Below are 55092 nucleotides of genomic sequence, written 5' to 3'. Positions count from 1 at the left end.
CCGCCCACGCAACAGCCTGCCCCACCAGCATGAACCCTTCCGTATAAGAAGGTGAACTTTCGAGGAACGAGACTCCGTTCAGGCAGGCCGCCGGGCGGCCGCCCTCGAAACGCCGCTTACGATCCGTGGTGTGGAGGTCGAAATCGTCGCGAGCCTGACCGGGCTTGCCGGGCTCGCGATCGGGCTCGCGACTGGATTGGCGGTGCGCGTGAGCGAGCGAGCCCAGCGGACGGCGTCCCCGGCGGCGCCCGCCGGAGGCGTCCCACCGGGGGTCGCCTCGGTGCTCAGCGTCCTGCGGTCCTCGGCCGTCGTCCTGGACGCCGAGGACCGGGTGCTGCGGGCCAGCTCCGCCGCCCGCGCGTTCGGCATGGTCAGCGGCGACCGCCTCGTCGTCGACGAGCTGCTCGCCATGGCCCGCCTCGTCCGCCGCGACGGCGAGATCCGCGAGACCGAGATCCAGGTCGGCGAGACCCGCCGCCGCGGCCGCGCCGAGGGCCGCTGGTTCGCGGTCCGCGTCGCGCCGCTCGGCTCCCACGGCCTCGTCCTCGTCCTCGCCGAGGACCTCACCGAGATGCGCCGCACCGAGGCCATCCGCCGCGACTTCGTCGCCAACGTCAGCCACGAGCTGAAGACCCCCGTCGGCGCCCTGTCGCTGCTCGCCGAGACCGTCGAGGGCGCCGCCGACGACCCCGATGCCGTCCGCCGCTTCGCCGGGCGCATGCAGTACGAGTCCGTCCGGCTCACCAACCTCGTCCAGGACCTGATGACCCTGTCGCGCATCCAGGGCGACGAACCGCTGCCCGAACTGCGGCCCGTCCGGCTCGACGAGATCACCGCCGAGGCCATCGACCGCTGCCAGATCAAGGCGTCCAGCAAGGACATCGAGCTGGCCGGCGGCGGGCAGGAGGGACTGCGGGTGCGCGGCGACGCGGAGCTGCTCATCACCGCGCTGCGCAACCTGATCGACAACGCCGTCGCCTACAGCCCGGAGCACACCCGGGTCGTCGTGTCCGCCCGCCGGTGCGAGGACCGGCACGTCGAGATCAACGTCACCGACCAGGGCATCGGCATCCCGGAGACCGAGATCGAGCGGATCTTCGAGCGGTTCTACCGGGTCGACCCCGCCCGCTCGCGCCAGACCGGCGGCACCGGCCTCGGCCTGGCCATCGTCAAGCACGTCACCACCAAGCACGGCGGCGAGGTGACGGTGTGGAGCAAGGAGGGGTCCGGGTCGACGTTCACGCTCCGGCTCCCCCTCATCGACCCGCCCGTGCCCGCAGTAAAGCCCGTCGAGAGGGCCGCAATGGAAACCGCCCGGGAGGCAACACCGTGACCCGCGTGCTCGTCGTTGAAGACGAGGAGTCGTTCAGCGACGCACTGTCGTACAACCTGCGCAAGGAGGGCTTCGAGGTCGCCGTCGCGGCCACCGGCCCCGACGCGCTGGACATCTTCGAGCGCAACGGTGCCGACCTGGTGCTGCTCGACCTGATGCTGCCCGGCCTGCCGGGCACCGAGGTCTGCCGGGAGCTGCGCACGAAGTCCAGCGTGCCGGTGATCATGCTCACCGCCAAGGACAGCGAGGTCGACAAGGTCGTCGGCCTGGAGCTCGGCGCCGACGACTACGTCACCAAGCCGTTCTCCACCCGCGAGCTGATCGCCCGCATGCGCGCCGTGCTGCGCCGCCAGGGCGAGGTCGAGGAGCTCGCCCCCGCCACCCTGGAGGCCGGACCGGTCCGGATGGACGTGGAACGGCACGTGGTCAGCGTCGGCGGCGCCCCCGTCCAGCTCCCGCTGAAGGAGTTCGAGCTGCTCGAGGTGCTGTTGCGCAACGCCGGCCGCGTCCTGACCCGCATGCAGCTGATCGACCGCGTCTGGGGCGCCGACTACGTCGGCGACACCAAGACCCTCGACGTCCACATCAAGCGGCTGCGCGCCAAGATCGAGGCGACCCCGTCCTCGCCGCGCTACATCGTCACCGTCCGCGGCCTCGGCTACAAGTTCGAGCCCTGATCGACCCTGATCGACGCGGAGAACGGCCCGTACGGCGAGTGCCGTACGGGCCGTTCTCTCGTTCCGGGGTCTTACGGGGTGGCGGAGCCGGTGGGCGTCGGGGAGCCGGCGCTCGTGCCGGAACCGCCGGACACGTCCGGGGACGGGGACGCCGAGGTGGTCGGCGCCGTCTCGGTCCCCGGCGTCGTCCCGGTCACCGGCGCGGCCGGGTAGGTCTCGTACTCGCCCTGCTGCGGGATCACCGGCACCTGCACCTGCACGGAGCCGGCCTGCTCGAACTGCAGCGTCACCATGATGTGCTCGCCGCCGACGAACTGCCGCGTCGCGCCGCTCAGCACCACCAGCGGGCCCGTGCCGGCCCCCGGCGAGGGCACCGAGGCGGTCTGCGGCGGCGCCGACGGGGTGTTGCTGGACGCAGCCGACGGGCTCCCGCCCGGCGCCTCGCCGGTGCCCGTCGGGCCCGGCGTGACGGGCGTGCCGGTCGCGTTCGGGGACTCGGTGGCACCCGGCGACTTCTTCCCCTTCTTGCCCGTCGGCGACGCGGTCGGGGAGACGGCGGGGGCGATCGTCTGGCCGATCAGCTTGACCGCGCTGCCCTCACCCGACGGCGCGGCGGCCGGGATCACCACGCCGCCGCCCTGCAGCTTCACCTGGGAGAAGGCCGGCGAGCTCACCGAGACGAGCTTGTCCGGCCGGCCCTTCACCTGGTTGACGATGGTGGCGTACAGCGGCGCGGCGCCGCCCTGCGCCAGCGTCTGGCCCGGCTTCGGCCCGAGGATGAACAGGTTGCGGATGTCGATCTGCGCCGCGGCCGGCTTGTTCTTCGGCACGGACGCGTTGACGCCCTCGGTCAGCTGGGTCGGAGCGGAGGTCTGAGGTTCCTCGCCGGCGCCGCAGCCGGAGATCACCGGTGCGATCGCGACGGCGCCCGCGACGGCGAGCGCGACCACTCGACGGCTGTTTCGGATCACGGCGTCGGTCTCCTCGCGAAAAAGGCATTGGGTAGTACGAGAGCGGCGTGAGATACGCCAGGGGAAGCGTAGCGAGGTACCGGCGCGGACCCTGATCCGGGGTGGCGACACGGCCGGAAAATGTCAGCCGTATCTCAGCGACTTGACCTTCTGGACGAGGTCCGGCCCGGGCGTCGCGCCCGGCACGACGTTCTTGACGACGCCGTCCGGCTGGACGAACACTGCGGTGAGCCCGCCCCCCGCCGTTTCCGGTGCCGGGACGTAGGCGCCCGCGAGCAGGGCATTCGTGTCCTCGAGGATCTCCGGCGTGCCGTCGTGGGCGGTGCCCGCGCACGCCTTGACGTCCTTGAGCGGGACCGGCTGCCGCCCGCCCGCCGGCCGCGGGTCGGCCACCAGCAGGAACCGGACGCCGTACTCGTGCGCGCTGCCCGCGAGCGCGGCGATGACACCCGGGCACTGCGCGCCCGGCGGCACGATGCCGAACACCGCGGGACGCAGGTCGCGCAGTTCCCTGGCGTTCTTGCCGCGGTTCACCACGTCCACCGAGCCGGCCGGCAGCAGCCCGCCGATCTCGCCCGGCGCCGCGGACGGGCTCGGGGCCAGCGCGACGCCCTTCGGGCGCGGCGCCGGGCGCGGCCCGAACGCCGTCATCAGCGCCCCGCTGATCAGCGCGACCAGCAGCGCCCCGGCGATGATCGGGATCGCGACGCCGAACCGGGTGACCGGGCGGACGACCCTGCGCACCCGCCGGCGGCGCCGCCGGCGGCGCTCCTCGCGGCGGTAGGCGAGCACGTCGCGGTCCAGCTCGCGGGCGTCATCGGGGACGACGACGTCCACGTGCGGGAGCCCGTAGTCATCGGGGTCCGGGTCGCCGTCGGGCCTCACGCCGCACCTCCTCGCCGTCGCTCGCCGGCACCGCCTCGCCGCCCGGCCACTGCCCGGTTCGGTCCCTTCCGGCCGCTTCGTACCCGGTCGGGGCGGCATGTTCACCTCCAGTATGGGACGCGTCCGGCGGATCGGCGGCGGGGACGCTTGTATCCGTGGGGTGGTTGGCGGTAGAGGCGTTCCGGGGGGGCACTGGTGGTGCTCCGGTCACGCTGAGTACGGGGAACAGGTGCCCGATGCACCATTAAAGGGCTTTGTCAATACCCCAATATGTGGCTTGACCTGCGCATATGTCGGCAAGGCCGGTTCAGGCACGCTCGTTTCCGTGCTACCCTGGTTCTAGCGGAAGGGGTACTTGTCACATGACTTTCCAGGTCGGCGACACCGTCGTCTACCCCCACCATGGGGCTGCTCGGATCGAGGCCATCGAGACTCGCACCATCAAAGGTGAGGAAAAGACCTATCTGGTCTTGAAGGTCGACAAGGGCGACCTGACAGTGCAGGTTCCGGTCGAGAACGTCGAGGACGTGGGCGTCCGGGACGTCGTCGGCCAGGAGGGTCTGGAGAAGGTGTTCGAGGTGCTCCGCGCACCCTACACCGAGGAGCCCACCAACTGGTCGCGCCGGTACAAGGCGAATCTCGAGAAGCTCGCCTCCGGCGATGTGAACAAGGTCGCCGAGGTCGTCCGCGACCTCTGGCGGCGCGACAAGGAGCGCGGCCTGTCGGCGGGTGAGAAGCGCATGCTCGCCAAGGCGCGCCAGATCCTGGTCAGCGAGCTCGCGCTCGCCGAGAAGACCAACGAGGACAAGGCCGAGGCCCTGCTCGACGAGGTCCTGGCCAGCTGAGTTGAGCGCAGGGATTCCACGGGTGGGCGTCGGCACCGACGTCCACCCGTTCTCGTCGTCCCCGCGCCCGCTGTGGGTCGCGGGCCTCGAATGGCCCGGTGAGGGCCACGGCCTGACCGGGCACTCCGACGGCGACGTCGCCGCGCACGCCGCCTGCGACGCGCTGCTGTCGGCCTGCGGGCTCGGCGACCTCGGCGCCGTCTTCGGCACCGCCGACCCGCGCTGGGCGGGCGCGTCCGGCGCCGACCTGCTGCGCGAGGTCGCCCGGCTGGCTGCCGACGCCGGCTTCGCCATCGGCAACGTCGCGGTGCAGGTCATCGGCAACCGCCCCAAGATCGGCAAGCGCCGGGCCGAAGCCGAGAAGGTGCTCGGCGAGGCGCTCGGCGGCGCGCCGGTGAGCGTGTCCGCCACCACCACCGACGGCCTGGGGCTGACCGGCCGCGGCGAAGGGCTCGCCGCCGTCGCCACCGCCCTCGTCGTCCCCGCCACCTGATCTCTCAGCCTGATCTCTCCGCCGTTTCGCGGCACCGCATAGCGGGCTTCTCGCCGCTAATGGTGCGCCGTCCGGGATCTTCGCGGCGAAGATGCCCGTGAGCGGCGTCCGGGCTGGCTAGGGTCGCCTTGAAGGCCCACCCCGCAAGGCGTTCACCCCGGAACGAGAGTCATGCCATCTGATCCCACGCGCCCCGGCGGCCCCCGCTACAGCCCGGCCCAGCGGCGGCTGCTCACCGCGACCGCCGGCCTCGTCGTCGTCGCGCTGGCGGCCGGCGCCTACGTGCTGACCTATCCGGTCCTGCGCGAGCTCGCGCTGGCCGGGCGGGCGAGCCGCCGGTGGGCGCCGGCGTACCCGGTGATGGCCGACGCGCTCACCGCCATGACGATCCTCGCCCTGGTGGTCGCCCGGAACGCCCGCTGGTGGAGCAGGGCCCTGCGGTGGACGCTGCTGCTGCTCCTGCTGGCCGGGGCCGCGGCCGCCGCCGTCCAGCGCGCCGTATGGGGGTTCGGCTCGCTGCCGCGCGACGCCGTCCGCGCGGGCGTGGCGGTGGCGCCGCACGTGATGCTGGTGATCGCGGTCTGGCTGTGGCTGACGATGATCAAGCAGATCCGGGTGTCCCGTCCCGCGGCGGGCGAGCCCCAACCCGTCGAGGCGCAGCGCGGCCACGTCAAAGTGCTCCCCGCGCTGGAGCCGCCCGCCGCGGAGCCGCCCGCCGCGCTGGAGGCGCCGGCGGAGGGCCGCGCCTACGAGGTCGAGCGCGGGTACGCGCCGCGGCCCCGCCCGCTGGACCTGCTGCCCGGAGGCTCGTCCGAGGCGGAGCACGAGCTCGAGCACGCGACCGTCCACGAGTACGAGGCGGCCCGCGACCACGAGGACGAGGTGCTCCACGGTCACCGGCCTTACCTCGGCCACGACGACGAGCCGGAGTCCCGGTACGACACGGCCCGCGACGACGACTACGCGGGGGCGCGCGGGCACGACTACGGGCAGGGCCGCGAGGACGAGTACGCACAGGGCCGCGAAGTGACGCGCGAGGACGACTACGCGGAGGCGCGCGGCGCGGTGCGCGACGACTACGCCGACGACGTCGACGAGGCCGACGATGACGAACACGGTTACGGCGTCGTGTACGCGGAGGAGTACGAGCGCGAGCCGTCCCCGCCGCTCGACCCGCTTCCCGAGCCCCGCCGGGCGCCCGCGCTGCTGCCCACCGACGTCGAACTGGTCAGGGGACGCGACGCCGAGGGCCCCGAAGACTCCGAGCCCCGTGAGAAGGCCGGGACGACTCGTCCCGACATCGTCGTCCCCGGCACCGCCGACGACACCGAGGAGATCGAGGAGACCGCCGAGGTCGACGACGGTGCGGAGGAGCAGGACGGACCGTCCGCCGACCGGGCCGAGGACCCGGACGCGGGCGACGACGGCGGCGCCCTGCCCGCCTCGCCCGTCCGGCCGGGGCCGCCGGCCCCGCGCGTCCCGCGCCCGTCGCCCAGCCCGGAGGACGAGAGCGAGCCCGGCGAGGGGCGCATCTGGGACTGGAACCCGCCGCCGTCCGGCAACTTCCGCAGCGGGCCCACGCCTCCCGTGGAGTAGCCCGGGTCCGCCGACGGCAGGGGCCGGATCCAGGGCGCCCGCGGCCGGGTCAGAACCCGTGACACTGGGGAAGATATGTCTCCATGACGACGGCTTCGTGGGTGGACCTCGATGAGGACGGCGGCTTCGGAATCGAGAACCTGCCGTACGGCGTGTTCTCGCGTCCCGGCGAGATGCCGCGCGTGGGCGTGGCGATCGGGACCTGCGTGCTCGACCTCGCCGGGCTGTCGGCCGCCGGGATCGTGGAGGACCGGCACTACTTCGCGTCCGGTTCGCTGAACGCCTTCATGGTGGCCGGGCGCGCCGCCTGGCAGGCCAACCGCGCCCGCCTCACCGAGCTGCTGACGGACACGGCGCACCGCGGGCAGGTGGAGCCGCACCTGATCCCCGTGTCCGACGTGGAACTGCTGCGGCCGATCGAGGTCGCCGACTACGTCGACTTCTACTCGTCCGAGAACCACGCGGCCAACGTGGGGCGGATCTTCCGTCCGGAAGGGGAGCCGCTCAAGCCGAACTGGAAGCGGCTGCCGGTCGGCTACCACGGGCGCGCCGGGACGGTGTACCCGTCGGGGACGCCGATCGTCCGGCCGTCCGGGCAGCGCATGACCGGGGTGAGCGAGCCGGAACCGTCGTACGGGCCGTCGCTGCGGCTGGACTTCGAGGCGGAGGTCGGGTTCGTCGCGGGCGTCCCGTCGGTGCCGGGCCGGGGCGTCGCGACCGGCGCGTTCCGCGACCACGTGTTCGGATTCCTGCTGGTCAACGACTGGAGCGCGCGCGATCTGCAGGCGTGGGAGTCGCAGCCGCTCGGGCCGTTCCTCAGCAAGTCGTTCGCGACGTCGATCTCCCCGTGGGTGGTGCCGGTCGCCGCGCTGGAGCACGCGCGGGTGGACCCGCCCGTCCAGGATCCGGAGCCGCTCGGCTACCTGCGCTGCGCCGAGCCGTGGGGCCTCGACCTGCGGCTGGAGGTCCTGATCAACGGGCAGGTCGTGTCCGAGCCGCCGTACGCCGGGATGTACTGGACGGCGCCGCAGCAGCTCGCGCACGCCACGGTGAACGGCGCGCCGCTGCGCACGGGCGACCTGTTCGCGTCGGGGACGGTGTCGGGGCCGGACCGCGGCCAGCGCGGCTGCCTGCTGGAACTCGGCTGGAACGGCCGCGAGCCGGTGGACCTGGGCGACGGGACGAAGCGGACGTTTCTGGAGGACGGCGACACGGTGACGATCCGGGCGACGGCGCCGGGCGCGTCGGGGTCGGTCATCTCGCTGGGCGAGGTCGTCGGGACGGTGCATCCAGCCCTGCCCTGACGGCCGGGTTATCCACAGAACGACGTTCTGCTTCCGTCGGCCGCGCACGGGCTCGACCATGGAGGCGTCGCGGTCGGCGGGCGCCGGCGCGGCGAGGGCGAAGACGTACGGTGAAGGGGACGAAGGCGTCCCCGATGGGAGGCGGCGATGCCGTATTACAGGGCCGTGGGGGAGATCCCGCGCAAGCGTCACGTGCAGTTCCGGCGGCCGGACGGCGGCCTGTACGCCGAGGAGCTGATGGGCGAGGAGGGCTTCACGTCCGACTCCAGCCTGCTGTACCACCGGCACGCCCCGACGGCGATCACCAAGAGCGAGGGCGTGCGGGACGCGGCCGCCGACGGCGCCGGCCTGGCCCCCAACCATCCGCTGCAGCCGCGCGCGTACCGCACCCAGGACCTGCCCGAGGGCGGCGACGCGGTCCTCGGCCGGCACGTCCTGTTCGGCAACGACGACGTGACGCTCTCGTTCGTCGCGGCCGACACCACGAGCGAGCTGTACCGGAACTCGGCCGGCGCCGAGGTCGTGTACGTCCAGTCCGGGCGCGCGCGGGTCGAGACGACCTACGGGGCGCTCGACGCCGGCGAGGGCGACTACGTGGTCATCCCCACCGGGACCATCCACCGCTGGGTGCTGCCGGAGCGGGGCGGTGGAGCACCCCTCAGGGCGCTCGCCATCGAGGCCAGAGGGCACATCAGGCCGCCGAAACGGTACCTGTCGCAGTACGGGCAGTTCCTGGAGCACGCCCCCTACAGCGAGCGCGACCTGCGCGGCCCGTCCGAACCGCTCCTGGTGGACGGGGGAGAGGTGCCGGTCCTCGTCCGCAACCGGAGCGGGCTGTCGCGCCTGACCTACCTGCGTCATCCGTTCGACGTCGTCGGCTGGGACGGGTACCTCTACCCCTACGTCTTCAACATCAATGACTTCGAGCCCATCGTGAAGCGGACGCACGCGCCGCCGCCCGTCCACCAGACGTTCGAGGGGCCCGGGTTCGTGATCTGCTCGTTCTGCCCGCGTCCCCTCGACTTCGACGATCAGGCCGTGCCGATCCCGTACAACCACCACAATGTCGACAGCGACGAGATGATGTTCTACGTCGCCGGCGACTACTCGGCCCGCAAGGGCTCGGGCATCGGCATCGGCTCCATGACGCTGCATCCGTCGGGGTTCACGCACGGGCCGCAGCCGGGCGCCGTCGAGGCGGTGCTGGAGGCGGTGGAGCAGGGGCACGACCGCACCACGGAGATGGCCGTCATGATCGACACGTTCCGGCCGCTGCGGCTCGGCACCGCGGCGCGCCGCTGCGAGGACCCCGAGTACGCGTGGACGTGGGCGCGCGCCTCCGGCCAGCGGGAGGGCGATGGCTGAGCCGCCCGGCCTCGGCGAGCCGGTCCGGACCTTCGACGCGCGGCCGGCCCGGCGCCGCGCGCTCACCTGGCTGATCGCGCTCGTCGTGGCGGTCGTCGCGCTGGTCCCGGCCGCCGTCGCGGCCTTCCTGTCCGGCGCCGCCTGGCTGGGCGCGCCGCTCACCGTCATCGCCATGGGCTGCGCGGCCGCCGCCGGCTGGATCGCCGGCCGGGGCACGGTGTGGAGGCGCGCCCCCGTGGTGCACCTGTTCACCGGCGGCCTCGTGGTCTCCCCGGCTCCCGGTCCGGCGGGCGCCGCGCGCGACGGCCCCCAGGGTGCGGGCGCGCCGGCCCGTCGTGCCGTCGCCGGCCTGAGGGGAGACGGCGGCACATGGGGCGATGCCGCGCCCGAGGTGCTCGCGGCCCGTGGCCTGGACGGCGACGCCAGCGTGTTCGTCTGGGACGACCTGGTCTCGGTGACGGTCTCCGGCGTCCGGCCCTGGGACGGCGGCGCCGGGGCGGTGAACGGGACGCGGTGGTCCTTCACGGTCGTGAGCTCGGACGGACGCGTCCTGCGCTTCGGCGACGAGCTGCCGGGCGTGCGGGCGCTCGGCGAGACGATCGCCGCCGAGGTGACGCGCCGCGCGGTGCCCCGGCACCTCGCGGCGGTCGAGGCGGGCGAGGCCGTGCGGCTGGGGCCGTTCACCGTCGACCTGGGCGGCGTGGAGAAGGACGGGCAGCGGGTCCCGTGGCAGGCGGTCCGCGGGGTCGGGATCGGCGGCGGGCTGGTGACCGTGCACTCCTGCGGCGGCCGTCCCGACCTGGCCGCGGTCGCCGGCCACATGCCCGACGCCCTGCCCTTCACCCTCCTCTGCGACCGGATCAAGGAGCTGCTGGGCCCCGGCTGACCCGGTCCCTCGCGCTCGCCCCGGGGCGCGCGGCCCAGATCTGGGGGACACTCGGGCGCCTTCGGTGGAGGCGCGGGGGTCGGGGCCGGGATGGGCGCGTCAGGGGAGCGGGCCGGGGTGGGGGCGTCAGGAGAGCACGGCGGGCTTGAGGGTCTCGGCGCACCACTGCTCGAAGGTGGTGGGGGAGGCGGTGCCCGGGGTGCGGGCGACGCCGGCGTCGAGGCCGTCGTCCTTGGGTCCATCGACCACGTCGATCCCGAGGCGCGGGTCGAGGAGCTGGTCACGCTGCGGATGGCGGCGGCCGTCCGGCCCGGCCACCCGCTCACCGAGGGCTCGCTGACCCCCGCCCGGCTCGCCGCCGCCGAGCACGTCGCGGTCAGTCGCCGCGGCCGGTTCACCGGACCGCTGGACGCCGCGCTGGCCGAGCACGGCCTGCACCGGCGGGTCGCCATCGTGCTCCCCGGCCAACCTGGCCGCGATGACCCTCGCACAGCGACGTCGTCTGCCTCGTCCCGGCGGCGCTTCCCGGCGCCGCCCCCTCGCCCCTCAGCGGCGACGCCACCGCCCTCGGCCTGCGCCTTCTCGACATCCCGCTGCCCCTGCCGCCGCTGACCATCGGCTGGCCTGGCACCCCCGGCACGCCGCCGACGGCGCCCACCGCTGGCTCCGCACCGCCGTCCGCCGCGCTCTGCGCGCCCCCGCGGACCGGACCGGCTGACACCGCACCCGGCTGCGAGGCGGAGAGGCGCTCGCAAGAAAACCCGGGATCTCTTCGGGAAGGATGTCGAGGAACCGGCCGCGGCTCCGATCCATGCGTGACGCGCGGCCGCCGAGGGCCGTCCCGACACCGCGTGCGGCCCGCGAAGCCGCGCCAGAACGAGGAGAGACCCGTGAAGTACATGCTGCTGATCTTCAACCGGCCGGGGTTCGTCGAGGAGCTGACCGAGCAGGAGCGCCAGGAGCTGTTCGGCCAGGTCGACGAGATCATGAAGGAGATCACCGAGCGCGGCGAGCTGGTGGTGACCGAGGCGCTCGCCGACCCGTCCACCACCAGGGTCGTCCGGGAGAAGGACGGCCTGCCCGCCGTGACCGACGGCCCGTTCCTGGAGGCGAAGGAGCACCTCGCCGGGTACGTCACCGTCGACTGCGAGAGCCTGGAGCGGGCCGTGGAGATCGCCTCGCGCTGGCCGGACGTCCGGTTCGGCGGGCGGATGGAGGTCCGGCCCGTCATGCACCACGCGGGGAACGAGATGTGACCGTGCCCGTCGCGGTCGAGGACCTGCTGCGTGAGCTGGCGCCGCGGGTCCTCGGGACCCTCGTCCGCCGGCACGGCGCGTTCGACCAGTGCGAGGACGCCGTGCAGGAGGCGCTGCTCGCCGCGGCCGTCCAGTGGCCGGACGAGGGCGTCCCGCAGAACCCGCGCGGCTGGCTGCTGACCGTCGCGACGCGCCGCCTCACCGACCAGTGGCGCAGCGAGCGCGCGCGCCGCGACCGGGAGGCCGCCGTCGCGCTGCGGGAGGCGCCGGCCGGCGAGGACGGCCCCGGCGCGGACCGGCCCGGCGACCGCGACGACACGCTGACCCTGCTGTTCCTCTGCTGCCATCCCGCGCTGACGCCGTCCTCGCGGGTCGCGCTCACCCTCCGCGCGGTCGGCGGGCTGACCACCGCGCAGATCGCGCACGCGTTCCTGGTGCCGGAGGCGACGATGGCGCAGCGGATCAGCCGGGCCAAACAGCGGATCCGGGCGACCGGCGCCCGGTTCGCGCCGCCGCCCCCGGACGAGCGCGACGAGCGGCTCCGCGCCGTCCTGCACGTGCTGTACCTGATCTTCAACGAGGGGTACACCGCGTCCAGCGGCCCGGAGTTGCAGCGCGCCGACCTCACGGCGGAGGCGATCCGGCTGGCCAGGGCCGTGCACGGGCTGCTGCCCGGCGACGGGGAGGTCACCGGTCTGCTCGCGCTGATGCTGCTGACCGACGCGCGCCGGCTCGCCCGCACCGGCGCCGGCGGCCTGCTCGTCCCGCTGTCCGAGCAGGACAGGACGCGCTGGGACGCCGCCGCCATCGCCGAGGGCACCCGGCTGATCACCGACGCCCTCACCTGGTCGCCGCCCGGCCCGTACCAGGTGCAGGCCGCGATCGCCGCCGTCCACGCGGAGGCGGCGCGTCCGGAGGACACCGACTGGCCGCAGATCCTCGCCCTGTACCGGCTGCTGTCGCACCTGGCGCCGAACCCGATGGTCACGCTGAACGGGGCCGTCGCGCTCGCGATGGTGCACGGCCCGCGCGCCGGCCTCGACCTGCTGGCGACGCTGGACGGCGACGAGCGGCTGTCCGAGCACCACCGGCTCGCGGCCGTCCGGGCCCACCTGCTGGAGCAGGCGGGCGACCGGGCCGCCGCCCGCGACGCCTACCGCGCCGCCGCCCGGGGCACCACCAGCCTGCCCGAGCAGCGCTACCTCGAAGCCCGCATCGCACGACTCAACGGAGAAGACCACGATGCAAACGACGGTGCGAACCCTTGACGTCCCCGGCGCCTCGCTGCACTACGAGGTGCGCGGGTCCGGGCCTGTCCTGCTGCTGATCTGCGGCGGGATCTACGACGCGGCGGGCTACGCCGGCCTCGCCGGGCTCCTCGCCGACCGGTGCACGGTCGTCGCCTACGACCGGCGCGGCAACTCGCGCAGCCCGCTCGCCGGGCCGCCCGGGCGGCAGGAGGTCGCCGTCCACGCGGACGACGCGTCCCGGCTGCTCGCCGAGGTGGGCGGCGGCCCCGCGTTCGTGTTCGGCAACAGCTCCGGCGCGCAGATCGCGCTGGAGTTCGCGGTGCGGCATCCCGAGCAGGTCCGCGCGCTCGTCGCGCACGAAGCGCCCCTGCTCGGGCTGCTGCCCGACGCCGCTCACTGGGAGTCGGTCATCGCGGACGTCGAGCGCGCCTACCGGGACGGCGGCGTGGGCCCCGCGATGGGCGTCTTCGGCGCCGCGATGGGCATGTCCGGCGGCGGCGAGTCCGGCGGCGAGGCCGCCGAGCCGCCGAGACCCGAGATGCTGGAGATGTTCGCGCGCTTCGAGAAGAACACCGACTTCTTCATCGGCTACGAGGTGCCCGGTTTCGGGCGCCACGTCCTCGACGTCGCGGCGCTGCGCGAGTCCCCGGTCTCGATCACGGTCGCCGTGGGCGCGGAGTCCGCCGGCGAGCCGCCGCACCGGGCCGGTCTCGCCCTGGCCGAGCGCCTCGGCGGGCCCGCCGAGACCTACCCCGGCGATCACGGCGGCTTCGGAGCCGAGGCGCCCGCCTTCGCGGACCGCCTCGCCAAGGCGTTCGCCTCCTGAACGGCGGCACCGTCCTCAAGCCCCTCCGGGCGAGCCCGGAGGGGCCCGCGAGATCGGGGCGCGGGTGCGCGAGAGCCCGCGCGGGTCAGGGCGGATCCAATAGCCTGTGACTGTGAGTCTGCGCCTTTACGACACCGGTAGCCGTAGCGTCCGCACGTTCGAGCCCCTCGAAGAGGGCCGCGTGGGGATGTACGTGTGCGGTGCGACGCCGCAGGCCTCGCCGCACATCGGCCATCTGAGGTCCGGTGTCATCTACGACGTGCTGCTGCGCTGGCTGCGCGCGTCCGGCTACGAGGTGACGTTCGCGCGGAACGTCACCGACGTCGACGACAAGATCATCGCGGTGGCGGCGGAGCGCGGCGTGCCGTGGTTCGCGGTCGCCGAGGGCAACCAGCGCGTCTTCACGCAGGGCTACGACCTGCTCGGATGCCTGCCGCCCACGATCGAGCCGCGCGCCACCGGGCACGTCCCGGAGATGATCGTGCTGATCCGGCGGCTGATCGAGAAGGGGCACGCCTACACCGCGGCCGGCGACGTGTACTTCGACGTGAAGTCGTGGGCCGACCACTACGGCGAGCTGTCGAACCAGCGGCTGGAGAACATGCGGCCGACCGGCGACACCCCGAACGAGGACGCCAAGCGCGACCCGCGCGACTTCGCGCTCTGGAAGGGCGCCAAGCCCGGCGAGCCGTCCTGGGAGACGCCGTGGGGCGACGGGCGGCCGGGCTGGCACCTGGAGTGCTCGGCGATGGCGACCAAGTATCTCGGGGCCGCCTTCGACATCCACGGCGGCGGCGTCGACCTGATCTTCCCGCACCACGAGAACGAGATCGCCCAGTCGCGCGCGGCGGGCGACGGGTTCGCGCGGTACTGGCTGCACAACGGCCTGCTGACGGTGGACGGCGAGAAGATGAGCAAGTCCGTCGGGAACGTGGTGCTGCTGCCCGACCTGCTCGGGAAGGCGCGTCCGGCGGAGATCCGCTACTACCTCGCCTCCGCGCACTACCGGTCGCTGATGGACTACACCGACGCGGCGCTCGCCGAGGCGGTGTCGGCCTACCAGCGCATCGAGGGGTTCGTGACGCGGGCGAGCGAGGTCGTGGGCGCCGTCGAGCCGGCGGACGCGGTGCCTGAGGCGTTCGCGGCCGCGATGAACGACGACCTGGGCGTCCCGCAGGCGCTCGCGACGCTGCACGAGACCGTCCGGGAGGGCAACAGCGCGCTGGCGGCCGGCGACGAGGACGCGGTCCGCGGGCATCTGGCGTCCGTCCGGGCGATGGCGGGGGTGCTCGGCCTCGACCCGCTGTCGGAGCAGTGGACCCAGAGCGGCGGCGATGACCTGCGCCCCGTCGTGGACGCCCTGGTCGCGGTGGCCCTGGAGCAGCGGCAGGCGGCGCGTGCCCGCAAGGACTACGCGTCCGCGGACGCCATCCGCGACGGTCTCACCGCCGCCGGGATCGTCGTCGAGGACACCCCGCACGGCGCCCGCTGGGAACTCAAGCGCGACTGATCGCGCCGAGCCGGGTGCGGTTCGGTCCGGCGGGCGCCGCGCACTGGCCGCGGCGGATAAAATCGGATGTTCGCGGGCGTCGGCATGTGCGCCGCCCCGGAGATCTCAGCCGCCCGGCAAGCCGCGAGGGCGAGCACGCAACCGTCGCGAGGGGCGTACCGAACAATGGCCAAGCGCAAGGGCAAGGGTCCCACCCCCAAGGCCGAGGACCGGCACTGGCACGGCAAGCGCCAGAAGGCGCGCGCCGTCAAGAACGCCAGGCGCACCGGCACCCCGACGATGGGCCCGGGCGCGCGCGCGGCACGCGCCGCCGAGGGCCGACCGGCCGCGACGGGCCGTCCGGCCGGAGCGCGGCGCGCGAACGGCGAGGTCCCCGAGCTGGTCACCGGCCGCAACCCGGTCGTGGAGGCGCTGCGCGCCGGGGTGCCCGGCAGCACGCTGTACGTGACGTCCGGCACCGACGAGCGGGTCCGCGAGTCGATCCAGCTCGCCGCCGACCGCGGCATCCCGCTGCTGGAGACCGGCAAGAACGAGCTCGACCGGCTGACCGACGGGGCCGTCCACCAGGGCATCGCGCTGCAGGTCAAGCCGTACCGGTACGCGCATCCGGACGACCTGCTCACCGGGACGGCGCCGCTGGTCGTCGCGGTGGACGGGATCACCGACCCGCGCAACCTCGGCGCGATCGTCCGGTCCGCGGCGGCGTTCGGCGCCACCGGCGTGGTGGTGCCGGAGCGGCGCGCCGCGGGGGTGAACGCGGGCGCGTGGAAGTCGTCCGCGGGGACGCTCGCGACGATCCCGGTGGCGCAGGCGACGAACCTGGCGCGGCAGCTGAAGGCGTACCAGAAGGCCGGCTGCTTCGTCGCCGGGCTGGACGCGCGCGGCGGCGTGACCGTCGCCGACCTGGAGATCGCGAGCGGCCCGTTCGTGCTGGTCGTGGGCTCGGAGGGCAAGGGGCTCGGGCGCCTGGTCGCCGACACCTGCGACATGCTCGTGACGATCCCGATGCCGGGCAAGGCGGAGTCGCTGAACGCGGGGGTGGCCGCCGGGATCGCGCTGTACGAGGTCAGCCGGCTGCGTTCCTGACCGGCCCCGCGAAGTGTGACATAGATTACTTTCTTCTCGTAAATAATCTCAACGTTAAGATGGTTGGCATTGAGGTAAGCCCGTGCCGCCCGCGCACCGCGAGACGGCCGAAGAAGGGTGATCCAGATGACCGCCATCGCGGCCCCCCGCTCGCTCCGCGACCGCTACGCCGCCGACCTCGGCCTCGCGGCGCTCGCACCCGCGAGTTGGGGCCGATGGTCGCGACCCTCGCCGGCCTGCTGATCCTCGGCCAGATCCTCACCGCCTGGCAGATCGTCGGGTTCACCGTCGCGCTCGGCGCCCTCGTCGCCGGGCAGGCCCTCAACCGCCGGTCATGACCCGCCGCCCCGCAGCACGCCGAGGCGCCGCCGCTCCAGGAACGCGATCTCGACCTCGTCCTGTGTGCGCGCGAGCGCCTCACCATAGGCCGCGGCGGCCTCCGCGTCCCGTCCCGACCGCCGCAGCAGATCCGCGCGGACCGCATGGAACAGGTGGTACCGGCCGAGATCGAGCCCCTCGACCAGCGGCAGCGCCGCATCCACCCCCTCGACCTCCGCGACCGCCACCGCCCGGTTCAACGCCACCACCGGACTCGGCGCCACCGCCATCAGCTGGTCGTACAGTGCGAGCGCCTGCCGCCAGTCCGTCGGCGGACGGCTGTGCACCGCGTTGATCGCCGCCTGGATCTGGTACGGGCCCGGACGGCCGCGCCGCAGGCACCACCGCACCAGCTCCCGCCCCTCCTCCGCCATCGCCCCGTCCCACAGCCCCGGATCCTGGTCCGCCAGCAGCACCAGCTCACCGCCTCGCACCCGCGCCGCCCGCCGCGACTCCACCAGCAGCATCAACCCCAGCAGCCCCCGCACCTCCGGCTCGTCCGGCATCAGCTCCAGCAGCACCCGCCCCAGCCGGATCGCCTCCGCCGCCGTCGGCTCCCGCCGGTACCCCTCGTTGAACACCAGATAGACCACCGCGAGAACCCCGGCCAGCCGCCCCGGCAGCTCCTCCGCGCCCGGCACCCGGTACGGGATCCGCGCCTCCCGGATCTTCGCCTTCGCCCGCACCAGCCGCTGCGCCATCGTCGCCTCCGGCACCAGGAACGCCCGCGCGATCTCCGCCGTCGACAACCCGCCCACCATCCGCAGCGTCAACGCCACCCGCGCCGCCATCCCCAGCGCCGGATGGCAGCACGTGAACAGCAGCCGCAACCGGTCGTCGCCCACCGCGGGCTCCGCGCCCGCCTCCGCCGGACCGCTCAGCAGCACCGCCTGCGCGTGCTTCTCCGGCCGCGCCCCCTCCCGCCGCAGCCGGTCGATCGCCCGGTTCCGCGCCGTCGTGATGATCCACCCCGCCGGGCTCGGCGGCGGCCCGTCCACCGGCCACCGCCGCACCGCCTCGGCGAACGCGTCCTGCACGGCCTCCTCCGCGACGTCCAGATCCCCGAACGCCCGGACCAGCACCGCCACCGCGCGGCCGTGCTCCTCCCGGAACGCCCGCTCGACGTCGTCAGCACTCACCCTGGAAGGGTCGCACCTCCACCGGCAGCCCCGTCACCCTCGAGTACCGCCCGGCCCACCACAGCGCCTCGTCCTGCGTCTCCATCTTGACGATCGTCAACCCGCCGACATGCTCCTTGCTTTCGGTGTACGGCCCGTCCGTCGCGATCACGTCCTCGCCCTCGACCCGCACCACCGCGCTGTCGCCCGGCTCCTGCAGCGGGCACCCGAACACCCACGCCTCCGAGAGCTCCAGCTCCCGCCGGATCTCCCCGAGCTGCGCCATGATCTTCTCCAGCTCCTCCGGCGGCGGCTTCTCGCCCACGGGCTGGATGATGTTGAACACGTACCGCTTCATGCGTCCCCCTGTTTGCGATAGGTCGCGATGACGACCCCGGTCGTCGTCGTGACGGCGTCCACCAGCCGCAGCCTCTCCGCGAACCCCGCGAACAACCGCCGGCCCGTCCCCAGCACCACCGGATGGGTCAGCAGCAGGTACTCGTCCACGAGCCCCAGCCGCGCCAGCGACCGCACGAGCTCCCCGCTGCCGTGCACCGTCAGCCCCTCCTCCCGCTCCTTGATCCCCGCCACCGCCTCCGCACCGTGCACGAGCACCGAGTTCTGCCACGGCAGCGGCTCCCGCAGCGTCCGCGACACGACGTACTTGCGCGTCCGGTTCAGCACCTCGGTGTACGGGTTGTCCTTCCGCCGGGGCCACACCGCGTGGAGGTCCTCGTACGTCCGGCGGCCGAGCAGGATCGCACCGCCCCCGCCCATCCGCTTGCCCATCTCGGACGCCATGACCTCGTCATTCCCGGGAATCCCCCAACCACCGTGCGGGAACCCGTCCCGTTCGTCCTCGTCCGCCCGCGCCGGCGCCTGCATCACCCCGTCGAGCGTCACGTGCTCCACCACAGTCAGGTTCCCCACGAGCCGATCTCCTCACCTACGGCCGGCCCACCGCCGGCCCCTCGTCCCCTATACGAAGACCCTCCCCCCGAATCGACATCCTTGGGGCGTCGTGTTGCCCCGCCTCCTGTTCCCAAGGCTCCGGGAAACCACCGCCGCCCGCCTGGCTCACTCGCGACACCCCTCTCACCAGGGTCAACGGCCGGTGAGTACGGCACGTCCCAGAAACGCCGCCACAGGACGCGGCATCCGCAACGGGAACAGGAATCCTCCATGCGCATGATCATCGCCGCAGGCGTCACCGTCCTCTCCCTCGCCGCCTGCGAACCCGCCGCCTCCACAGCCGCGCCCGCCAAGACCGTCACCGTCACTCCAACGCCGACGCGCACCGTGACCGCAGCCCCGAAGGCCGCCGCGCCGCGGAAGACGCACGCCGCGAAGCCGATCCGCGTCCCCGACGTCGTCGGCCACAACCACCAGAAGGCGCAGGACGAGATGCAGGCACACGGCCTGTTCATGCTCGCCGAACAAGACGCGACCGGTCAGGGACGGATGCTGCTGTGGGACCGGAACTGGGTCGTGATCCGGCAGAAGCCCGCACCCGGAACCACGGTCTCGCCGAACACCACGATCACCTTGTACAGCAAGAAGTACACCGACTGATCCGCAGCTCGAGGCCCTCGCACGCACGTCCACATGTGGACGCAGAAAGCCGCAGGTGAAGGACTGATCGGCCCCATACTCTTGCGCTGATCTCGGGAGGTCATAAATGGATCGGCTGTACGAACGTTCCAGCAGGCGCTGCGAGGCCGGATCGCTCGATCCGGCGGTGCGGGACGCGATCGCCGCGCACGCCGAAGCGCACCAGCTCGGCGACGTGCTGGGAGCGGCGCGCTGGTGCTGCGAAACGCGCAGCGTGCGGCTCAAGCGCCCTGGCCTGCTCATGCGGCTGACGAAGTCCGGCGACCCCGACAAAGAGCACACGACCGTCGCCCTGATCCTGCCCCGCTACCTGGTCGTGGCCGTGGCCGGAGAGCAGCGGGGCATCCACGTCCGGTCGATCCGCCTGGAGGACGTCAGCGTCGGCCGCGGCCTGGCCTCGAACATCGACACCGGGGTCAGCGCGACCGGACTGTGGTCAGGGACGACGGAACCCGCCTCCTTCTACATCGGCCTGGGTGACGACACGGACGGCAAAGCCTTCCTCGACACGCTGCGAGGCGCGATCGCCGAGGTCAAAACCGCCTGATCACCAGCATCCGCACGTGGATACCCGCACTGGAGCCACGATGATCGCAAGAGTCTGGCGCGCGACCGCTACCGCCGAGGGAGCGGAGGCTTACCGCGAGCACTTCACCAACTCGGTGCTGCCGACGCTCCGCAGCCTCGACGGCCATCGAGGCGCCTACCTGCTTCGCCTGGACAGGGACGACCTGGTGGAGCTGGAGGTGCTGACCCTCTGGGAGTCCGACGAGGCCATACAGGCTTTTGCCGGCACCGACCTGACCACGGCCGTGGTGGAGCCGGAGGCCCAAGCCGTGCTCCTGTCCTATGACGAGACGGTCAGCCACCGAACAGTCGTAGTCGACACCCTGGAAGCCACACGCGACGCCCCGTCCGGCGGCTGATCGGCGATCCTTGGTTTCTCACCGCGCATGTTCCGCGACGTGCACAGGTAAGGCATGACCGCCCAGCCGAGGAACCGTCCGCGCGGCTCGATCCCGGCGAGGATCCGGCCGCGATCTACGACGCGCTCCCATGGTCACACCGGGAGCAGTTCCGGGCCGAGTACGACCAGGCATTGGACGCTGCACACGACCTGGCGCGGTTCAAGCAGGTTCAGCCGTTGCTGCGGCAGTGGCGCCTGCGAGCCATTGCCTACTCCCGTCCCGGCCTCGAAGAGGCCGTCCAGGACGCCCTGCAGGGCCGTGAGGACGCCTTCGTGCGGTACACGCCGCCGGGCTGGGGAGGCCGGGTGCGACCTACCGCTTCGAAGGGACGCGCGCTGTACGAGCTGCCCGATCCCGTGGCTCCCACGGTGGTGCGAGAGGCCCCTTGCGAAGATCGCGAGGGGCCTCTGAGCTGGGAGCCGGCGAGGGGACTTGAACCCCTAACCTTCTGTTTGCAAGCAAGATCAGCGACGTCCAGGCGCGTCCCCACGTGCCCACTGACCAGCGCCGCAACCTCCCGGACGTCCACACGCATCCAAGATCATCCGACCTCGTTGTTAGCACCGCCGTTAGCACCCACACCCGTCCCGGAGGGTGCGCCCGCGCGAACGGCGAGACGGTGTGACAGACGGATTCGCGCGGGCGTTCCCTCCGGCCCGCGGGGGGGGGGCTGGGGGCTGCGAAGCCCCCGCTTCGGACACGTCCAACCGGCTGAGCCAAACAGCGCACCGATTCCTTGTCTGCCTTCTCTAGCCACCGCATAGCCTCGTTCGAATGAATGAGGCAGTCCTTATCGAGGTCACCGTGCTGTGGGCCGAACACCTCGGTGCGCCGTGGCCTGAAGAGCTGTACCAGGTGGATGACCGTGACGGCGATGTGGTCGAGATCGATGGTGCGATGGCTGGATGCATCTCGACCTATGTGCAAGAACGTGGGGTGCTCGATGCGAAGCGGTCCCGCATCCTCCAGGCATGTGCACGCGACCTCCAAAGAATCCTTCCCCGCTTGCGTAGTGAAGGGGCACGACACGTTCGCCGTTTGATCCGTATCGCGGAGTTGATAGGTCGGTCGGAGGAAGCTGTCACCTCAGGCTCGTAGCTCCACTGTCCGTCAGAGGGCGCTTCCTTTACCCAGGCGGACGGGCGGCGCGGCGCGGCGGGACCGGACGGGACAGGCCGCACGCCCGGCGCGCCGGGGCGGGCGGCCGCCGGCGACCGCGTAGCGGGCGCCCTTGAAGACGTAGAGAAAGTTCTCATCCGAGTAGCTTCGCTGAGCTTCGCTGGTCAGGAATCCAGGCGTTCGGCGGTGCCGAGCACGTACGGCGGCAGTTTGGAGCGGGCGTCAAGGATCTCGATGCCAATGACGCGCCCCTCCTCGTCGAAGTCGAGGTTGATCATGCCGTCGACGGCGATGGGATCACACTCGTAAGTCTTCACCGCCGACCCCGGCGCTCCGGCTTGGGCGGGGTCCTCGAAGTAGATGTAGGCGGCGTTGGCCTGCCGGTCATAAGTCGCCTTGAGTTCGGCCACATGCTCTCCTTGCCGCGGTGGATATGGGGATTATCGCAGCAGCCCACGTCAGCCGAGATGGTAGAAGCGGCTTGACCTCCTAACAACATCGGAGGTCTCATCCGGCGGCCCTAGGGGTGCTGTCTGGTCCGAGGGGCGCTTGGTGCCCAGTCCTGCGGGATGTGTGACAGTGCCCGATCAGGAGGGCTGGTCGCTGACCCACTCGACGTGTTGGAGCAGGTTCCAGGAGAACACCGCCCAGAACGGGCGGATGTATCCGTCGACGTCGCGGGCTTGGAGCTTGTACTCCTCGTACGGGGGCCAGATGTCGCCCTCCTCGATTGGTGGGCCGAAGCGTTCGAAGACTTCGCTGCGGAGCCAGGCCCAGGCCCGAAGATCGGTGTACTTGTCGGGGAGGGTGTGTGGCGCCTGGGGTGAACGGGCGAACCCGAAGTCGTGGGCCACGGGGAGGCCGGGCCTGCCGACCAGGTAGAAGACCAGGCCGGGCCACAGAGGAAGCTCGTAGGTGACCTTGGTCAGCGACGCATCGTCGGTGACGTCGGCTGGGGTCGGCTGAATGGTCTGCGATGTCACAGGGGTCCCGAGCAGAGCGGCGGCGTTCTCGAAGCGGCCGGCGGGCAGGAAGATGTGTTCGGTGCGTTCGCGGGCCGCGATCATGTCGGCCTGTCCTGCGCCGAGGTTGCGGAGAGCGTCCTCGACCATGGGGGCGTTGCCGCGCATCCCGGACAAGAGCCGTAACTGGAAGTCCCGCAGTCCGGGGGCACCGCCAGGGCTGGGCATGGTGGGGCTGTTGTCGCTCACGATCGGTTGGACGTTCGCCTGGCTCGAGATGTTGAGTGAGCGGCAGCTCCGGCTCCAGGCCGAAGCGAGCCCCGTTGTTAGAGCATCTGGCGGGGGCCTCTGAGATGGAGCTCCGCGATCACCTCCATGGGTGTGAACGCTCCAGCTCTGCCTTGCTGTGGCTCGCTGGTGTGGCTGCAGGGGTGCGGGTGCGGGTGGTAGAACGCTCGGTCATGGGTGCTGAGCGGCTGCGGGAGATCGGGCAGGAGTTGCGGCGGCTGCGGTTGGCTGCTGGGTTGTCCGGTGTTGGTCTGGCCTCGCGGGCTGGGGTTCCTCAGCCGACGGTGTCTCGGGTGGAGACGGGTCGGCGGGTCTCGGATCCGGATGTGGTTGCTCGGTTGTTCGGTGCCCTGGAGCTTGAGCCGGCGGAGGCTGAGCGCCTGGCGGGCCTGGTGCGGGCGGCGTATGAGGAGACGGCGGTTCGTCGGGTTGATGCGGGGGTTTCGTTCCGGCCTGGAGTAGCTGTCGAGTGGGCGCAGGGGGCTCGGGTTGTTCGAGCGTTTGGCGCGGTGGTTCTGCCTCGGCTGCTGTGGACGAGTGGGTTCGCTGCCGCGGCTGAGTCGGGCGGCGGGGGTGAGGTGTGGACTTCGCTGCTTCGGGACGAGGGGCGGCGGGTCGTGGTCGTGGTGGGTGAGGGCGCTCTCCGGACGTGGCCGGGGTCGGGTGAGTCCATGGGCGGGCAGCTCGCTTACCTGGTCGAGGCTTCGGGGTGGTCGCATGTGCGGTTCGGGGTGGTTCCTGGTGGGGCGACGCCTCGGGTGCCGTTGCATGGGTTCACGGTGTACGACCAGGCGGCTGTCACGGTCGAGACGTTCACACGTGAGCTGACCTTGACCGATGAGGACGAGGTGGCGTCGTACGAGGAGATCTTTGCGGAGTACGAGCGGGTAGCGGTGTTCGGTGGGCAGGCGCGGGCTCTGGTCGAGAAGGCTGCCGATGATCTGCGGGACGCTCTAGGCTCTATTCACTGAACGTATTGAATAGTCCCCTAGATCTGTCATACGCTGCGTGTTCCTCGGGGTGTGTAGCCCCCTAGACGCGTGGGTGGTGATCGGTGTGACGCGCTGGTCTCGTCTGTTCACGGGCCGACCTCAATCGATCAGTGACGCCAGGGCCTTCTCTCGGGCATACATGATCAAGAAGGTCCCGGAAGACCTGGTCACGACGGTGGAACTCGTCGTCAGCGAACTCTGTACGAACGCCGTGGAGCACACGGCGAGCGGAGAGGAGGACGGCCACTTCGTCCTGGAACTGGAGGCCCACCCGGAACACGTCCGGGTCGCTGTTATCGACCTCGGCGCGAAGACGGACCCCGTCGTCCGCGATGAAGCGGTGAGCGCCGACGCCGTCTCAGGCCGTGGGCTTCTGATCGTCGACGCGGTCTCCAAGGCTTGGGGGACCGAGCCGCTGCGCGTCGGACGGCGGGTCTGGGCGGACGTCGTCGGCGCCTCAGTGTGAGCGGTCCGCCGATACCGCGCCGTCGGCGGCGCTTACGCGCTATCAGCTCCTCAACCGGCCTGGAACTATCCGGCACAGTGTCTAGGGTCCTAGACTCGCTGGTGGAAGCCGGAGGAGGTGTCATGCCAGGCGAGTTGGAGCGCATCGCTCAGATCGACGACCCGTACGAGCTGCTGCGCGCCGCAACTGAGCGTCTGGCGGAGGCCCAGCAAGAGGTCACGGAGTTGGCGCGGCTGCGGCGGCGCCTCATCCAAGAGTTACATGCGCAGGGTATGTCGTACGCGCAGATCGCCCAGGCTGCCGGGCTGAGTCGCGGGCGCATCCACCAGATCCGGCACACGGGGCCGGCGCCCGAAGGGGCGTTCCTCGGCTCGGGCGAGGTGACCGTGGTGACACCGCTGCGGCCCGACCCTGCCAGCGATCGGACCTATGTCGCGCTCGACGACCTGAAGACCGGGCAGCGGCTGGAAGACCTGGCTCGGACGTTCGACCTGACGGTCAACTCCGACCACGTCGGCCTTGATGGCGGCATCGACCTCAACCGTGCCGGGCTGCTCGTAATCTGCGGGCCTCGGATGTCCCCCGCGATGCAGGACGCGTACAACAAGGACCCTGTCCTGGAGTGGGAGCGCGACGAAGCCGGCTGGCTGCTGCGCGACACCCGGACCGGTGCCGAGTACCGCTCGGGGCAAGAGGACGACCCCCCTCGGGATTACGACGTCGGCTATCTGGGGCGGCTGCCTCGGCCGGACGGCAATGGCAGCTTCCTGGCCATCGCCGGTATTCACCCTGAGGGGTCGCTGGGCGTCGTTCATCTGCTCACCACGGATATCGGAAGCCTCTGGGGGCAGGTTGGCAACGACCGGTTCTCAGTGGTGGTCGGCACCGAGTGCACGCCGGACACCCATGAGCCCGTTCGGACGGAGTTGCTGACCCCGATCTACCGGCACGACGAGGCGGCTACCTGACGAGGGACGGATGCGCGTACAGATCGCCAGCGAACCGGGACGTCCGGACAGGGACAACGAGGACTTCGCGGCGGCCGCGCCCGGACTGTTCGTCGTGGTCGACGGGGCCGGGGCGCCGGCGGGCGTGGCGTCTGGGTGTGAACACTCGGTCGCCTGGTACGCGCACAACCTGGGCGGGATGCTCCTGGCCGCTGCTAGGGATATCGGCGTCGGTCTGGACGAGGCGCTCGCGATCGCGATCGAACGTGTCAACGCGCTCCACGCTGGGACGTGTGACCTCGGGCATCCCGGCTCACCCTCGGCGACGGTCGCCATGGCGCGGGTGAACGGCGAGCGGCTTGAGCACCTGGTGCTCTCGGACGCCGTGGTCGTCCTCGACCTGACCGACCGAGAGCCGATGATCATCACTGATGATCGCCTCGCGCGGGTCATCACTCGTCTTGACGAGTCGGCGGAGTTGTCTGCCGTGGGTAGCCGCGAACACACCGAGCGGCTTCGGAGCCGAGTCGAGCGGCTCGGCTCCTACCGGAACCAACCCGGCGGGTTCTGGGTGGCGAGCACGAAACCAGAAGCGGCCGAAGAGGCGTTCGCGGGGTCGACTCCACTGGGCGAGTTGGACGCGGTCGCACTGCTCAGCGATGGGGCCAGTCGGCTAGCTGACCGCTTCGACCTGATGAGCTGGCTCGAACTGCTGGCGGTACTCCGGAAGGCTGGGCCGACGGAACTCATCGCTCGGACGCGCGAGGTCGAGGCGTCCGACCCGGACGGAGCGCGTTGGCCGCGTGGCAAGGCATCCGACGATGCCACCGCGGTCTGGTGGTCGGCCGGCGATTGAGGACCGCGCACCCCGGACGCGAGGAAGGTTGGCGAGGTTGCAAAGTGGTCGCAACGTTAGCGAGTCTCGTTAGCAAGAGGCCCCCTTCCGTGATCGGAAGGGGGCTTTGAGCTGGGAGCCGGCGAGGGGACTTGAACCCCTAACCTTCTGTTTACAAGACAGATGCTCTGCCAATTGAGCTACGCCGGCGGGCTCGTCCCGCATCGTAGTCGACCGCGGTGGGGGTTCGCGCGGGGGTTTCGGGGCGGCGGGGCAGGTGATTCGGGGTGGTGAGCGGGCACAGGGCGTAGGTGAACATTACGGGGATCATCACCGCGATCGTCATCGGCGCGATCATCGGGGCGCTGGGGCGGTTGCTGCTACCGGGACGGCAGCCCATCGGGATCGTGCTGACCGTGCTCATCGGGATCGTCGCGGCGATCGTGGGGACCGCGATCGCGCAGAAGGCCGGCGTCGCGACGACGTCCGGGATCGACTGGATCGAGCTGGTGTTCCAGGTCGGGCTGGCGATGATCGGGGTCGCGGCCGTCGCGGCGTGGCGGCGGAACCGGCACCGTACGAGATGAGTCGGCTCCTTCGTGCTTGAAGGCGCCGCCCTTGTCAGCGGCGGGTTCCTGCGGTCAGCTGGGATGCGGGAGGCGACGATGACCGAGGGGCCTTCGGGGGTAGAGGCGGCGCGCTGGTGGGCGCGGATGATGCGCGATCCGATGGACGCCTACGGGGCGCTGTTCCGCCGGTACGGGGACGCGGTGCGGCTCCCGCGCGACCGGCGGCGGGCGCTGTTCCTGCTGTCGCGGCCGGAGCACGCCGAGCACGTCCTGGTCGCGAAGCAGGACAACTACGTCAAGGCGTTCACGTACCGGCCGCTGCGGGTGTTCCTCGGCGACGGGCTGCTGACCAGCGAGGGGGAGACGTGGCGGCGGCACCGGCGGCTCGTGCAGCCGGTGCTCGCGCAGCGGCATCTCGCGGCGTTCGCGCCGGGGATGGCCGAGGTCGCGGCGCGGGCGGTGGCGCGGTGGCCGGACGGGGTGACGCTGGACGCGGCAGCGCACATGCGCCGGGTGACGCTGGACATCGTGGGGCGGGTGCTGTTCGGCAGCGACCTCGCAGGGGAGTCCGACGCGACCGGGCGGGCGCTCGCGGACCTGCAGCGCAGCGCCGTCATCGGGCTCGGCGCGACGTTCCTCGGCGACGCGGGGCTGCGGCGGGCGTTCCGGCTGGTGCCGGGCGCGCGGCGGGCGGGCGGGCAGCTCGACGGGATGCTCCGGCGGGTGGTCGACGAGCGCCGCGCGGCGGGCCCCGGTGGTGAGCCGGACCTGTTGGACCTGCTGATGCGGGACGGCGAGTTGCCGGACGCGGAGCTGCGCGACGAGGTGCTGACGCTGCTGCTCGCCGGGCACGAGACGACCGCGGCGGCGCTGACCTGGACGCTCATCCTGCTGTCGCGGTATCCGGCGGCGCGTGACCGGGTGGAGGCGGAGGTCGACGAGGTCCTCGGCGGCCGGGATCCGGGCGCCGAAGACGTGGACCGGCTGCCGTGGACGCGGGCCGTCCTGTCGGAGTCGATGCGGCTCTACCCGCCCGCGTGGACGATCGAGCGGGACGCGGTCGCCGACGATGACGTCGCGGGGGCGGAGGTGACGGCGGGTTCGACCGTGGCGATCTCGCCGTACCTGCTGCACCGGAACCCGGACCTGTGGCCGGATCCGGAGGGGTTCCGGCCGGAGCGGTTCCTCGGGGAGCAGGACCGTCCGCGCCACGCCTACCTGCCGTTCGGTGGCGGGCGGCGGATCTGTGTGGGCGCGGGCTTCGCGACGATGGAGGCGGTGCTGGTGCTCGCTCTGGTCAGCCGGTCGGTGCGGCTCGATCTGGCGCCGGGCGTCGCCGTCCCGTCGCGGGCCGAGGTGACGCTGCGGCCGGCGGGGCCGGTGCCGATGCTGGTCTCGCGGAGGCGGTCGCCCCGGGGCTGACCGGGCGCCGCTTACTCCGGCTTCCTCGGCCGGGGTGCCGGGAGGTGGAACAGGTCGGCGAGCCGGCGGACCGCCGCGGTGTCGCCGGACACCGCGGCGCTGCCGTCCTCGATCGCGGCGCCCAGTGAAAAATGGCCCGAAGCCATCGCGATCAGCACGTCCTCGCTCATCGCGACGGACGCGTCGGGCCGCTGTGCCGGGCCGTGCACCATCTGGACCGACCCGTCATCGACGGCGGCGTGGAACACCTCGTCCTCCACGCGGAACTCGTACACCAGGTGCAGCCCGGCCGACGCCTCCGGCACGAAGCAGGCCTCCAGACCGAGCACCGCCCACCCCGGATGGAACGTCTCGCCCTCGCGCCGCTCGCCGAGCGCCCACCGCATGCCCCAGCGCGCCAGCGCCAGCACCGCCGGGCCGAGCTCCTCGCCGGCCTCGGTCAGCGCGTAGGCGGGGGTGCGGGCGGGCGGCGGCAGCGTGACCTTCCGCGCGAGGCCCTCGCGTTCGAGGTGCTTCAGCCGCGCCGCGAGCAGGCCGGTGCCGAGCCCGCGCAGGCTCGCCTGCAGGTCGCCGAAGCGTTTCGGGCCGGTCAGCAGCTCGCGGATCAGCAGCAGCGTCCAGCGCTCGCCGACGAGGTCGAGGGTCCGCGCCGTCGCGCAGTACTGGTTGTAGGTCCGCTGCTCCACCGCATCACTCTAAGCGCCCGCCTGGAGGATCAGGCGGGCCAGGGCATCGGGCGCGGTCAGCATCACGTCGTGCGGGCCGTCGATCTGGACCGTCCGGTATCCGATCGCCTTGGCGCACTGCTCGAACGGGTAGACGCTCGGCCTGCACAGAATCGCGGTGCCGGGGATCTGGTCGACGGCGCCGGTGAGGCGCGTCGGCTCCTCGAACGCGCGGGCCGGCTGCGGGCGCATCCGCCCGGCGAGCCAGGCCGCGTCGTCCGGGTCGTCGATGCCGAGGGCCGCGGGCGGCGGGACGCCGATCCGCCCGCCGGACGTGCGGTCCCGCAGCGCCTGGACGAACGGGGCGGGCGCCAGGTCGTACAGGCTCGTCCCGTCGGCGCCGGCCCAGCCGTCCACCAGGACCAGGTGGCGGACGCGGTCGGGCCGGCGGTCGGCGGCCTCCCGGACGACGAGGCCCGCATAGCTGTGCCCGACCAGCACGACGTCGTCGTCGATGCCGTCGAGCGCGGCGACGACCTCGCCGGCGTGGTCGTGGAGGCCGACGTCGCCCTCGCCGAGCGCGGGGGTGAGGGTGCGGGCACCGGCATCGTGCAGGAACGGGGTCACCCGGTCCCAAGCCCAGGGGCCGTGCCAGGCCCCGGCGACCAGGACGAACGCGGTCATGATGGGACCTCCGCGGAGACGAGGGGACGGACGCGACCGGCGAACTCCTCCAGGGCGGCCTCATGGTCGTCGGTCGCGAAGCGGACCACGATGTGGCGGGCGCCCGCCTCGAGGTAGCGGGTCAGCCAGGCGGCCGCGTCCTCCGGCGTGCCGGCGAACATCGCCTGGATGGAGGCGATGAACTCCAGCGGCGCGTTGTAGTAGCGCTCGATGCTCGCCCGGAGCCTGTCCCGCGCGCGCTCGGGGTCGTCGTCGAGGCAGAACGTCGCGTACAGGGCCGGGGTGACCGGGCGCTGCGCCGTCTCCCGGATCGTCGCGGCCTCCTTCGCGTAGACGCCGTGCTCGGGCGGGTACGGCAGCCAGCCGTCCGCTATGCGGGCGACGCGGCGCAGCGCGGGGCCGCCGCCGGCGAGCCAGATCGGCGGGCCTCCGGGCCTGGCCGGCGGCGGCGCGACGCTCACGTCCTCGAACGCGAAGTACTCGCCCTTGAGCGAGACGGCCTCGCCGGTCCAGAGCAGCCGCATCGCCTCGATCGACTCCTCCAGCCTGCGGCCCCTGGTCGCGAAGTCGACGTCGAGCGCGGCGAACTGCGCCCGGGTCGCGGCGGTGGGGAAGCCCGCCCCCATGCCCGCGATCACCCGCCCGCCGCTGAGCCGGTCGAGGGTGCCGAGCTGGTGGGCGAGCAGGATCGGGTGCCGCAGCGCGGGCAGCAGCACCGCGGTGCCGAGCGCCACCCGCTCAGTGGCCTGCGCCACGGCGGCCATGAGCAGCAGCGGGTCCGCGCGCTGCCGCGTGATGGGGCTGTCGCCGGCCCAGACCGAGTCGTAGCCGAGCGCCTCGGCGCGCACCGCGTACTCGACGAGCCGGTGCGGGGCGTGCTCGCCCGTCACCGTCTGGTCGCGCGTCGGCAGCAGGTAGCCGAACCGTGTCTCCGGCATGGATCACCTCCGGTGGTCGTCCCGGTGGTGATCCTACGACTATCGCTTCTTGTTTTTGAAGTAGTTAGTTCAGATTCGGGAAGTTGTGTGGCTTCTGGCGTGCACCAGCGGGAGGAACAGGTCGTCGACGATCTCGGCCAGCGCCTCGTCCGGCACCGGGCGGTCGGTCAGGAGCATCTCGTGCCGGACGAGGTCGGTCGGCATCCGCGCGAGCCGCGGGGTCACCGCGCCGGGGGCGACCTCGCCCCGGTCGGCGGCGCGGCGCAGGATGGCCGACATCGCGTCCGGGATCACCTCGAACGTGCCCGGATCGAGCTCTTGCGCCTCCGCCATCAGCCCGTGGACCAGGTCGGGCCCGAACTCGCCGAACCGCCGCGCCATGTACCGCAGGACCGCCAGGACGTCGCCGCGCAGGCTCCCGGTGTCGGGCACGTCGTCCGCGATCGAGGAGTACCGGTACCGCAGCGCCGCCAGGACGAGGTCGGGCCGGCTGGCCCAGCGGCGGTAGATGACCTGCTTGCCCGTCCGCGCGCGCGCCGCGACGTTCTCGATGGTGAGGCCCGCGTAGCCGGACGCGTCCAGTTCGTCCCAGGTCGCGTCCAGGATCGCCGTCTCCAGTGCGGCCCCGCGCCGCCGCGTCTTCGCCTCGCCGGTCACGTCCACTCCTCCTTTAAGAGACCTTGCGTCTCTTGTTCTGCGCAGCCTACACTCCGGGACCCGTTAGAGACGTTGCGTCTCTTATGAAGGAGGCCCGCATGACCACCGGCACCCGCGCCGCCCCCGAACGGCTCGACCCCGCCCTGCTCAAGCTCGCCGGGATCCTCGTCACCGGCGCCCTGGCCCCGCTGCTCGACAGCACGATCGTCAACGTCGCGATCGGACGGCTCGGCCGCGACCTGCACGCGCCGGTCGCCGAGATCCAGTGGGTGATCACCGCCTACCTGCTGGCCCTCGCCATGGCGATCCCGCTCACCGGCTGGGCCGAAGGCCGCTTCGGCGGGCGCCGCGTCTGGCTGTTCGCCCTCGGCCTGTTCCTGCTCGGCTCGGTGCTGTGCGGGCTCGCCTGGGACATCGGCTCGCTGATCGCCTTCCGCGTCCTGCAGGGCGCCGGCGGCGGGCTGATGACGCCGGTCATGCAGACGCTGCTGATGCGCGCCGCCGGCGGCCGCCGGATCGGCCGGCTGATGGCCGCGATCAGCATGCCCGCGCTCGTCGGCCCCATCCTCGGCCCCGTCGTCGGCGGCCTCGTCGTCGGCCACGCGGGCTGGCGGTGGATCTTCTACGTCAACGCGCCGATCTGCGCCCTCGCGCTCGTCCTCGCCTGGCGCGGCCTCCCGCGCACCCCGCCGCGCGGCGGCACCCGGCCCGACGTCACCGGCATGGCCCTGCTGTCGCCCGCGCTCGCCGCGATCATCTACGGGCTCTCCGAGGCGAACCGCGGATTCGGGCGCACCTGCGTGCTCGCCCCGCTCGGCGCCGGGACCCTGCTGCTCGCCGCGTTCACCGTCCACGCCCTGCGCACGCCGTCCGAACCCGCCATCGACCTGCGGCTGTTCCGCCGCCGCAGGTTCGCCGCCGCCGCGACCCTGCTCTTCCTGTCGGGGCTCTCCCTGTACGGCGCGATGCTCCTGCTCCCGCTCTACTACCAGCAGGTCCGCGGGCACGGCGTGGTCGCCGCCGGCCTCCTGCTCGCCCCGCAGGGGCTCGGCAGCCTGCTCGTCCGCACCCGCCTCGGCGCCCTCACCGACCGGATCGGCCCGCGGCCCGTCGTCCTCGCCGGCCTCGCCGTGACCGTCCTCGGCACGCTCGCCTACGCCGAAGCCGGGCCGCACACCAGCGAATGGCTGCTCGGCGCGGCCCTCGTCGTCCGCGGGGCCGGGCTCGGCGGCGTCACCCTCGCCGTCATGACCGCCGCCTACCAGGGCCTCGGCCCGGACGAGATCCCGCACGCCAGCAGCGCCACCCGCGTCATCGTGCAGGTCGGCGGCTCGTTCGGTGCCGCCGTCCTCGCCGTCGTCCTGCAGCACCAGACGTCCGGCGGCGCCGCGGCGTCCACCGCGTACGGGCACGCCTTCTGGTGGTCCCTCGCCTTCACCGCCCTCGCCTTCCCCCCGGCCCTCCTCCTTGGCCGGACCGGGCCACCTCACGTTTCTGGCTAAGTGAGCACTGTGGCGGGCGAATCTTTGATCTCATAGAGCATCGAAATAAGCACATAGAGTTACGTCTGGTTCAGGGGGAACTGTGGTCGGGGGCTCGAAAGTGTCACGGGACGGGACGAGGCCACGGAGGCGGACCGACCCTCCCGGCCGTTACGCGCCGCTCGCGGAAGACCCGAGATTCCTGCAGCTCAGGAAGAGGTTCCTGGTGGCGGCCGCGAGCGTCACGGCGGCCTTCTTAGGGTGGTACGCGGTGTACGTCGCGCTGTCGGCGTTCGCGCGCGGGTTCATGGCGCGGCAGGTCGCGGGGCACGTCAACGTGGCGCTGCTGCTCGGGCTGCTGCAGTTCGCGTCGACGTTCCTGCTGGCCTGGGCGTACCTCGCGTACGCGCGGCGGCGGCTGGACCCGCTCGCCCAGGACCTGCGGCACCGGCCCGCCGGAGACGGGACGGCCCGGTGATGCCGGCCCTCGACGGGCGCGCGCTGACCTGCACGCTGTTCGTGGCGTTCGTGCTCATCACGCTCGGCATCACGGTGTGGGCGCGCGCCAACACCAGCGGCGCCGACGACTTCTACGCGGGCGGGCGGACGTTCAACGGCGCGCAGAACGGGATCGCGCTGGCGGGCGACTACATGTCGGCGGCGTCGTTCCTCGGCATCGCGGGCCTCATCGCCCTGTCCGGATACGACGGTTTCCTGTACTCGATCGGGTTCCTGGTGGCGTGGCTGCTGACCCTGCTGCTGGTCGAGCTGATGCGCAACACCGGGCGGTTCACCATGGCGGACGTGCTGGCGCACCGGGTGCGGCGGCAGCCGCCGGTGCGCCGCGCGGCGGTCGTGTCGACCGTGACCGTCTCGGTGTTCTACCTGCTCGCGCAGATGGTCGGGGCGGGCGCGCTGGTGTCGCTGCTGCTCGGCATCCACCGCGGCGGCGAGTTCCTCGGCATGTCCGCCGCGACGGCGCGGACCGTCACGATCGTCGCCGTCGGCGCGCTGATGATCTGCTACGTGATGTTCGGCGGGATGAAGGCCACCACCTGGGTGCAGATCATCAAGGCCGTGCTGCTGATGGCGGGGGCGCTGGTGCTGACCGGGCTGGTGCTCGCCCGGTTCGGCTTCGACGTCGGCTCGATGCTCGGGTCCGCCGCGCACGCCAGCGGGAAGGGCGAGGCGTTCCTGCGCCCCGGCCTGCGGTACGGCAGGGACGTGCCGGGCGACGCGTACCAGACGATCGTCAACAAGCTCGACTTCATCAGCCTGGCGGTCGCGCTGCTGCTCGGCACCGCGGGCCTGCCGCACATCGTCAACCGCTTCTTCGCCGTGCCCGACGCGCGCGCCGCGCGGACGTCGGTGTCGTGGGCGATTGGCCTCGTCGGCGTGTTCTACCTGATGACGCTGGCGCTCGGGTTCGGCGCGGCGGCGCTCGTCGGGCGGAAGGCGATCGTCGCGCAGGACCCGTCCGGCAACACCGCCGCGCCGCAGCTCGCGCAGGAGCTCGGCCGGCACCTCGGCGGGCGGGTCGGCGGCGACATCCTGCTCGCCTTCATCGGCGCGGTGGCGTTCGCGACGATCCTCGCGGTGGTGTCGGGGCTGGTGCTGGCCTCGTCGACGTCGCTCGCGCACGACTACTTCGGGCAGGTGCTGATGCTCGGCCGGCCGCGCGAGTCGCAGGAGGTCGCGGTCGCGCGGGTCGCCGCGTTCCTGGTCGGCTCGCTGGCCATCGTGCTGGCGGTCGCCGCGCGGAACCTGAACGTGGCGTTCCTGGTGGCGCTGGCGTTCGCGATCGCGGCGGCGGCGAACCTCCCGGCGATCGTGCTGACGCTGTTCTGGCGGCGGTTCAACTCGGCCGGGGTGACGGCCGGGATCTACGGCGGGCTGATCAGCTCGCTGGTGCTGGTGTTCTTCTCGCCGGTCGTGTCGGGCAAGGTCGACCCGGTCACCGGCCAGAACCAGGCGCTGTTCCCCAAAGGGGTCGACTTCCACCTGTTCCCGCTGGAGAACCCCGGCCTCGTGTCGATCCCGATCGGGTTCCTGTGCGCCGTCGCCGGGACGTTCCTCGGCCGGGAGAGGGCCGACCCGGCGCTGCACGACGACATGTCGGTGCGGGCGCTGACGGGCGCCGGCTCGCACTGAGCCGGGCGTCCGGCGGGCCCGTCGCCGAGGTGTCCGCGACGCGCCCGGCGGGGCGGGCTACCATTCCGTTCCGGACCCCGGTTACCCGCCGGTAAGGGACGGCTGGTGACGGCTCGGGGACGCGCGGTCGCGCGCCGTCCCGGACCGTCCCCGGAATGTTCCGGGCGCCCCGGCGCCCTGGACATCGCGTGGCAGAATGTCAGATCGCGCCGTGGACCACGGCGGACGGCCGAGGGGAGGTGCGGCGGCGTGTCCCATGCCGGTGCCCGCGCCACCGCGGCGCTCACCGTGCTCACCCTCGCCGCCGCGGTGGCGGTCCCCGCGGCGCTCGTCCGCGACGAGGCCGGCGGCGCGCCGCGCTCCGTCCGCGGCGCCGCCGCCGGCGCCGCCGTGCGCACCGCGACCGACCAGATCCGCGCCCGGGAATGGCACCTGACCGTGCTCCGCGCCCAGAAGGCCTGGCACTACTCCAAGGGCGCCAACGTGATGGTCGCGGTCCTGGACACCGGCGTCGACAAGGGCCACCCCGACCTCACCGGCCGCGTCGTCACCGGCCCCGACCTGACCGGCGGCGCGCGCCGCCCCGGCGGCCGCTACTGGGGCCTGCACGGCACGTCCATGGCCAGCATCATCGCCGGTCACGGCCACGGGCCCGGCCTCGCCCAGGGCATGCTCGGGGTCGCGCCGCAGAGCCGGATCCTGTCCGTCCGGGTGACGCTGGAGAACAACGACCCGCTGCGCAAGACCGACACCTCCGCCACCACCGGCTCCCGCGACGCCGTCGCGCAGGGCATCCGGTACGCGGTCGACCACGGCGCCGGCATCATCAACATGTCCCTCGGCGGCGGCCGGCAGTCCTACAACGGCAACCCCGCGCAGGAGAGCGCGATCAAGTACGCGCTCAGCAAGGGCGTCGTTCTGATCGCGTCCGCGGGCAACGACGGCTCCGGCGCCGACCGCAAGAACTTCCCCGCCGCCTACCCGGGCGTGATCGCGGTCGGCGCCCTCGACCGCAAGCTGCACCTGTGGAAGGACAGCAACCGCAACTCGCACGCCGCCGTGTGCGCGCCCGGCGTCGACATCGTCAGCGCCGACGCCAGCAACGGCTACGTCGTCGGGACGGGCACCAGCGCCTCGTCCGCCATGGTCGCCGGGGTCGCCGCGCTGATCCGCTCCCGCTACCCCAAGCTCAGCCCGGACGAGGTCCGGCAGGCGCTGATCAAGGGTTCGCCCGCCCGGCGCGGCCACCCGACCGGCTCGACGACCTGCGCGGGATCGGTCGACGCCGTCCGCGCGCTCGTCGCCGCCAACACGCTGAACAAGACGTCGAAGGGGCCGGTCGAGGCGGCGCCGACGCCGTCCGCCACGCCGACGCCGGCCGCCGACTCCCCGTCCGCGGGCTCCGGCGTGCTGCTCCCGCTGGTGCTCGGCGGCGGCGGCGTGCTGGTGATCGTCGGGCTGTTCCTCGGCTGGCGGCAGCGGCGCCGCCCCGGCGACGACGCCCTGCCGTACGGCGACGAGCCGTTCGGTGACGGCGGGCCGGACGACGACGATCCGACGCCCGGCTACCGGCTGCCCGGCGCGCCGCCCGAGCCCGCCGCGATGCCGTCGCCCGGCACGGTCCCGCCGGGCTCGCCGATCGCCCCCGTCCACACCGCGCCGTTCCAGAGCTCGCATCCCTACACCGGCCCCGGCCTGCCGCCGCCCACCGGACACCCGGAGCCCGCCGCCGGACGGCCCGTCCCGGACCCGGTCGCCGAGTCCGAGCCGTACGTCCCCGAGCACGCGCTCCCGCCGGACCAGTGGGACGAGCCGCCCTGGGAGACCGGCGCCCCGCCGCAGGACGGCGGCCCGCCGCGGCGGCCTCCCGTCATGACGAGCGAGCTGCGCCCGTTCGTGCCGGGCGAGTTCCCGGTCGGCGAGTTCCCCGTCGGCGGGCCGAACGGGTCGCTCCCCGGCCCGGTGGAGGGGTTCTCCCCGGGCGGACGGCACCTCCGCGAGGACCGTCCCGCGAACGGACACGACCACGGCGGCGGACGCCACGCGGCCAACGGCCACAACGGGCACGACTTCACGAACGGCCGGGACGCGATGAACGGCACCGGCGGCGCCGCGACGAACGGCGCGGCTGCGAACGGCGCGCCCGCACCCGGCGACGACGCCCCCGCGCTCGACGACGAGGAATGGGAGCGGTTCCGGCGCAGCGCCCTCGAAGGATCCGGTCTGCCCGAACCCGAGCCGCCCGCCGCACCGCAGGACCCGTTCCCCGCCGCACCGCAGGACCCGCCGGCCGGCCCGCCGCCGCCCGCGGCTCCGCCCGCGTCCGCCGTACCTCCCGTGGACGACACCGGCGGCTTCCCCGCGCCGCCGCCCGTCCCACCGGCGCCGCCCGGCCCGCCCGCCGGCCCGGCGGACGACGACGCCCGCGGCCACCAGGCCCGGCGCCCCTATTCCTCCAACGAGGACGACGACTACCGTCCGCCCTGGTGGTGACCGCCGCCCCGGGCGGGGCGGGGGCCGTACTCCGGCGGGCGTAGCGCAGGTGCCTCCCGCCGTCCGATTCGCGCCCCCGAACCCGTCGCGCAGCATCGAACCATCCGCACACAGGAAGGTCGATGACCATGTTGACGACGCTCGCGACGCATCCCGGCCCGTGGCACGACGGGGGCGGGGGCGCCCCCGGCTACTGGCCCATCTTCCCGATCATGTTCGGGCTGTTCTGGCTGGCCGTGCTCGGTACCGGCTTCTACCTGATCCGCCGCCGGATGTCGGCGTCCGCCGCGTCCGCCGCGGCCGCGTCCGACCCGATGGCGCAGGCGCAGGCGCTGCTCGCCGAGCGGTTCGCCCGCGGTGAGATCGACGAGGACGAGTACCTGATGCGCCGGTCCGCCCTCCGCAACGGCGGCTGACCCCGCCGTGAACACACGTTCACTTGCGGCGAGTCGTCGTTATCCGGCCCGGCATAACGACGACTCGCCGCAAGTCAACGGGGGCCGGGTTACTCCAGGCCGGCCTCTTCGAAGATCTTGTCGATGCCGTCCGGGTCCATCGGGTCGCGGGCGGCGGCGTCGGCGAACCGGGTGAGCAGCCGGGCGAACTCGGCGCGCTCGGCGTCCGTCCAGTCGTTCATCAGCCCGTGGTAGTAGGCGCGGCGGTACCGGTCGGCGACCTGCTTGACCCGGCGGCCGGCGTCGGTCAGCCCGAGGTTGGCGCGGCGCGCGTCCACGGGGGAGGGGCGCCGGGAGACCAGGCCCGCGTCGATCGCGTGCCCGACGAGCCGGCTCGCGGTGGACGGGTCGATCTCGAGCCGGTCCGCGACGGCGCCGACGGTGATCTCGCAGCCCGCCTCCGCGTCGTCGGGGTCTCTGGCGGCGCAGGGCGCCCCGGACGGCCCGGACGGCGGCTCGTCGGTGAGCGCGGCGACGGCGTTCACCACCATCAGGTTGGAGATCTGCAGCGGCCGTCCGCCGGGCGGGCCGGCGGTCCGCGCGCGGATCCGCTTCATCATGTCGGGCTTGATCCAGACCCGGCGCAGGTGGAACAGCGCGGTGCCGATGGCGGCGAGGACGGGATCGGGCCGGTCGCCGCTCACCGGACGCCTCGGACCGTTGTCCAGCCTGCGGTCTCGTGGCGGGGCGTGTCCGTCGCCATGCAAGGGTCTCCCGTTCAATTTCCTGTCACCGCGGACAGCGGACGGTGGCCTTCAACTCTAACGGCTGTACGGTGCATATGTTCTTTATGCGTTCTTTATCCCAGTCGTTCGGGTCGAATCCGGGACTGCGGCGACCGATGTGCCCGCCGTTGGCGGTGGGACGCGGGACAATGGAGATCCCCAGGTGAACGGGGATGCGGTGCGCTGGACGACCGGCGCGGGTTCCGCCGGAACCGCCGGACGATGTCGGCCCGGACGCGTAGCATGGCACCGGCCGAACCCGGACGACCCGGGATCAGTGACCACAGAGGGGACCTGATGCGAGCGGCGAACGCCCCCGGCGACGTCCCCGGCGACGTCCCTCCCCAGGACGGCGGCACGGACGACGGCGCAGCCCTGAAACGCGTGATCGACCAGCCCACCGACCCATCCATGTCCGGCGAGGACGGCGTCGAGGACGCCGCCGCCTTCCCGGCCGACCTGCTCTCCGAGCGCGACCGCCGGATCCTGTCCTTCGAGCGGCAGTGGTGGAAGTACGCCGGAGCCAAGGAGCAGGCCATCCGCGAGCACTTCGACATGTCGGCGACGCGGTACTACCAGCTCCTGAACATCCTCATCGACCGGCCCGAGGCGCTGGAGTGCGACCCGATGCTGGTCAAGCGGCTGCGCCGGCTGCGGTCGCAGCGGCAGCGGCAGCGCGCCGCGCGGCGGCTCGGCATCCGGCCCTGAGTCGACCACGATAGGTCGGCGTGAACTCTCCCCGTTCTGTGACGGCCGTCGGCACCGACGGCCTGGACGCGATCCGCACCGACCCCTCCCGGGCCGTGCTCGGCTTCGACTTCGACGGCACCCTCGCGCCGATCGTGGACGATCCCGCCGCGGCCCGGGCCCATCCGGGGGCCGCGCCGGCGCTGGCCCGGCTGGCCCCTCGGGTGGGCACGCTCGCGATCATCACCGGTCGGCCCGCCCGCGTGGCCGTGGAGTACGGCGGCTTCGAGGGCGTCGACGGCCTGGTGGTGCTCGGCCAGTACGGGCTCGAGCGCTGGGAGTCAGGCGCGCTCACCGAGCCGGACCCGCCGCCCGGCATCGCCGAGGCGCGCGCGAAGCTGCCCGGCGTGCTGGAGGCGGCGGGCGCGCCGCCCGGGACGTTCGTCGAGGACAAGACACACGCGATCGTCGTGCACACGCGGCGCTGCGCCGAGCCGCAGGTGGCGCTCGACCGGCTGCGCAGCATCATCGAGGCGCTCGCCGAGCGCACCGGCCTCGCCGTCGAGCCCGGCCGGTACGTGCTGGAGCTGCGTCCGCCGGGGGTGGACAAGGGGCGGGCGCTGCGCTCGCTCGCCGACGCGTTCGCGGCGAAGCACGGCGCGCCGCCGTCCGCGGTGCTGTTCGCCGGCGACGACCTCGGCGATCTCGCGGCGTTCGACGCGGTGGACGCGCTGCGCGCGGAGGGCGTTCCGGGCGTCACGGTGTGCAGCGCGTCCAACGAGGTGACCGAGCTCGCCGAGCGCGCCGACCTGGTCGTGGACGGTCCCGCCGGAATCGTCGAGCTGCTCGGGACGCTCGCCGCGGCCGATTCCGCGCCGGAGTGACAAGTGCCGTAACCAGATTTGTCGCATCTCGCGTGACTCTTGTGGCACCTGTGGACCACACGTCTAATTGCGCCAAAATATGGTGGATTGCGGTATGTGTGGACATTGGACGGCCACGCGAGGGACACGGGAGGTTGGGACGGTGGACACGGATCCGGGAATCCCGCGCCGCCCGGGCGACGCCAGGGGCACGCCTCCGCACGGCTTCCCTTCCCCCGCGGCGACCCCGGTCCAGGGCACGCCGGTCGTTCCGGGAGCGTCCCCGGCGGGGCTCGGCGGCGCGCCGATCCCGCCCGACGCCCCGTCGCGTCCGATCGTGCACGCCCCGGCGCCTCCCGGGCGGCCCTACGGCGGCCCGGGCCGAGCGCCGGGCGCCGGGACGCCGCCGCAGGCATGGGGCCCGGTCCCCGCGTCGCCCCCGCGGACGGGCCCGCAGCCGGCCGTGCCGCGCTCGCAGACGGGCCCGCAGGCCGCCGTGCCGCGCTCGCAGACCGGACCGCAGGCCGCCGTGCCCCGCCACCACACCGGGCCGCAGGCCCCCGTGCCCGGGGTACGCACCGGGCCGCAGGCCGCCGTGCGGCAGCCCGTCGAGGAGCCGTCCGCCGCGGGCCCGATGGGCTCGCGGGAGACCAGCGGCGTCCAGGTGCGGCTCGGGTCGCGGGCTCTCGACGGGCAGGGGCGCAACCGCAGGCGCGGGCGCCGCGGCGGCCTCATCGCGGGCGGAGTGCTCGTGCTCGCGGCGGCGGTCACGGCGGGGCTCGTCCTGCTGCCGCGCTCCGGCGACGGCAAGGGCGGCGAGGGCCCGGCGCCCGCCTCGGCCGAGCAGCGGCCGGCCGGCGGCCAGGCGCGGCTGCCGCGCACCGGGACGCCCATCGAGGTGGGCACGGCCGACGGGTCGAAGTACCGGCTCGCGGCGGTCGGCGGCGGCGTCAGCGACGACGGGGTGGTGACCACCTTCCAGTCGTCGCCGCCGTCCGGGACGTCGTTCGCCTACATCGAGTACGTGCTGACGAACCCGACCGACCACAAGGTGCTGCTCGACTTCCCGGGCGACGTCTTCCTCAAGCGCGCCCTCGTCACGAAGGCGGCGCAGGGGCGGTGCATGCCGCAGGCCGGCGTCTCGGAGGACATGTGCACGCCGCCGACGCAGAGCCGGGTCGTGCGGCGGCTCGCGGGCGGCGACCTCATCCCCGGGGACGGCGGTGACAAGTACCTGTCGCCGGGCGCGTCCTACCTGGTCCGCGCGACGGTGGACGTGCCGGTCGCGCGGCGGCTGACGAAGGCGGACATGGGCCTGTACGTGTGGAAGCAGCTGTACATGGCCGACCAGCTCGCCAAGCAGGTTCCGTTCCCCGGCGGCGGCAAGTAGCCGGACGCGCGAACGCCGTGGCCGTCCGGGCTGTCCGGACGGCCACGGCGTCGTCGGCCGGTGGCCTGCCTGGGGGCGCGCGGCCTCGGGATCAGAGCACCCTCGGGCGCGGACCCGAGAGGGCGGCTACTCGGCCTCGGGGTCATCGGCGAGGATCCCGTAGATGCGGCGGCGGGCGTCGTTGATGACGTCCAGCGCGCGCGCCTTCTGGGCGTCGCTGCCGACTGCCATGACCTGTTTCATGGCGCCGAAGAGCTGGCCGAACGCCTCGCGCTCGCGCAGGACGTTCGCGCCCGCGGCCTCGGTGACCTCGTCCCAGGGGGCGGTGGTCTGCGCCGCCGCCTGCTCGCGGCCGGTGTCGGTGAGGGAGAACAGCCGCTTGCCGCTCTCCTCCCGGCTGGTGACCAGGCCCTCGTCCTCGAGCATCTGCAGGGTCGGGTAGACCGAGCCGGGGCTCGGCCGCCAGACGCCGCCGGTGCGCTCGTCGAGTTCCTGGATCATCTCGTAGCCGTGCATCGCCCGCTCGTTGAGCAGGGCGAGCAGCGCGGCCCGCACGTTGCCGCGGCGGGTGCGCCGGCCGCGGCCGCGGCCGTGGTGGCCGGGACCGAAGCCGGGGCCGCCCGGGCCGAAGCCCGGTCCGCCGGGGCCCCAGGGGCCGAACGGATCGCCGCGCCGCGCGCGCCCTTCGGGTCCGCCGTGGCCGCGCCTTCCCATCGTGTGTCCATGCATCGCTGTCTCCTTGGAGTCGGTCCGATCACACGGTCGTGATCGGTTGCGATGCATTAACGATATATCGGAACCGCTCGCGATGCAACCCCTCGGATCGGTGGCGGTTCTCAGCGCAGCCGGGGCAGGAGCTCGGCGACCCTGCCGAGCTGATCGTCGATCTCCTCGAGACCCGTCGTGCCCAGCCGCAGCACGAGATGCCGGGCGCCCGCGGCGGTGTACTCCGCGAGCCGCGCCGCGACCTCCGCGGCGCCGCCGGCGGCCACGGCCTGGATCTTCACGGACGCGAAGAGAGCCGGAGTAACGGCATCGGGCGCCCGCCCGCGCTCTGCCGCGGCACGGTGGACGTCCGCCAGCGCGGCCTTGTAGTCGGCCGGGTCGGGCGGGTAGGGGAGCCACCCGTCGTACATGCGTCCGGTGCGGGCCAGGGCGGTCGGGGTGATGCCGGCCAGCCAGATCGACGGACCGTCCTTGCGGAACGGCGACGTCATGGTGGGCAGGTCGTCGAAGTGGAGCAGCTCACCGTGGAACGCCTTGTTCTCCGGCTCCCGCCACAGCTGTCGCCATAGCGCGACCGTCTCGTCCAGCCGTGCGAAGCGCCTCTCCCAGGGAACCTGGGACGCGGCGTACATCGGCTTGCCGAAACGGCCGGGAAAGCCCGCGCCGACCGACACCGTAAGGCGCTCCTGTGAGAGCAGGTCGATCGACGCGAGCGTCTGGGCCGCCTGCACGGGACGGCGGAGCACCGGCATGAGCGCCGCCGTCCCCAGCGTGACGCGCTCGGTCACCGACGCGGCGGCGGCAAGTCCCCGTCCGGCGTCCGCAGCCGCAGCGGGACGGCGAAGCCGAGCGCGCCGCGTTCGCGACCGCGACCGACGTCACCGTCGCCGAGCTGCGCCTGGAGGCGTTCCTCCCGGTGGACGAGGCGTCCGCCGGGATCCTGGCGGCGCGCGCCGCCCGCTCTGCCGGCGACGCCCGTCCGGCGACCGGGGTCAGGGGCCGGTGACCTTCAGGTTGTCGAGGATGTCCTTGGTCGCGTTGCGGTTGTCGGTCTCCTTGACCCGGATCCACAGCCCGAACTTGCCCGCCTTGTCCTTGAGGCCGACCTCGGTGACCGACGGCGTCCCGCTCTTGCAGGCGGTGAACCGCGTGATCGTCCCCGTCAGCGCCCCGTCCGGGCTGGTGTAGTTCTCCGGCGCGGCCTTGGTGCACTGCGCGTGCACGGCCGCGGTCGGCGGCGGGAGGTGGCCCGGCTGCACGTCGGTGGTCAGGCCGATGAACACGCCCGGACCCGTCCCGTTCCCGAGGAACTGCTGCAGGCTCGGCGTCGCGCGCAGCACCGGGCGCGGCCCGGCGTCGTTCAGGTGCACGGTCGTCGGCACCCAGGTCTGCTCCTGCTGCTTCGGCCAGGTCTTCGGCACCGCCGTCTTGATCTTGCCGGACGGGTCGGCGATCGCGACGAAGTCGGTCGGCACCTTGGGCGTCTTGTCCTTGCTCTTCTTTCCGCCGCCCCCGCCGCCGGACAGCATGCCGAGGGTCAGCCCGACGACCAGCGCGAGCGCGAGCACCACCGCGGTGATGATCAGCGGCGTGACGAACTTGCGCGGCGCGCCGCCGCCTCCCGTCCCGCCAGGACCGCTCGGACGTCCCGCGCCCGCACCGCCGCCCTTGAGCCTGCCGAGCAGACCGCCGCCCTTGCCCTGCCGCCCCTGGCTTTCGGGGCCGGGCGGCGGCTGGAAACCGGTGGGCGGCGGGCCGAACTGCCCCTGCCCCGGCGGCCCGGGCGGCCCCATCGGCGCGCCCTGGGGCGGGCCCTGCGGAGAACCCTGCTGGGGCGGGGGTTGCGTCGGGAACACGGTCGTCTTGTTGTCGCCGCCCTGCGGCGCGGCCGGGACCGGCGGCTGCGACGGCGGGTACGACGCCGGCCCGAACGCCCTCGTCCGGTCGTCGTCGGGCGAGGTCGGCGGCTCGAGGCGGCCGGCCGGCTCGTCCATGATCGTCTGCTCGCCGCCGCCCGGCACCGGGCCCGCGCCCGCCGGCAGCCGCATCTCCGAGGTGCGGACGTCGTCGTCCTGCGGCTGGTCGAGCCGCGTCCGCAGCTCCTGCGGCACGTTCTGCGGGGACGGCCCCGGGCCCGCGGCCATCGTCTGGCCCGGCCCCGGCGGCTGGACGGGCGCGGGCGGACGGTCCTGCCGCGCCCCGTCGTGGTAGAAGTCCTGGACGGTCGCGTCGGGCTCGATGCGCGGCGCCGGCGGCGCCGGCGGCGAGTACGACGGCGCGGCGCCCGGACCCGCCGTCGCCCCCGGCCCGGACGGACCCGGCGCGGCGGGACCGCCGGGACCCGGCGCGGTCGTCGGCCGCAGCGTCGACAGCGCCTCGGCGAACGCCTCCGCCGTCGGCCACCGCTTCTCCCGCTCAACCTCCAGCGCCCGCAGCACGACCTGGTCGAACGCCGGCGACAGGCCCTCGCGCAGCTCGCTCGGCGGCGACTTCACCGGCGCCGGGCCCGGGGCCCGCCCGGTCAGCATGTGGTAGGTCAGCGCGCCCAGCCCGTACACGTCGGCCCGCACGTCCAGCCCGCCGCCGAAGCGCGCCTGCTCCGGCGACATGTAGCCGGGGGTGCCGACCGGCAGCGTGAACGCGCCCGACGCGTGCGCGAGCGCCTTCGCCAGCCCGAGGTCGGCGATCAGCAGCTTCTCGCCGCCGTCCGGCGTCGACTGGAACAGCACGTTCGACGGCTTCAGGTCGCGGTGGATCACGCCCAGCGTGTTGATGACCTCGACGCCGTAGGCGATCTCCTCCGCCATCGCGACCGCCTCGGTGACCGGAAGTGGCCGTTCGCGCATCCGGTCGGCGAGCGTTCCGCGGTCGGCGTACGACATCACGAAGTAGGGTCGTCCGTCCGGCAGCTCCCCGATGTCGTGCACGCGCACGAGCCGCTCGGAGTCGGCGCGGCGCAGGATCCGCGCCTCCTCGAGGAAGCGATTGCGCACGTCGAGGTCGTCCAGGAGGCTCCCGGACAGGACTTTTATGGCGACCTGGGAGGCCAGCGCGTCGTCGTGCCCGAGCCACACAGACGCGAACGCCCCAGATCCGAGGACGCGATCGATTCGGTAACGGCCGACAGTCGGTGGGAAGGACACTCCCGTATCATGCCCAACAAACGGGGTGAGTGTGCGAACGAGCATTGAGGCGCGGCATGGCATTCGATGAGCGGACCGAAGAGCTGGCGGTCAAGGCCGCCCAGGGCGATCAGGCCGCCCTCAACGAGCTGCTGCGCAAGATCGAGCCGGACGTGCTGCGGCACGCCGCCCGGTTCCTGCCCTGCCGGCAGGACGCCGAGGAGGCCTGCCAGGACGCGTTGCTGCAGGTCGCACGGAACATCCACCGGTTCGAGGGGCGGTCGCGGTTCAGCACGTGGCTGCACGTCGTGGTCGCGAACTCGGCCCGCTCCACCTACCGGTCGCTGAAGCGCCGCTCGGTCGAGCAGGCCGGCGAGCTGCCGCAGCAGCGCCCCGACCCGCGCCGCACCAGCGTCATCGCGGGCTCCCGCGTCGACATCCTCGACGCCATGGAGGACCTGGAGGCCCGCAAGCCGGACCTCATCCAGGCGCTCGTGCTCCGCGACGTCTCGCAGCTGGAGTACGCGGAGATCGCCGAGCAGCTGAAGCTGCCGCTCGGCACCGTGAAGTCGCGCATCCACGAGGCTCGCAAGCAGGTGCGGCAGACGCTCGGCGAGTCCTACACCTGACCGCCCGGTCGCTCCTGCTTCCGCAGGTCGGCGCCGTCAAGCCTTCGTCATCGGGCGGCAACCGTCCGTTCAGTCGCCGGATTCCGCGGCCCCGCTCGGCCACCATGCGGTGCATGTCATCCGGCCTCGAGACCCCGTCCGAACGCCCGATCTTCGTGTTCGGCTGCCCGCGCTCCGGGACGACGCTGCTGCGGCTCATGCTGCACTCGCATCCCCGCATCGCGATCCCGACCGAGACGCGGTTCGTGCTCCCCGCCTATACGTCGCGGGCACAGTTTGGTGACCTCACGGACAGCCGGAACAGGCGCGCCCTCGCCGACTGGCTCACCGCCCGGCCGGCCACCCGGTTCGGCGAGCTCGGCCTGGACGCCCGCGCGGTCGCCGAGGAGATCGTCGCGGCGCCACCCACCCTCGGGTCCGCGCTCGCCGTCGTCTTCCGCGCGTACGCCCGGCTGCACGGCAAGACCCGCTGGGGCGACAAGCGGCCGAGCTACATCCGGCACGCCGGCGCGCTGCTGCGAATGTTCCCGGACGCCCAGTTTGTCCACCTCGTCCGCGACGGCCGGGACTGCGTCGCGTCCCTCAAGGAGATGCCCTGGTACGGCCAGGACCTCAACCACGCCATCTCCGTCTGGCGCGAGGCCGTCGACACCGGGCACCGGCTCGCCGCCCGCCTCGGCCCGGACGCCTTTTACGAGCTGCAGTACGAGCGGCTCGTCACCGACCCCGCCGACGAGCTGTCCCGGCTGTGCGAGTTCCTCGGCGAGGAGTACCACCCGGCGATGACGGCCCCGCAGACCCTCGCGCAGCGGACCGTCCCGCCGCAGAAGACGTGGCACGGCCTCACCCGCGCCGCCGTCACGTCCGCCCGCGTCGGGTCGTGGGCGCAGCGGCTGGACGCCTGGGAGATCAGCCTGGCCGAGGCCGCGTTCGGCGACCGGCTCGCCGCGTACGGCTACGAGCCCAGCGGCCTGCCGAAACCGCCCGCCGCCCGGCTCGCCCGCTTCGCCCGGACCGCCGCGCACCGCCGCATGGCGCACGGCAAGGCCGACCTGCGCGAACGCTGGCAGCGCCGCCACGAACCGAGCCCCGTCGACTGCCGCCTCGCTCCGGCCGGCGACCCGGTGGCCCAGCAAGGGCATTAGTCGAGCGCTGCGAGCTGGTCGGCGAACCACCGCTGGGGCGGGAGCGCCGTCGCGGCGGACACGAGCCGGGCGCAGCGCTCGGCCCGCTCGTCGCGGGGCATCAGCAGCCCCTGGTGCAGCGCCTCCGCGGTCTGCGACACGTCGTACGGGTTCACCACGAGCGCGTCCTCCGACAGCTCCGCCGCGGCACCCGCCTCCCGCGACAGCACCAGCGCGCAGCCCCGCTCCGACAGGACGGGCCCCTCCTTCGCGACGAGGTTCATCCCGTCCCGGATCGGGTTCACCAGCAGCACGTCCGCCAGCCCGTACGCGGCGAGCGACCGCGGATAGTCGTCGTTGACCTGCAAGATAAGCGGCTCCCACGTCGCGGTGCCGAACTCCTCGGCGATCTGCTTGGCCGTCCGCTGCACCGCCGCCGTGTACTCGCGGTACTCGGGCAGGTCGTAGCGCGACGGGTAGGCGAACGCGAGGTGCACCACGCGCCCGTGCCACTCCGGATGGTTGGCGAGCATCTCCCGGTACGCGGCGAGCCCCCGCACGATGTTCTTCGACAGCTCGGTCCGGTCGATGCGCACGATGAGTTGCCGGTCGCCCACCTGCTCGCGCAGCGCGCGCGCCCGCTCCGTCACGTCCTGCTGTGCGGCGCGCTCCCGCAACGCCGTCCCGTCGACGCCGAGGCCGTGAACACCGACACGGGTCGTGCGTCCCTCGCACGTGACGGTGCGGGCCACGCGGTCGACGCGCGCGCCGAGCACCACTTCGCAGCAGTCGAGGAAGGCCGAAGCCCAGCGCTCCGTGAGGAACCCCGCGTGGTCCGCGCCGAGGATGCCCAGCAGGACCTGCGCGCCGATGTCGTCGGGGAGCAGACGGAAGTACTCCGGCGGCGCCCACGGCGTGTGCGAGAAATGCACGATCCTAAGGTCGGGACGCCGCTCCCGCAGCATCCGCGGCGCCAGCGACAGGTGGTAGTCCTGGATCGCCGCCTTCGCTCCCTGCGCCGCGTCCTGCGCCAGCGCGTCGGCGAACGCCGCGTTGTACGCCTCGTACGACTGCCAGTCGCGCCGCGCGCGCGCATCGAAATGCGGGCTGCGCGGGGTGTCGTACAGCAGATGGTGGACGAACCACAGCGTCGAGTTCGCGACCGCGTTGTACGCACGGTGGAACGTCGCCGCCGGAATGTCGAGCATCCGGACGGCCGCGCCGCCGGTGTCGTGCCCGGCGCGGTCGATCCGCCCGTCCGGAGCGCGCCGCGCCGCCGTCCGGTCCGCCTCCCCGAGGCTCGCGCACACCCACAGCACGTCCTGCCCCGACGCCACCCCGGCCAGGCCCGACACGAGCCCGCCGCCTCCCCGCCGCATCTCCAGCGCGCCGTCGTCGGACAGCGAGAACGACACGGGCCCGCGGTTCGACGCCACCACCACTTGGCTCATACCGGCAGGGTCTCAGTTGCGACGGGGGTGCTTCAAAGTGGCCCAGGGGGAACACTTCGGCACCACCCGGCGGGTAGGCATCCGTACCGAAAGCGCCGTGATTAGGGGGATTGCTCCGGGTACCCGGCCAGAATGAGTCGGGCCGAGACGACCAAAACCGTCCTCGTCGCCGGGACGGCCGACTTCATCCTCGCCATCGCGAAACTGATCGCCGGGACGCTCGCCGGATCGAGCGCGATGCTCGCCGAGGGCGCCCACTCCGTCGCCGACACCCTCAACCAGGGCCTGCTGGAGGGCACGTCCTGGGTCCGCGCGTACACGCAGGCGCGCCGCGAGACCCGCGAGAACGGCCGCGACATCGTCGAGCACGTCCGCCGGTCACCCGACGTCACCTTCAAGGCCGCGCTGTTCGAGGACACCGCCGCCATGATCGGCCTCGCGTTCGCCGCCGCCGGGCTCGTCCTCCGCCAGCTCACCGGCTCGCAGTTCTGGGACGGCCTCGCGTCCGTGCTGATCGGCCTGCTGCTCGTCGTCGTCGCGGTGGTGCTCGGCCGGGACAGCAAGGGCCTGATCATCGGCCGCGCCGCCGACCCCGCCGCGCTGGCCGAGATCCGCGCCGAGATCGCCGCGGCGCCCGGCGTGACCGGCGTCGACGACCTGCTCACCATGCACTTCGGCCCGGACGAGTTGCTCGTCGCCGCCCGCGTCCACTTCTCCGACGCCATCAGCGCCGACCAGGCCGAGGACGTCGCCGGCGAGATCGACCGGCGGCTCAAGGAGCGCGTCCCGATCGTCCGGCACGTCTTCCTCGACCCCACCCAGCGCACCCCCGCACCGCGACGCCGCCGACGAGCCGGCGTGATCAAGACCACCCCCGGGGTAACGTCTCACAGGGCGGACCCGTCTGTCCGCCCTCCGGTCACGTCATGTAAAGTTCGCATACGAGCTCAAAGCGCTCGTTATCTACTGGCGCTCTGGCTCCTATAACTGAATACCGCTCATCCAGAGGGGTGCAGGAAGCACAGTGGCCGACGGGCCGGTCTTCCAGCTCAGCCCCCTGACAACTGAATACCGCTCATCCAGAGGGGTGGAGGGACCGGCCCTGCGAAGCCCCGGCAACCACTCGGCCATGGCGCGCTCGCGATCCTGCGAGGCCGGCCGGGAGATGGTGCCAACTCCGGCCTGCGACCAAGGTGGCGCAGGGAAGATGGGGAGAAAGGCCTCGCCCTCATGGCATTCACGCCTGCCACTGACCTCGGACCCGCTACCGCCCTCGTCTGCCGCGAATGCGGCTCCAAGCGCGATCTCGGCCCCTTCTACGCGTGCGAGGAGTGTTTCGGCCCGCTGGAGATCGCCTACGACTTCGGCGGGATCACCCGGGCCGACATCGAGTCCGGTCCGCGCAACATCTGGCGCTACCGCGGGCTGCTGCCCGTCCCGTCGACCGTCGCCGACACCCCCAACACCGAGCCCGGCCTGACCCGGCTCGTCCGCGCCGACAACCTCGCCGAGAGCCTCGGCCTGCAGCGCCTGTGGGTGAAGGACGACAGCGGCAACCCGACCCACTCGTTCAAGGACCGCGTCGTCGCGGTCGCGCTCGCCGCCGCTCGCGAGCTCGGCTTCAAGGTGCTGGCCTGCCCGTCCACCGGCAACCTCGCCAACGCGGTCGCCGCCGCCGCGGCCCGCGCCGGGATCCGCAGCGCGGTGTTCGTCCCGTCGAACCTCGAGTCGCAGAAGATCATCACGACGGCGGTGTACGGCGGGACGTTCGTCACCGTCGACGGCAACTACGACGACGTGAACCGGCTCGCGTCCGAGATCGCCGGCGAGCAGGAGGACTGGGCGTTCGTCAACGTCAACGTCCGCCCGTACTACGCCGAAGGCTCCAAGACGCTCGGCTACGAGATCGCCGAGCAGCTCGGCTGGCGGCTGCCCGACCAGATCGTGGTGCCGGTCGCGTCCGGCTCCCAGCTCACCAAGATCGACAAGGCGTTCCAGGAGCTGATCAAGCTCGGCCTGGTCGAGGACAGGCCGTACCGCGTGTTCGGCGCGCAGGCCGCCGGGTGCGACCCCGTCTCCGCCGCGTTCAAGGCGGGCCACGACGTCGTCCGGCCGGTCAAGCCCGACACCATCGCCAAGTCCCTCGCCATCGGCAACCCCGCCGACGGACCCTACGTCCTGGACGTGGCCCGCCGCACCGGCGGCGCCGTCGAGGACGTCACCGACGAGCAGGTCGTCGAGGGCATCCGGCTGCTCGCCCGCACCGAGGGGATCTTCGGCGAGACCGCCGGCGGCGTCACCGTCGGCTGCCTGCGCAAGCTCGTCGAGGCGGGCACCCTCGACCCGTCCGCCGAGACCGTGATCATCAACTCCGGCGACGGGCTGAAGACCCTGGACGCCGTCGCGCCCGTCGCCAAGCCCAGTGCGAACATCGCCCCGACGCTGGAGGCGTTCCGCGCCGCCGGCCTCGCCTGAGAACGACAAGGAGCCAGCAGATGAGCAGCGTGTCCGTCCGCATCCCGACGATCCTGCGGACCTACACCGGCGGCGAGGCGGAGGTGAAGGCCGAGGGCGACACCCTGCGCGCCGTGGTCGCCGACCTGGAGGCCAGCTACACCGGTATCGCGGCCCGCATCCTGGACGACGCCGGCAAGATCCGCCGGTTCGTCAACGTCTACGTCGGCGACGAGGACGTCCGGTTCGCCGACGGCCTGGACACCGCGACCCCCGCGGGCACCCAGATCTCGATCATCCCCGCCGTCGCCGGCGGCTGACCGCCACCGGCCATCCCGCCCCCGCCCCCGAGGCGCCGTCGTACCCGCCGGGTAGGGTCGACTCCGATCATGCCGAGTCGACCCCGCCGCGGCCCAGCGCCGTGACGACCCGGCTGGTCCGCGGTCCCCGCGGTGGCAGGGGCGGGGGCCGGGCACGCTCGAACGGCGGGGCTCGGAATGGCGCAGGGCACGGTCAAGTGGTTCAACGCCGACAAGGGGTACGGCTTCATCGCGGTCGACGGGGGCCGCGACGTCTTCGTCCACCATTCGGCGATCCAGATGGACGGCTATCGCACCCTCGAACAGGGCCAGCGCGTCGAGTTCGAGATCACCCAGAGCGACCGCGGCCCCCAGGCCGACGCCGTCCGCCCCCTCTGACGATCACGTGGGCGGAGCGGCAGCCCCATGGCGCCTCAGTGCCGCGCGTGGCGGACGCTCGACCCACCTCCGGTCGCGGAACGCGCGGAACGGATCGCCACCCCTACCTCCCACCCCGGGCACGTGTTCCGCGAATAACGGCGCACGATCGCGTACAACGGAGCACACCGACACACGTCCGGCGGTGAGCCGCGGCCTTCCGGTGCAGGTCAGGGGGAGTCCGGGCGGGTCGGGGAAGATGAGTGCGGCGAGGTTGTGCGGCGCTTGCACTCGGCAGGGTAGAGTGCTAAAAAACGGTTGGCACTCTACTGTGGAGAGTGACAGCTTCACAGTCTGGGTCGGGGCGATGAGGCCCCAGTCCGGTGGCGGAATGGCAGCCGCCGGGCGCGGGGCCGTCCGTCGCGGGCGTCGGCTCGATCCTTTAAGCCACCTTGTTCCGGGAGGACTAGGAGCCTATGGCTGCAAAGATGATCGCGTTCGACGAGGAGGCCCGGCGCGGCCTCGAGCGCGGCATGAACCAGCTCGCCGACGCCGTAAAGGTGACCCTTGGTCCCAAGGGCCGCAACGTCGTGCTGGAGAAGAAGTGGGGCGCTCCCACGATCACCAACGACGGTGTGTCGATCGCCAAGGAGATCGAGCTCGAGGACGCCTGGGAGAAGATCGGCGCGGAGCTCGTCAAGGAAGTCGCGAAGAAGACCGACGACGTCGCCGGTGACGGCACGACGACGGCCACCGTGCTGGCGCAGGCGCTGGTCCGCGAGGGCCTGCGCAACGTCGCGGCCGGCGCGAACCCGATGTCGCTGAAGCGCGGCATCGAGGCCGCGGTCGAGCGGGTCAGCGAGGAGCTGTCCAAGCTCGCCAAGGACGTGGAGACCAAGGAGCAGATCGCCTCCACGGCGTCCATCTCCGCGGGCGACCCGCAGATCGGCGAGATGATCGCCGAGGCGATGGACAAGGTCGGCAAGGAAGGCGTCATCACGGTCGAGGAGAGCCAGACCTTCGGTCTGGAGCTCGAGCTGACCGAGGGCATGCGCTTCGACAAGGGCTACATCTCGCACTACTTCGTGACCGACCCCGAGCGGATGGAGGCGGTCCTCGAGGACCCGTACATCCTGATCGTTCAGGGCAAGGCGTCGGCCAACAAGGACCTGCTGCCCGTCCTCGAGGGCGTCATGCAGTCCGGCAAGCCGCTGCTGATCATCGCGGAGGACGTCGAGGGCGAGGCCCTGGCGACCCTGGTCGTCAACAAGATCCGCGGCATCTTCAAGTCCGTGGCCGTGAAGGCCCCGGGCTTCGGCGACCGCCGCAAGGCCATGCTCGGCGACATCGCCACGCTGACCGGCGGCCAGGTCATCAGCGAGGACGTGGGTCTCAAGCTGGAGAACACCACGACCGACATGCTGGGCCGCGCCCGCAAGGTCGTCATCACCAAGGACGAGACCACCATCGTGGACGGCGCCGGTGACGCCAACGAAATCGCGGGCCGGGTCAACCAGATCCGCACCGAGATCGACAACACCGACTCCGACTACGACCGCGAGAAGCTCCAGGAGCGCCTGGCCAAGCTCGCGGGCGGTGTCGCGGTCATCAAGGCCGGCGCCGCGACGGAGGTCGAGCTCAAGGAGCGCAAGCACCGCATCGAGGACGCCGTCCGCAACGCCAAGGCCGCGGTCGAGGAGGGCATCGTCCCCGGCGGTGGCGTCGCGCTGCTGCAGGCCGGCACCAAGGCGTTCGACAAGCTGGAGCTCGCGGGCGACGAGGCCACCGGTGCCAACATCGTCAAGCGCGCTCTGGAGGAGCCGCTGAAGCAGATCGCCGTGAACGCCGGCCTCGAGGGCGGCGTCGTGGTGGAGCGGGTCCGCAACCTGACCCCGGGTGAGGGCCTGAACGCCGCGAGCGGCGAGTACGTCAACATGTTCGAGTCGGGCATCCTCGACCCGGCCAAGGTGACCCGGTCCGCGCTGCAGAACGCCTCGTCGATCGCCGCGCTGTTCCTGACCACCGAGGCCGTCATCGCCGAGAAGCCCGAGAAGACCCCGGCCCCGGCGGGCGGCATGCCCGACGCCGGCGGCATGGACTTCTGATCGAGCCCATGACCCGGACGATCGGGTCCGGCCGGCCATAACGGCGGGCACACGATCGTGCGGTGATTCGAGGGGCGGTTCCTTCGGGAACCGCCCCTTTGGCGTGTCCGGGGCGTGGGCGCGTTGGACGCGCCCCGTTCGGGAACGCGCACGCCGGCGCGGCCGTTCGAACAGCGGGGGCGCGGTCTCCCGGTCGCCAGGAGATGCTTTCCGCGCGGAGCCGATTGGAGGACGGGCGTGCAGGTGAGCGGCGACGGCGGCGGTACAGGCCCGTGCCGCCGGTCCGGAACGGCTTCCCCTGAGCGGCCGGTGTTGGCAGGATCGCGGCTTGGACGGCGCATCCCGAACGCGCCGGCCGACGGACTCGGCGGACGGCCCGCGTGAGCGGCCGATGAGGCAGGAGAACGCGTGAGCGAAGTGTTCAGCTCCCCGGTGCTCAAGGTGGAACAGCCGCGCAGAGGCCCGTTCGCGAAGTCGAGGTACCGGGTCCTCGACGGCGACGGCACCGTCCTGGCCGTCGCCGGCGAGACGGGCGAGAAGGGGCGCGCGGAGACGCTGCGGACGCTCTTCCCCGGCAAGTCCGATCTCGACGCCCACGTGGTGCTGCTGACCACGCCCGGCGGCGATCCGCTCTACGTGGTGGACAAGCGGCGGGGACGGGAGCTGACGGAGGTGCATGACTCCAAGGGCGAACTCCTCGGCGCGTTCGTCACCGAGCGGGTCGGCCGCCGCTACGTCCTCAGGGACGCGGAGGGCGGGAGGCTCGGCACGATCGCCGTGGACCTGCCGCGCAACAACTTCGAGGTCATGGACACCGACGGCGGCAAGGTCGCGCATGTCCGCAAGAAATGGGCGGGCCTCGCCACCCACCTGCTGACCACGGCGGACAAGTACGACGTCGAGATCTTCGACCCGGTCCGGGAGCCGCTGCGCACGATGGCCGTGATGACGGCGATCGTCATGGACCTGAACCTGCACGAGTCGAAGGACATCACCTGACCCGTGCCCGCGTCCCGCTCTCGCGTGCGGGGACCGGAGGCGGAGATCGCGGGTGGGGCCGGCCTCTCGCAGGACGTCGGCGGAAAAATTTCGACCGGACAAAAGTTGTGGAATGTCCCTTTCGGGACGGGGCTTCCGGGACAAACCTCGAGGTCAGAGCGGTGCCGTCGGGCACACCCGCGCCGGAGACGTCCGACCCGTGCGCAGCGGAGGCCGCGAGTCGGTTTGACGACGGCGGCCGGTGGGCATACTGTTCACTTCGCCCCACAGGGGAGCGGGACGCCGGAAGGCGGCCGGCCCGAAGGGGAAACCACCACTCAGCAGCCGGCGCGGCTCCGCCGTGTCAGCCGTGCCGTGGTGGCATCGGAAAGGCCCGATTTTGCAAAACGGGCCGGATCTGATGAAATGGCAACACCGCCCGGAAGGGCCGCGCGAGCGGACCGGAAAGGCGATCGGAAAAGCCCGGAAATTGACACTCCGAGCGGATCTGATAAAGTAAGAACAGTCGCCCCGGGGCGGGAAACGCGAAAGCGGGTCCAGCGCGGTGGGTGTCCGTTTCTTGAGAACTCAACAGCGTGTTAAAAGCCAGTGCCTTTATCGATCCGGCCGGCAGGCCGGGTCGCCCCGTGGCCATCCTCGTTCGCGAGGGTGGTGGGGA

At 72.6% G+C, this 55092-nt stretch carries 57 protein-coding genes, 1 tRNA gene, 1 pseudogene and 1 riboswitch; of the genes and pseudogenes, 42 read left to right on the top strand and 17 right to left on the bottom strand.

The genetic code is table 11. From position 1 onward, the window contains the following. Positions 1 to 130 precede the first annotated feature (130 nt). Positions 131 to 1333, top strand: a complete 1203-nt coding sequence (locus F8568_RS42875) for a sensor histidine kinase (RefSeq protein ID WP_151599897.1) — start codon at positions 131 to 133, stop codon at positions 1331 to 1333. Further along, positions 1330 to 2010, top strand: coding sequence for a response regulator transcription factor (locus tag F8568_RS42870; protein WP_151539063.1), 681 nt, complete (start codon positions 1330 to 1332; stop codon positions 2008 to 2010). Before F8568_RS42875 ends, F8568_RS42870 begins: the two co-directional genes overlap by 4 nt. Positions 2011 to 2081: 71 nt before the next feature. Here F8568_RS42870 and F8568_RS42865 read toward each other — a convergent pair whose 3' ends face one another. Continuing rightward, complete coding sequence (locus tag F8568_RS42865; RefSeq protein ID WP_151599896.1) at positions 2082 to 2981, bottom strand: hypothetical protein; 900 nt, start codon at positions 2979 to 2981, stop codon at positions 2082 to 2084. 123 nt (positions 2982 to 3104) lie between these two features. Beyond that, entirely contained in the window at positions 3105 to 3866 is a 762-nt protein-coding gene (locus tag F8568_RS42860) for a hypothetical protein (RefSeq protein ID WP_151599895.1), read from the bottom strand. Between the two features lie 362 nt (positions 3867 to 4228). On the opposite strand from F8568_RS42860, the gene F8568_RS42855 reads away from it, so the two are divergent. From F8568_RS42855 to F8568_RS50045, 13 genes are all read left to right on the top strand, one after another. Beyond that, positions 4229 to 4711, top strand: a complete 483-nt coding sequence (locus tag F8568_RS42855) for a CarD family transcriptional regulator (protein WP_067459337.1) — start codon at positions 4229 to 4231, stop codon at positions 4709 to 4711. Positions 4712 to 4733: 22 nt separating this feature from the next. Then, entirely contained in the window at positions 4734 to 5204 is a 471-nt protein-coding gene (gene ispF, locus F8568_RS42850; RefSeq protein WP_328601298.1) for a 2-C-methyl-D-erythritol 2,4-cyclodiphosphate synthase, read from the top strand. A gap of 171 nt (positions 5205 to 5375) precedes the next feature. After that, the gene (locus F8568_RS42845) at positions 5376 to 6800 is read left to right on the top strand and encodes a hypothetical protein (RefSeq protein ID WP_151599893.1); all 1425 of its coding nucleotides are present in this window, start codon (positions 5376 to 5378) and stop codon (positions 6798 to 6800) included. A gap of 83 nt (positions 6801 to 6883) precedes the next feature. Next, positions 6884 to 8104: a fumarylacetoacetase gene (gene fahA, locus F8568_RS42840; RefSeq protein ID WP_151599892.1), complete on the top strand. Its 1221-nt coding sequence runs from the start codon at positions 6884 to 6886 to the stop codon at positions 8102 to 8104. A 147-nt stretch (positions 8105 to 8251) separates the two neighbouring features. Further along, positions 8252 to 9469 (top strand): homogentisate 1,2-dioxygenase, encoded by a 1218-nt coding sequence (locus tag F8568_RS42835; RefSeq protein ID WP_151599891.1) that lies wholly within the window; start codon positions 8252 to 8254, stop codon positions 9467 to 9469. Further along, positions 9462 to 10355, top strand: a complete 894-nt coding sequence (locus F8568_RS42830) for a DUF6585 family protein (protein WP_151599890.1) — start codon at positions 9462 to 9464, stop codon at positions 10353 to 10355. The genes F8568_RS42835 and F8568_RS42830 overlap by 8 nt, the downstream gene beginning before the upstream one ends. A gap of 90 nt (positions 10356 to 10445) precedes the next feature. Beyond that, positions 10446 to 10967, top strand: coding sequence for a LysR substrate-binding domain-containing protein (locus tag F8568_RS51340; RefSeq protein WP_407924517.1), 522 nt, complete (start codon positions 10446 to 10448; stop codon positions 10965 to 10967). A gap of 287 nt (positions 10968 to 11254) precedes the next feature. Continuing rightward, positions 11255 to 11611 (top strand): YciI family protein, encoded by a 357-nt coding sequence (locus F8568_RS42815; RefSeq protein WP_202126027.1) that lies wholly within the window; start codon positions 11255 to 11257, stop codon positions 11609 to 11611. Positions 11612 to 11613: 2 nt separating this feature from the next. After that, positions 11614 to 12879, top strand: a complete 1266-nt coding sequence (locus F8568_RS42810; protein ID WP_151599907.1) for an RNA polymerase sigma factor — start codon at positions 11614 to 11616, stop codon at positions 12877 to 12879. Next, a complete protein-coding gene (locus tag F8568_RS42805; RefSeq protein WP_328601297.1) occupies positions 12866 to 13687 on the top strand; it encodes an alpha/beta fold hydrolase in 822 nt (273 codons plus the stop codon). The genes F8568_RS42810 and F8568_RS42805 overlap by 14 nt, the downstream gene beginning before the upstream one ends. Before the next feature lie 112 nt (positions 13688 to 13799). Continuing rightward, positions 13800 to 15197, top strand: a complete 1398-nt coding sequence (gene cysS / locus F8568_RS42800; protein ID WP_151599887.1) for a cysteine--tRNA ligase — start codon at positions 13800 to 13802, stop codon at positions 15195 to 15197. A gap of 165 nt (positions 15198 to 15362) precedes the next feature. Further along, entirely contained in the window at positions 15363 to 16283 is a 921-nt protein-coding gene (gene rlmB, locus F8568_RS42795; RefSeq protein WP_151599886.1) for a 23S rRNA (guanosine(2251)-2'-O)-methyltransferase RlmB, read from the top strand. Between the two features lie 215 nt (positions 16284 to 16498). Next, on the top strand, positions 16499 to 16621 hold the full coding sequence (locus tag F8568_RS50045; RefSeq protein ID WP_268896528.1) for a hypothetical protein: 123 nt from the start codon (positions 16499 to 16501) through the stop codon (positions 16619 to 16621). On the opposite strand, the gene F8568_RS42790 is transcribed toward F8568_RS50045, so the two are convergent. From F8568_RS42790 to F8568_RS42780, 3 genes are read right to left on the bottom strand one after another with little or no spacing between them, the layout of a single operon-like run. Then, positions 16616 to 17800, bottom strand: a complete 1185-nt coding sequence (locus F8568_RS42790) for an RNA polymerase sigma factor (RefSeq protein WP_151599885.1) — start codon at positions 17798 to 17800, stop codon at positions 16616 to 16618. The two genes, F8568_RS50045 and F8568_RS42790, sit on opposite strands and share 6 nt — an antisense overlap. After that, complete coding sequence (locus tag F8568_RS42785) at positions 17790 to 18137, bottom strand: YciI family protein (protein ID WP_151599884.1); 348 nt, start codon at positions 18135 to 18137, stop codon at positions 17790 to 17792. The genes F8568_RS42790 and F8568_RS42785 overlap by 11 nt, the downstream gene beginning before the upstream one ends. Beyond that, on the bottom strand, positions 18134 to 18709 hold the full coding sequence (locus F8568_RS42780; protein WP_151599883.1) for a dihydrofolate reductase family protein: 576 nt from the start codon (positions 18707 to 18709) through the stop codon (positions 18134 to 18136). The genes F8568_RS42785 and F8568_RS42780 overlap by 4 nt, the downstream gene beginning before the upstream one ends. Before the next feature lie 252 nt (positions 18710 to 18961). Between F8568_RS42780 and F8568_RS42775 the strand changes: the two genes are divergently transcribed. From F8568_RS42775 to F8568_RS42760, 5 genes are all read left to right on the top strand, one after another. Beyond that, complete coding sequence (locus F8568_RS42775) at positions 18962 to 19351, top strand: PASTA domain-containing protein (protein ID WP_151599882.1); 390 nt, start codon at positions 18962 to 18964, stop codon at positions 19349 to 19351. Between the two features lie 106 nt (positions 19352 to 19457). Further along, positions 19458 to 19937: a hypothetical protein gene (locus F8568_RS42770; RefSeq protein ID WP_151599881.1), complete on the top strand. Its 480-nt coding sequence runs from the start codon at positions 19458 to 19460 to the stop codon at positions 19935 to 19937. Between the two features lie 40 nt (positions 19938 to 19977). Next, on the top strand, positions 19978 to 20316 hold the full coding sequence (locus F8568_RS42765; protein ID WP_151599880.1) for an antibiotic biosynthesis monooxygenase: 339 nt from the start codon (positions 19978 to 19980) through the stop codon (positions 20314 to 20316). Then, positions 20313 to 21122, top strand: a complete 810-nt coding sequence (locus F8568_RS51335) for a DUF6247 family protein (RefSeq protein WP_407924518.1) — start codon at positions 20313 to 20315, stop codon at positions 21120 to 21122. The genes F8568_RS42765 and F8568_RS51335 overlap by 4 nt, the downstream gene beginning before the upstream one ends. Positions 21123 to 21132: 10 nt before the next feature. Then, positions 21133 to 21456 (top strand): hypothetical protein, encoded by a 324-nt coding sequence (locus tag F8568_RS42760; protein ID WP_151599879.1) that lies wholly within the window; start codon positions 21133 to 21135, stop codon positions 21454 to 21456. A 185-nt stretch (positions 21457 to 21641) separates the two neighbouring features. Here the strand turns inward: F8568_RS42760 and F8568_RS42755 are convergent, their stop codons facing one another. Both F8568_RS42755 and F8568_RS42750 read right to left on the bottom strand, forming a co-directional pair. Further along, a complete protein-coding gene (locus tag F8568_RS42755) occupies positions 21642 to 21887 on the bottom strand; it encodes a DUF2283 domain-containing protein (protein ID WP_151599878.1) in 246 nt (81 codons plus the stop codon). A gap of 177 nt (positions 21888 to 22064) precedes the next feature. Beyond that, entirely contained in the window at positions 22065 to 22688 is a 624-nt protein-coding gene (locus F8568_RS42750; protein ID WP_151599877.1) for a hypothetical protein, read from the bottom strand. A gap of 212 nt (positions 22689 to 22900) precedes the next feature. On the opposite strand from F8568_RS42750, the gene F8568_RS42745 reads away from it, so the two are divergent. The 4 genes from F8568_RS42745 (at position 22901) to F8568_RS42730 (ending at position 25988) form a co-directional block, all read left to right on the top strand. Beyond that, a complete protein-coding gene (locus tag F8568_RS42745; RefSeq protein ID WP_151599876.1) occupies positions 22901 to 23698 on the top strand; it encodes a Scr1 family TA system antitoxin-like transcriptional regulator in 798 nt (265 codons plus the stop codon). A gap of 37 nt (positions 23699 to 23735) precedes the next feature. Then, positions 23736 to 24185: an ATP-binding protein gene (locus F8568_RS42740; RefSeq protein WP_328601296.1), complete on the top strand. Its 450-nt coding sequence runs from the start codon at positions 23736 to 23738 to the stop codon at positions 24183 to 24185. A gap of 122 nt (positions 24186 to 24307) precedes the next feature. Further along, positions 24308 to 25153 carry a sigma-70 RNA polymerase sigma factor region 4 domain-containing protein gene (locus F8568_RS42735; RefSeq protein WP_151599875.1) on the top strand — a complete coding sequence of 282 codons (846 nt, stop codon included), beginning with the start codon at positions 24308 to 24310 and terminating at the stop codon, positions 25151 to 25153. A 10-nt stretch (positions 25154 to 25163) separates the two neighbouring features. Next, positions 25164 to 25988, top strand: a complete 825-nt coding sequence (locus tag F8568_RS42730) for a protein phosphatase 2C domain-containing protein (RefSeq protein WP_151599874.1) — start codon at positions 25164 to 25166, stop codon at positions 25986 to 25988. Between the two features lie 116 nt (positions 25989 to 26104). Here F8568_RS42730 and F8568_RS42725 read toward each other — a convergent pair. After that, positions 26105 to 26177, bottom strand: a tRNA-Thr gene (locus tag F8568_RS42725). 101 nt (positions 26178 to 26278) lie between these two features. Between F8568_RS42725 and F8568_RS42720 the strand changes: the two genes are divergently transcribed. Next, positions 26279 to 26554, top strand: coding sequence for a GlsB/YeaQ/YmgE family stress response membrane protein (locus F8568_RS42720; RefSeq protein ID WP_151599873.1), 276 nt, complete (start codon positions 26279 to 26281; stop codon positions 26552 to 26554). 78 nt (positions 26555 to 26632) lie between these two features. After that, entirely contained in the window at positions 26633 to 27958 is a 1326-nt protein-coding gene (locus tag F8568_RS42715; RefSeq protein WP_160573968.1) for a cytochrome P450, read from the top strand. Positions 27959 to 27969: 11 nt separating this feature from the next. Here the strand turns inward: F8568_RS42715 and F8568_RS50820 are convergent, their stop codons facing one another. The 4 genes from F8568_RS50820 to F8568_RS42695 form a co-directional block, all read right to left on the bottom strand. Beyond that, positions 27970 to 28644 (bottom strand): winged helix-turn-helix transcriptional regulator, encoded by a 675-nt coding sequence (locus tag F8568_RS50820; protein ID WP_151599871.1) that lies wholly within the window; start codon positions 28642 to 28644, stop codon positions 27970 to 27972. A 9-nt stretch (positions 28645 to 28653) separates the two neighbouring features. Further along, positions 28654 to 29307, bottom strand: a complete 654-nt coding sequence (locus F8568_RS42705) for an alpha/beta fold hydrolase (RefSeq protein ID WP_151599870.1) — start codon at positions 29305 to 29307, stop codon at positions 28654 to 28656. Then, positions 29304 to 30245 (bottom strand): LLM class flavin-dependent oxidoreductase, encoded by a 942-nt coding sequence (locus F8568_RS42700; protein WP_151599869.1) that lies wholly within the window; start codon positions 30243 to 30245, stop codon positions 29304 to 29306. Before F8568_RS42700 ends, F8568_RS42705 begins: the two co-directional genes overlap by 4 nt. 69 nt (positions 30246 to 30314) lie before the next feature. After that, complete coding sequence (locus tag F8568_RS42695; RefSeq protein ID WP_151599868.1) at positions 30315 to 30902, bottom strand: TetR/AcrR family transcriptional regulator; 588 nt, start codon at positions 30900 to 30902, stop codon at positions 30315 to 30317. Between the two features lie 98 nt (positions 30903 to 31000). Here F8568_RS42695 and F8568_RS42690 point away from each other — a divergent pair, with 98 nt between their 5' ends. From F8568_RS42690 to F8568_RS42670, 5 genes are all read left to right on the top strand, one after another. After that, positions 31001 to 32404 carry an MDR family MFS transporter gene (locus F8568_RS42690; protein WP_151599867.1) on the top strand — a complete coding sequence of 468 codons (1404 nt, stop codon included), beginning with the start codon at positions 31001 to 31003 and terminating at the stop codon, positions 32402 to 32404. A gap of 205 nt (positions 32405 to 32609) precedes the next feature. Next, entirely contained in the window at positions 32610 to 32861 is a 252-nt protein-coding gene (locus tag F8568_RS42685; protein WP_328601295.1) for a DUF485 domain-containing protein, read from the top strand. Beyond that, positions 32861 to 34534: a solute symporter family protein gene (locus F8568_RS42680; protein WP_151599865.1), complete on the top strand. Its 1674-nt coding sequence runs from the start codon at positions 32861 to 32863 to the stop codon at positions 34532 to 34534. Before F8568_RS42685 ends, F8568_RS42680 begins: the two co-directional genes overlap by 1 nt. A gap of 249 nt (positions 34535 to 34783) precedes the next feature. Next, positions 34784 to 37027: a S8 family peptidase gene (locus F8568_RS42675; protein WP_151599864.1), complete on the top strand. Its 2244-nt coding sequence runs from the start codon at positions 34784 to 34786 to the stop codon at positions 37025 to 37027. Between the two features lie 122 nt (positions 37028 to 37149). Beyond that, a complete protein-coding gene (locus tag F8568_RS42670) occupies positions 37150 to 37443 on the top strand; it encodes an SHOCT domain-containing protein (RefSeq protein WP_202126015.1) in 294 nt (97 codons plus the stop codon). Between the two features lie 89 nt (positions 37444 to 37532). Here the strand turns inward: F8568_RS42670 and F8568_RS42665 are convergent, their stop codons facing one another. After that, positions 37533 to 38126, bottom strand: coding sequence for a MarR family winged helix-turn-helix transcriptional regulator (locus F8568_RS42665; protein ID WP_328601294.1), 594 nt, complete (start codon positions 38124 to 38126; stop codon positions 37533 to 37535). 492 nt (positions 38127 to 38618) lie between these two features. Here F8568_RS42665 and F8568_RS42660 point away from each other — a divergent pair, with 492 nt between their 5' ends. From F8568_RS42660 to F8568_RS42650, 3 genes are all read left to right on the top strand, one after another. After that, complete coding sequence (locus F8568_RS42660) at positions 38619 to 38915, top strand: DUF3263 domain-containing protein (RefSeq protein ID WP_151599903.1); 297 nt, start codon at positions 38619 to 38621, stop codon at positions 38913 to 38915. 20 nt (positions 38916 to 38935) lie between these two features. Further along, positions 38936 to 39778, top strand: a complete 843-nt coding sequence (gene otsB / locus F8568_RS42655; protein WP_328601293.1) for a trehalose-phosphatase — start codon at positions 38936 to 38938, stop codon at positions 39776 to 39778. Positions 39779 to 39920: 142 nt separating this feature from the next. Next, on the top strand, positions 39921 to 41147 hold the full coding sequence (locus F8568_RS42650) for a hypothetical protein (protein ID WP_151599863.1): 1227 nt from the start codon (positions 39921 to 39923) through the stop codon (positions 41145 to 41147). A 126-nt stretch (positions 41148 to 41273) separates the two neighbouring features. On the opposite strand, the gene F8568_RS42645 is transcribed toward F8568_RS42650, so the two are convergent. The 3 genes and pseudogenes from F8568_RS42645 to F8568_RS42635 all read right to left on the bottom strand — a co-directional run bounded on the left by F8568_RS42645 (position 41274) and on the right by F8568_RS42635 (position 45061). Further along, positions 41274 to 41876: a PadR family transcriptional regulator gene (locus tag F8568_RS42645; RefSeq protein WP_151599862.1), complete on the bottom strand. Its 603-nt coding sequence runs from the start codon at positions 41874 to 41876 to the stop codon at positions 41274 to 41276. 107 nt (positions 41877 to 41983) lie between these two features. Continuing rightward, positions 41984 to 42667 (bottom strand): annotated as a pseudogene (locus tag F8568_RS42640) (LLM class flavin-dependent oxidoreductase); the annotation flags it as partial. Positions 42668 to 42865: 198 nt separating this feature from the next. Further along, entirely contained in the window at positions 42866 to 45061 is a 2196-nt protein-coding gene (locus F8568_RS42635) for a serine/threonine-protein kinase (RefSeq protein WP_151599860.1), read from the bottom strand. 11 nt (positions 45062 to 45072) lie between these two features. On the opposite strand from F8568_RS42635, the gene F8568_RS42630 reads away from it, so the two are divergent. Both F8568_RS42630 and F8568_RS42625 read left to right on the top strand, forming a co-directional pair. Beyond that, positions 45073 to 45624 (top strand): RNA polymerase sigma factor, encoded by a 552-nt coding sequence (locus tag F8568_RS42630; protein WP_151545333.1) that lies wholly within the window; start codon positions 45073 to 45075, stop codon positions 45622 to 45624. A gap of 113 nt (positions 45625 to 45737) precedes the next feature. Beyond that, a complete protein-coding gene (locus F8568_RS42625; RefSeq protein ID WP_236010037.1) occupies positions 45738 to 46769 on the top strand; it encodes a sulfotransferase family protein in 1032 nt (343 codons plus the stop codon). Here F8568_RS42625 and F8568_RS42620 read toward each other — a convergent pair. Continuing rightward, a complete protein-coding gene (locus tag F8568_RS42620; protein ID WP_151599858.1) occupies positions 46766 to 48199 on the bottom strand; it encodes an alpha,alpha-trehalose-phosphate synthase (UDP-forming) in 1434 nt (477 codons plus the stop codon). The genes F8568_RS42625 and F8568_RS42620 overlap by 4 nt on opposite strands. Positions 48200 to 48331: 132 nt before the next feature. Between F8568_RS42620 and F8568_RS42615 the strand changes: the two genes are divergently transcribed. The 6 genes from F8568_RS42615 to F8568_RS50815 all read left to right on the top strand — a co-directional run bounded on the left by F8568_RS42615 (position 48332) and on the right by F8568_RS50815 (position 54434). After that, positions 48332 to 49186 (top strand): cation diffusion facilitator family transporter, encoded by an 855-nt coding sequence (locus tag F8568_RS42615; protein ID WP_151599857.1) that lies wholly within the window; start codon positions 48332 to 48334, stop codon positions 49184 to 49186. Between the two features lie 85 nt (positions 49187 to 49271). Further along, a riboswitch (SAM riboswitch) is annotated at positions 49272 to 49413 on the top strand. Between the two features lie 16 nt (positions 49414 to 49429). Further along, complete coding sequence (gene thrC, locus F8568_RS42610; protein ID WP_151599856.1) at positions 49430 to 50674, top strand: threonine synthase; 1245 nt, start codon at positions 49430 to 49432, stop codon at positions 50672 to 50674. Between the two features lie 20 nt (positions 50675 to 50694). Beyond that, positions 50695 to 50973 carry a MoaD/ThiS family protein gene (locus tag F8568_RS42605; protein ID WP_151599855.1) on the top strand — a complete coding sequence of 93 codons (279 nt, stop codon included), beginning with the start codon at positions 50695 to 50697 and terminating at the stop codon, positions 50971 to 50973. A gap of 177 nt (positions 50974 to 51150) precedes the next feature. Continuing rightward, positions 51151 to 51351, top strand: a complete 201-nt coding sequence (locus tag F8568_RS42600) for a cold-shock protein (RefSeq protein ID WP_151545339.1) — start codon at positions 51151 to 51153, stop codon at positions 51349 to 51351. Positions 51352 to 51806: 455 nt separating this feature from the next. Continuing rightward, entirely contained in the window at positions 51807 to 53435 is a 1629-nt protein-coding gene (groL, locus tag F8568_RS42595) for a chaperonin GroEL (RefSeq protein WP_151599854.1), read from the top strand. Between the two features lie 408 nt (positions 53436 to 53843). After that, a complete protein-coding gene (locus F8568_RS50815) occupies positions 53844 to 54434 on the top strand; it encodes a phospholipid scramblase-related protein (protein WP_151599853.1) in 591 nt (196 codons plus the stop codon). Positions 54435 to 55092 lie beyond the last annotated feature (658 nt).

The organism is Actinomadura physcomitrii, assembly GCF_008923205.2.
GTDB lineage: Bacteria > Actinomycetota > Actinomycetes > Streptosporangiales > Streptosporangiaceae > Spirillospora > Spirillospora physcomitrii.
The sequence above is the reverse complement of the archived record's forward strand: the minus strand, read 5'-3'. Positions and strand labels throughout refer to the sequence as shown.

Excerpts from the sequence above, each read along its gene's own strand:
- F8568_RS42855 (WP_067459337.1), top strand. The coding sequence starts at position 4,229 with ATGACTTTCCAGGTCGGCGACACCGTCGTCTACCCCCACCATGGGGCT.
- F8568_RS42845 (WP_151599893.1), top strand. The coding sequence starts at position 5,376 with ATGCCATCTGATCCCACGCGCCCCGGCGGCCCCCGCTACAGCCCGGCC.
- fahA (WP_151599892.1), top strand. The coding sequence starts at position 6,884 with ATGACGACGGCTTCGTGGGTGGACCTCGATGAGGACGGCGGCTTCGGA.
- F8568_RS42835 (WP_151599891.1), top strand. The coding sequence starts at position 8,252 with ATGCCGTATTACAGGGCCGTGGGGGAGATCCCGCGCAAGCGTCACGTG.
- F8568_RS42830 (WP_151599890.1), top strand. The coding sequence starts at position 9,462 with ATGGCTGAGCCGCCCGGCCTCGGCGAGCCGGTCCGGACCTTCGACGCG.
- F8568_RS51340 (WP_407924517.1), top strand. The coding sequence starts at position 10,446 with ATGGGCGCGTCAGGGGAGCGGGCCGGGGTGGGGGCGTCAGGAGAGCAC.
- F8568_RS42815 (WP_202126027.1), top strand. The coding sequence starts at position 11,255 with ATGCTGCTGATCTTCAACCGGCCGGGGTTCGTCGAGGAGCTGACCGAG.
- rlmB (WP_151599886.1), top strand. The coding sequence starts at position 15,363 with ATGGCCAAGCGCAAGGGCAAGGGTCCCACCCCCAAGGCCGAGGACCGG.
- F8568_RS50045 (WP_268896528.1), top strand. The coding sequence starts at position 16,499 with ATGGTCGCGACCCTCGCCGGCCTGCTGATCCTCGGCCAGATCCTCACC.
- F8568_RS42785 (WP_151599884.1), bottom strand. The coding sequence starts at position 18,137 with ATGAAGCGGTACGTGTTCAACATCATCCAGCCCGTGGGCGAGAAGCCG.
- F8568_RS42775 (WP_151599882.1), top strand. The coding sequence starts at position 18,962 with ATGCGCATGATCATCGCCGCAGGCGTCACCGTCCTCTCCCTCGCCGCC.
- F8568_RS42770 (WP_151599881.1), top strand. The coding sequence starts at position 19,458 with ATGGATCGGCTGTACGAACGTTCCAGCAGGCGCTGCGAGGCCGGATCG.
- F8568_RS42765 (WP_151599880.1), top strand. The coding sequence starts at position 19,978 with ATGATCGCAAGAGTCTGGCGCGCGACCGCTACCGCCGAGGGAGCGGAG.
- F8568_RS42760 (WP_151599879.1), top strand. The coding sequence starts at position 21,133 with ATGAATGAGGCAGTCCTTATCGAGGTCACCGTGCTGTGGGCCGAACAC.
- F8568_RS42745 (WP_151599876.1), top strand. The coding sequence starts at position 22,901 with ATGGGTGCTGAGCGGCTGCGGGAGATCGGGCAGGAGTTGCGGCGGCTG.
- F8568_RS42735 (WP_151599875.1), top strand. The coding sequence starts at position 24,308 with ATGCCAGGCGAGTTGGAGCGCATCGCTCAGATCGACGACCCGTACGAG.
- F8568_RS42730 (WP_151599874.1), top strand. The coding sequence starts at position 25,164 with ATGCGCGTACAGATCGCCAGCGAACCGGGACGTCCGGACAGGGACAAC.
- F8568_RS42715 (WP_160573968.1), top strand. The coding sequence starts at position 26,633 with ATGACCGAGGGGCCTTCGGGGGTAGAGGCGGCGCGCTGGTGGGCGCGG.
- F8568_RS42705 (WP_151599870.1), bottom strand. The coding sequence starts at position 29,307 with ATGACCGCGTTCGTCCTGGTCGCCGGGGCCTGGCACGGCCCCTGGGCT.
- F8568_RS42700 (WP_151599869.1), bottom strand. The coding sequence starts at position 30,245 with ATGCCGGAGACACGGTTCGGCTACCTGCTGCCGACGCGCGACCAGACG.
- F8568_RS42690 (WP_151599867.1), top strand. The coding sequence starts at position 31,001 with ATGACCACCGGCACCCGCGCCGCCCCCGAACGGCTCGACCCCGCCCTG.
- F8568_RS42680 (WP_151599865.1), top strand. The coding sequence starts at position 32,861 with ATGCCGGCCCTCGACGGGCGCGCGCTGACCTGCACGCTGTTCGTGGCG.
- F8568_RS42670 (WP_202126015.1), top strand. The coding sequence starts at position 37,150 with ATGACCATGTTGACGACGCTCGCGACGCATCCCGGCCCGTGGCACGAC.
- F8568_RS42660 (WP_151599903.1), top strand. The coding sequence starts at position 38,619 with ATGTCCGGCGAGGACGGCGTCGAGGACGCCGCCGCCTTCCCGGCCGAC.
- F8568_RS42645 (WP_151599862.1), bottom strand. The coding sequence starts at position 41,876 with ATGCATGGACACACGATGGGAAGGCGCGGCCACGGCGGACCCGAAGGG.
- F8568_RS42635 (WP_151599860.1), bottom strand. The coding sequence starts at position 45,061 with ATGCTCGTTCGCACACTCACCCCGTTTGTTGGGCATGATACGGGAGTG.
- F8568_RS42630 (WP_151545333.1), top strand. The coding sequence starts at position 45,073 with ATGGCATTCGATGAGCGGACCGAAGAGCTGGCGGTCAAGGCCGCCCAG.
- F8568_RS42625 (WP_236010037.1), top strand. The coding sequence starts at position 45,738 with ATGTCATCCGGCCTCGAGACCCCGTCCGAACGCCCGATCTTCGTGTTC.
- F8568_RS42620 (WP_151599858.1), bottom strand. The coding sequence starts at position 48,199 with ATGAGCCAAGTGGTGGTGGCGTCGAACCGCGGGCCCGTGTCGTTCTCG.
- F8568_RS42615 (WP_151599857.1), top strand. The coding sequence starts at position 48,332 with ATGAGTCGGGCCGAGACGACCAAAACCGTCCTCGTCGCCGGGACGGCC.
- thrC (WP_151599856.1), top strand. The coding sequence starts at position 49,430 with ATGGCATTCACGCCTGCCACTGACCTCGGACCCGCTACCGCCCTCGTC.
- F8568_RS42605 (WP_151599855.1), top strand. The coding sequence starts at position 50,695 with ATGAGCAGCGTGTCCGTCCGCATCCCGACGATCCTGCGGACCTACACC.
- F8568_RS42600 (WP_151545339.1), top strand. The coding sequence starts at position 51,151 with ATGGCGCAGGGCACGGTCAAGTGGTTCAACGCCGACAAGGGGTACGGC.
- groL (WP_151599854.1), top strand. The coding sequence starts at position 51,807 with ATGGCTGCAAAGATGATCGCGTTCGACGAGGAGGCCCGGCGCGGCCTC.